The organism is Allobosea sp. 05T438 (genome assembly GCF_056396025.1).
In genome coordinates, this window is record NZ_JBFTKQ010000001.1 from 390,524 (window position 1) to 447,678 (window position 57,155).

At 67.2% G+C, this 57,155-nt stretch carries 48 protein-coding genes and 1 other RNA gene (2 of these 49 running past the window's edge); 16 read left to right on the plus strand and 33 right to left on the minus strand.

The window, feature by feature from the left end:
* On the plus strand, positions 1-330 hold the 3' end of the coding sequence (gene aidB / locus AC1DIN_RS01935) for an AidB family quorum-quenching N-acyl homoserine lactonase (RefSeq protein WP_476808476.1). The gene continues 492 nt to the left of window position 1, outside the view; 330 of the gene's 822 nt are visible here — the last part of the coding sequence; its start codon lies off the left edge, out of view; the stop codon is at positions 328-330.
* Positions 331-398: 68 nt separating this feature from the next.
* On the opposite strand, the gene recN is transcribed toward aidB, so the two are convergent.
* The 8 genes from recN to AC1DIN_RS01975 all read right to left on the minus strand — a co-directional run bounded on the left by recN (position 399) and on the right by AC1DIN_RS01975 (position 10,081).
* Entirely contained in the window at positions 399-2,078 is a 1,680-nt protein-coding gene (gene recN / locus AC1DIN_RS01940) for a DNA repair protein RecN (protein WP_476808477.1), read from the minus strand.
* A gap of 61 nt (positions 2,079-2,139) precedes the next feature.
* The gene (locus AC1DIN_RS01945) at positions 2,140-3,063 is read right to left on the minus strand and encodes an outer membrane protein assembly factor BamD (RefSeq protein WP_441469682.1); all 924 of its coding nucleotides are present in this window, start codon (positions 3,061-3,063) and stop codon (positions 2,140-2,142) included.
* 165 nt (positions 3,064-3,228) lie between these two features.
* Positions 3,229-4,176 carry a UDP-3-O-acyl-N-acetylglucosamine deacetylase gene (gene lpxC, locus AC1DIN_RS01950; RefSeq protein ID WP_476808478.1) on the minus strand — a complete coding sequence of 316 codons (948 nt, stop codon included), beginning with the start codon at positions 4,174-4,176 and terminating at the stop codon, positions 3,229-3,231.
* A gap of 300 nt (positions 4,177-4,476) precedes the next feature.
* The gene (ftsZ, locus tag AC1DIN_RS01955) at positions 4,477-6,183 is read right to left on the minus strand and encodes a cell division protein FtsZ (protein WP_476808479.1); all 1,707 of its coding nucleotides are present in this window, start codon (positions 6,181-6,183) and stop codon (positions 4,477-4,479) included.
* 97 nt (positions 6,184-6,280) lie between these two features.
* Positions 6,281-7,612 carry a cell division protein FtsA gene (gene ftsA, locus AC1DIN_RS01960; protein WP_441469685.1) on the minus strand — a complete coding sequence of 444 codons (1,332 nt, stop codon included), beginning with the start codon at positions 7,610-7,612 and terminating at the stop codon, positions 6,281-6,283.
* Positions 7,609-8,571, minus strand: coding sequence for a cell division protein FtsQ/DivIB (locus AC1DIN_RS01965; RefSeq protein ID WP_476766282.1), 963 nt, complete (start codon positions 8,569-8,571; stop codon positions 7,609-7,611). Before AC1DIN_RS01965 ends, ftsA begins: the two co-directional genes overlap by 4 nt.
* A 5-nt stretch (positions 8,572-8,576) precedes the next feature.
* Positions 8,577-9,491 carry a D-alanine--D-alanine ligase gene (locus tag AC1DIN_RS01970; protein WP_476808480.1) on the minus strand — a complete coding sequence of 305 codons (915 nt, stop codon included), beginning with the start codon at positions 9,489-9,491 and terminating at the stop codon, positions 8,577-8,579.
* Positions 9,492-9,583: 92 nt separating this feature from the next.
* Positions 9,584-10,081: a MarR family winged helix-turn-helix transcriptional regulator gene (locus tag AC1DIN_RS01975; protein WP_476808481.1), complete on the minus strand. Its 498-nt coding sequence runs from the start codon at positions 10,079-10,081 to the stop codon at positions 9,584-9,586.
* A 117-nt stretch (positions 10,082-10,198) separates the two neighbouring features.
* Here AC1DIN_RS01975 and AC1DIN_RS01980 point away from each other — a divergent pair, with 117 nt between their 5' ends.
* A complete protein-coding gene (locus tag AC1DIN_RS01980) occupies positions 10,199-11,086 on the plus strand; it encodes an EamA family transporter (RefSeq protein WP_476808482.1) in 888 nt (295 codons plus the stop codon).
* On the opposite strand, the gene murB is transcribed toward AC1DIN_RS01980, so the two are convergent.
* From murB to AC1DIN_RS02005, 5 genes are all read right to left on the minus strand, one after another.
* The gene (gene murB / locus AC1DIN_RS01985; protein WP_441469690.1) at positions 11,061-11,987 is read right to left on the minus strand and encodes a UDP-N-acetylmuramate dehydrogenase; all 927 of its coding nucleotides are present in this window, start codon (positions 11,985-11,987) and stop codon (positions 11,061-11,063) included. The two genes, AC1DIN_RS01980 and murB, sit on opposite strands and share 26 nt — an antisense overlap.
* A 163-nt stretch (positions 11,988-12,150) precedes the next feature.
* Positions 12,151-13,557, minus strand: a complete 1,407-nt coding sequence (murC, locus tag AC1DIN_RS01990; RefSeq protein WP_441469691.1) for a UDP-N-acetylmuramate--L-alanine ligase — start codon at positions 13,555-13,557, stop codon at positions 12,151-12,153.
* Between the two features lie 15 nt (positions 13,558-13,572).
* A complete protein-coding gene (gene murG / locus AC1DIN_RS01995; protein WP_476808483.1) occupies positions 13,573-14,676 on the minus strand; it encodes an undecaprenyldiphospho-muramoylpentapeptide beta-N-acetylglucosaminyltransferase in 1,104 nt (367 codons plus the stop codon).
* Between the two features lie 2 nt (positions 14,677-14,678).
* Positions 14,679-15,812 (minus strand): FtsW/RodA/SpoVE family cell cycle protein, encoded by a 1,134-nt coding sequence (locus tag AC1DIN_RS02000; RefSeq protein WP_476808484.1) that lies wholly within the window; start codon positions 15,810-15,812, stop codon positions 14,679-14,681.
* A gap of 126 nt (positions 15,813-15,938) precedes the next feature.
* Positions 15,939-16,802, minus strand: a complete 864-nt coding sequence (locus tag AC1DIN_RS02005) for a LysR family transcriptional regulator (RefSeq protein WP_476808485.1) — start codon at positions 16,800-16,802, stop codon at positions 15,939-15,941.
* A gap of 94 nt (positions 16,803-16,896) precedes the next feature.
* On the opposite strand from AC1DIN_RS02005, the gene AC1DIN_RS02010 reads away from it, so the two are divergent.
* Complete coding sequence (locus tag AC1DIN_RS02010; protein WP_476808486.1) at positions 16,897-18,150, plus strand: MFS transporter; 1,254 nt, start codon at positions 16,897-16,899, stop codon at positions 18,148-18,150.
* Between the two features lie 83 nt (positions 18,151-18,233).
* Here AC1DIN_RS02010 and AC1DIN_RS02015 read toward each other — a convergent pair whose 3' ends face one another.
* A complete protein-coding gene (locus tag AC1DIN_RS02015; RefSeq protein ID WP_476808487.1) occupies positions 18,234-18,902 on the minus strand; it encodes a TetR/AcrR family transcriptional regulator in 669 nt (222 codons plus the stop codon).
* Between the two features lie 156 nt (positions 18,903-19,058).
* Here AC1DIN_RS02015 and AC1DIN_RS02020 point away from each other — a divergent pair, with 156 nt between their 5' ends.
* The 3 genes from AC1DIN_RS02020 to AC1DIN_RS02030 are packed head-to-tail and all read left to right on the plus strand — an operon-like array spanning position 19,059 to position 22,330.
* A complete protein-coding gene (locus AC1DIN_RS02020; protein WP_476808488.1) occupies positions 19,059-19,517 on the plus strand; it encodes a (2Fe-2S)-binding protein in 459 nt (152 codons plus the stop codon).
* A gap of 3 nt (positions 19,518-19,520) precedes the next feature.
* Positions 19,521-21,701 carry a xanthine dehydrogenase family protein molybdopterin-binding subunit gene (locus tag AC1DIN_RS02025; protein WP_476808489.1) on the plus strand — a complete coding sequence of 727 codons (2,181 nt, stop codon included), beginning with the start codon at positions 19,521-19,523 and terminating at the stop codon, positions 21,699-21,701.
* Positions 21,701-22,330 carry an Isoquinoline 1-oxidoreductase subunit gene (locus tag AC1DIN_RS02030; protein WP_476808490.1) on the plus strand — a complete coding sequence of 210 codons (630 nt, stop codon included), beginning with the start codon at positions 21,701-21,703 and terminating at the stop codon, positions 22,328-22,330. Before AC1DIN_RS02025 ends, AC1DIN_RS02030 begins: the two co-directional genes overlap by 1 nt.
* A gap of 148 nt (positions 22,331-22,478) precedes the next feature.
* On the opposite strand, the gene murD is transcribed toward AC1DIN_RS02030, so the two are convergent.
* The 9 genes from murD to AC1DIN_RS02075 all read right to left on the minus strand — a co-directional run bounded on the left by murD (position 22,479) and on the right by AC1DIN_RS02075 (position 32,667).
* On the minus strand, positions 22,479-23,927 hold the full coding sequence (gene murD, locus AC1DIN_RS02035; protein WP_476808491.1) for a UDP-N-acetylmuramoyl-L-alanine--D-glutamate ligase: 1,449 nt from the start codon (positions 23,925-23,927) through the stop codon (positions 22,479-22,481).
* Between the two features lie 10 nt (positions 23,928-23,937).
* Complete coding sequence (gene mraY, locus AC1DIN_RS02040; RefSeq protein WP_441469701.1) at positions 23,938-25,020, minus strand: phospho-N-acetylmuramoyl-pentapeptide-transferase; 1,083 nt, start codon at positions 25,018-25,020, stop codon at positions 23,938-23,940.
* Between the two features lie 133 nt (positions 25,021-25,153).
* Positions 25,154-26,578, minus strand: coding sequence for a UDP-N-acetylmuramoylalanyl-D-glutamyl-2,6-diaminopimelate--D-alanyl-D-alanine ligase (locus tag AC1DIN_RS02045; RefSeq protein WP_476808492.1), 1,425 nt, complete (start codon positions 26,576-26,578; stop codon positions 25,154-25,156).
* Entirely contained in the window at positions 26,575-28,029 is a 1,455-nt protein-coding gene (locus AC1DIN_RS02050) for a UDP-N-acetylmuramoyl-L-alanyl-D-glutamate--2,6-diaminopimelate ligase (protein ID WP_476808716.1), read from the minus strand. Before AC1DIN_RS02050 ends, AC1DIN_RS02045 begins: the two co-directional genes overlap by 4 nt.
* Positions 28,030-28,057: 28 nt before the next feature.
* Entirely contained in the window at positions 28,058-29,806 is a 1,749-nt protein-coding gene (locus AC1DIN_RS02055; protein ID WP_476808717.1) for a peptidoglycan D,D-transpeptidase FtsI family protein, read from the minus strand.
* Between the two features lie 26 nt (positions 29,807-29,832).
* Entirely contained in the window at positions 29,833-30,219 is a 387-nt protein-coding gene (ftsL, locus tag AC1DIN_RS02060; protein WP_441469704.1) for a cell division protein FtsL, read from the minus strand.
* A gap of 2 nt (positions 30,220-30,221) precedes the next feature.
* On the minus strand, positions 30,222-31,262 hold the full coding sequence (rsmH, locus tag AC1DIN_RS02065) for a 16S rRNA (cytosine(1402)-N(4))-methyltransferase RsmH (RefSeq protein WP_476808493.1): 1,041 nt from the start codon (positions 31,260-31,262) through the stop codon (positions 30,222-30,224).
* The gene (locus AC1DIN_RS02070; RefSeq protein WP_441469706.1) at positions 31,259-31,735 is read right to left on the minus strand and encodes a division/cell wall cluster transcriptional repressor MraZ; all 477 of its coding nucleotides are present in this window, start codon (positions 31,733-31,735) and stop codon (positions 31,259-31,261) included. The genes rsmH and AC1DIN_RS02070 overlap by 4 nt, the downstream gene beginning before the upstream one ends.
* Before the next feature lie 467 nt (positions 31,736-32,202).
* On the minus strand, positions 32,203-32,667 hold the full coding sequence (locus tag AC1DIN_RS02075) for a MarR family winged helix-turn-helix transcriptional regulator (protein ID WP_476808494.1): 465 nt from the start codon (positions 32,665-32,667) through the stop codon (positions 32,203-32,205).
* Positions 32,668-32,813: 146 nt separating this feature from the next.
* Here AC1DIN_RS02075 and AC1DIN_RS02080 point away from each other — a divergent pair, with 146 nt between their 5' ends.
* Positions 32,814-33,236 carry an organic hydroperoxide resistance protein gene (locus tag AC1DIN_RS02080; protein WP_476808495.1) on the plus strand — a complete coding sequence of 141 codons (423 nt, stop codon included), beginning with the start codon at positions 32,814-32,816 and terminating at the stop codon, positions 33,234-33,236.
* 213 nt (positions 33,237-33,449) lie between these two features.
* On the opposite strand, the gene rnpB is transcribed toward AC1DIN_RS02080, so the two are convergent.
* Positions 33,450-33,855: RNase P RNA component class A (rnpB, locus tag AC1DIN_RS02085), an RNA gene on the minus strand.
* Between the two features lie 223 nt (positions 33,856-34,078).
* Complete coding sequence (locus AC1DIN_RS02090) at positions 34,079-34,681, minus strand: lytic transglycosylase domain-containing protein (protein WP_476808496.1); 603 nt, start codon at positions 34,679-34,681, stop codon at positions 34,079-34,081.
* A 429-nt stretch (positions 34,682-35,110) separates the two neighbouring features.
* On the opposite strand from AC1DIN_RS02090, the gene AC1DIN_RS02095 reads away from it, so the two are divergent.
* The 6 genes from AC1DIN_RS02095 to AC1DIN_RS02120 all read left to right on the plus strand — a co-directional run bounded on the left by AC1DIN_RS02095 (position 35,111) and on the right by AC1DIN_RS02120 (position 41,777).
* Positions 35,111-35,860 carry a TerB family tellurite resistance protein gene (locus AC1DIN_RS02095; protein WP_476808497.1) on the plus strand — a complete coding sequence of 250 codons (750 nt, stop codon included), beginning with the start codon at positions 35,111-35,113 and terminating at the stop codon, positions 35,858-35,860.
* A gap of 175 nt (positions 35,861-36,035) precedes the next feature.
* On the plus strand, positions 36,036-36,824 hold the full coding sequence (locus AC1DIN_RS02100) for an N-acetylmuramoyl-L-alanine amidase (protein WP_476808498.1): 789 nt from the start codon (positions 36,036-36,038) through the stop codon (positions 36,822-36,824).
* Between the two features lie 107 nt (positions 36,825-36,931).
* Positions 36,932-38,593 carry an efflux RND transporter periplasmic adaptor subunit gene (locus tag AC1DIN_RS02105; RefSeq protein WP_476808499.1) on the plus strand — a complete coding sequence of 554 codons (1,662 nt, stop codon included), beginning with the start codon at positions 36,932-36,934 and terminating at the stop codon, positions 38,591-38,593.
* Positions 38,594-38,759: 166 nt separating this feature from the next.
* Complete coding sequence (locus AC1DIN_RS02110) at positions 38,760-39,524, plus strand: ABC transporter ATP-binding protein (protein WP_476808500.1); 765 nt, start codon at positions 38,760-38,762, stop codon at positions 39,522-39,524.
* Complete coding sequence (locus AC1DIN_RS02115; RefSeq protein ID WP_476808501.1) at positions 39,521-40,753, plus strand: ABC transporter permease; 1,233 nt, start codon at positions 39,521-39,523, stop codon at positions 40,751-40,753. Before AC1DIN_RS02110 ends, AC1DIN_RS02115 begins: the two co-directional genes overlap by 4 nt.
* 82 nt (positions 40,754-40,835) lie before the next feature.
* Positions 40,836-41,777 (plus strand): sensor domain-containing diguanylate cyclase, encoded by a 942-nt coding sequence (locus AC1DIN_RS02120; RefSeq protein ID WP_476808502.1) that lies wholly within the window; start codon positions 40,836-40,838, stop codon positions 41,775-41,777.
* Positions 41,778-41,795: 18 nt separating this feature from the next.
* On the opposite strand, the gene AC1DIN_RS02125 is transcribed toward AC1DIN_RS02120, so the two are convergent.
* The 7 genes from AC1DIN_RS02125 to AC1DIN_RS02155 all read right to left on the minus strand — a co-directional run bounded on the left by AC1DIN_RS02125 (position 41,796) and on the right by AC1DIN_RS02155 (position 51,711).
* Entirely contained in the window at positions 41,796-42,227 is a 432-nt protein-coding gene (locus AC1DIN_RS02125) for a GNAT family N-acetyltransferase (RefSeq protein WP_441469716.1), read from the minus strand.
* Between the two features lie 12 nt (positions 42,228-42,239).
* On the minus strand, positions 42,240-42,548 hold the full coding sequence (locus AC1DIN_RS02130) for an alkylphosphonate utilization protein (RefSeq protein WP_441469717.1): 309 nt from the start codon (positions 42,546-42,548) through the stop codon (positions 42,240-42,242).
* Positions 42,549-42,671: 123 nt separating this feature from the next.
* Positions 42,672-46,424 (minus strand): methionine synthase, encoded by a 3,753-nt coding sequence (gene metH / locus AC1DIN_RS02135; protein ID WP_476808503.1) that lies wholly within the window; start codon positions 46,422-46,424, stop codon positions 42,672-42,674.
* A gap of 5 nt (positions 46,425-46,429) precedes the next feature.
* On the minus strand, positions 46,430-47,341 hold the full coding sequence (gene metF, locus AC1DIN_RS02140) for a methylenetetrahydrofolate reductase [NAD(P)H] (protein ID WP_476808504.1): 912 nt from the start codon (positions 47,339-47,341) through the stop codon (positions 46,430-46,432).
* Positions 47,341-48,354 carry an ArsR/SmtB family transcription factor gene (locus tag AC1DIN_RS02145; protein ID WP_476766268.1) on the minus strand — a complete coding sequence of 338 codons (1,014 nt, stop codon included), beginning with the start codon at positions 48,352-48,354 and terminating at the stop codon, positions 47,341-47,343. The genes metF and AC1DIN_RS02145 overlap by 1 nt, the downstream gene beginning before the upstream one ends.
* Before the next feature lie 828 nt (positions 48,355-49,182).
* Entirely contained in the window at positions 49,183-49,386 is a 204-nt protein-coding gene (locus tag AC1DIN_RS02150; RefSeq protein ID WP_441470030.1) for a cold-shock protein, read from the minus strand.
* A gap of 126 nt (positions 49,387-49,512) precedes the next feature.
* Positions 49,513-51,711, minus strand: a complete 2,199-nt coding sequence (locus tag AC1DIN_RS02155; RefSeq protein WP_476808505.1) for a glycoside hydrolase family 3 N-terminal domain-containing protein — start codon at positions 51,709-51,711, stop codon at positions 49,513-49,515.
* A 130-nt stretch (positions 51,712-51,841) separates the two neighbouring features.
* Between AC1DIN_RS02155 and AC1DIN_RS02160 the strand changes: the two genes are divergently transcribed.
* The 3 genes from AC1DIN_RS02160 (at position 51,842) to AC1DIN_RS02170 (ending at position 55,613) form a co-directional block, all read left to right on the plus strand.
* Positions 51,842-52,465, plus strand: a complete 624-nt coding sequence (locus AC1DIN_RS02160; RefSeq protein WP_476808506.1) for a YitT family protein — start codon at positions 51,842-51,844, stop codon at positions 52,463-52,465.
* Between the two features lie 96 nt (positions 52,466-52,561).
* Positions 52,562-53,713: an alpha-hydroxy acid oxidase gene (locus AC1DIN_RS02165; protein ID WP_441469722.1), complete on the plus strand. Its 1,152-nt coding sequence runs from the start codon at positions 52,562-52,564 to the stop codon at positions 53,711-53,713.
* Between the two features lie 85 nt (positions 53,714-53,798).
* A complete protein-coding gene (locus AC1DIN_RS02170) occupies positions 53,799-55,613 on the plus strand; it encodes an SGNH/GDSL hydrolase family protein (RefSeq protein WP_476808507.1) in 1,815 nt (604 codons plus the stop codon).
* 157 nt (positions 55,614-55,770) lie between these two features.
* Here the strand turns inward: AC1DIN_RS02170 and ettA are convergent, their stop codons facing one another.
* Positions 55,771-57,155, minus strand: partial view of an energy-dependent translational throttle protein EttA gene (gene ettA / locus AC1DIN_RS02175; RefSeq protein ID WP_476808508.1) — the 3' portion only. Its footprint extends 268 nt past the window's final position; 1,385 of the gene's 1,653 nt are visible here — the last part of the coding sequence; the start codon falls outside the window, past its right edge; its stop codon occupies positions 55,771-55,773.

A 57,155-nucleotide genomic window follows, 5' to 3' on the forward strand; every position in this document is an offset into this window, starting at 1 on the left:
CGCATCCGCTCCGTTCCGGCCGGCGAGGCGCGGCCCGGCATCAGCTTGCTCCCCCTGCCCGGCCACACCTTCGGCCATAGCGGCTATCTGATCGAAGGCGAGAACGAGAGCCTGCTGCTCTGGGGCGATGCGCTGCATCTCTCCGACCTCCAGGCCTTGGACCCGGATATCGGCTTCGTCTACGATCTCGACGCTGCGACTGCGCTAGCCTCCCGCCGCGGCATCCTGGAACGCGCCGCGCATGAGAACTGGCTCGTCGGCGGCGGCCATGTCGAGGGCTTCCGGCGGGTGGTCAAGAAGGGCGCGGGCTACGAATTGGTCGCCGCGTAGGTCATCAACCACCGTCATTCCGGGCAAGCGAAGCGCAGATCCGGAATGACGACTTCAGAGAATTCGCTTCAGCCGCGCAATCCCGCCGCTTCCAGCAGGCGCCCGGCCGCGGCGCGGGCCTCCTCGGTGATCGAGGCTCCGGCAAGCATCCGCGCAATCTCCTCGCGCCGCGCCTGCTCGGCCAGCGCTGTGACGCGCGTCACCGTCCGCACGGCCTCGCCTTCCGCCGATTTGGCGATCAGGAAATGCTGACCGGCCTTGGCCGCGACCTGCGGCGCATGGGTGACCGAGATCACCTGCACGCGTCCGGCCAATCGCGCCAGCCGCTCGCCGATCGCATCGGCGACGGCGCCGCCGACACCCGTGTCGATCTCGTCGAAGACCAGCGTCGGGGCCGAGCCGCGCTCGGCCAGCACGACCTTGAGCGCCAGCATGAAGCGCGAGAGCTCGCCGCCCGAGGCGACTTTCATCATAGGCCCCGGCCGCGTGCCCGGATTGGTCTCGACCCAGAACTCGACCCGGTCGAAGCCCTCTGGCCCACGCGCGGCCTCATCGCTCTCGACCCGGGTGATGAAACGCGCCCGCTCCAGCTTGAGCGGCGGCAATTCGGCCTTCACGGCGGCATCGAGCCGCGCCGCCGCCGCCTTGCGCGCCTCCGACAAGACCCGCGCCCGCGCGAGGAAAGCGCCCTCCGCCTCGTTCAGCTCGGCTTCCAGTCGCGACAAGGATGATTCGCTCTCGTCGAGCGCCGCGAGGTCGCTCGCCATCGTGGCGGCCAGGACCGGCAGCCCATCGACCGGCACGTCGTATTTGCGTCCCGCCGCACGCAACGCGAAGAGCCGCTCCTCGATCCGCTCCTGCTCGCGCGGGTCGTATTCGGCGGCACGCATCGCCGCAGCAAGCGTCTCCCCCGCCTCTTCCAGCGCGACGATGGCGGTATTGAGGGCGGCAATCGACGGATCGACCAGCCCGGGCGCCTGCCCGGCCCGGCGCTCCAGCCGGCGCAGAACCGCGGCGAGCGTGGCAACGGGCGATGCCTGCCCGCCGACCGCCTCATGCGCATCGATGAGGTCGCGCGCCACCTTCTCCGCCTGCATCATCGACTGGCGGGTGGCGGCGAGCGCGTCTTCCTCGCCCGGCTCCGGCGCGAGCTTGCCGAGCTCCTCGACGGCATGGCGCAGAAAATCCGCCTCCTTGCGCGCCGCTTCGACCCGCATGCGCTGCGACTGCAGGGCCTGCCGCGCCCGTTTCAGCGTCTCGCTGGCCTCGGAGACGGCTTCCGCCTGCCTCTCGAGATCACCGAAGCCGTCGAGGATGGCGCGGTGCTGCGCCGGATCCGTCAGCGCGCGGTCGTCATGCTGGCCGTGGATCTCGACGATCGCCGCGCCAACCATGCGCAGGATCTGCACTGAAACCGGCTGGTCGTTGATGAAGGCGCGCGTGCGCCCGTCGGCATATTGCACCCGGCGCAGGATCAGGTCGCCGTCGGTGTCGATTTCCTGGGCATGGGCCAGCTTGCGTGCGGCGTGGTCGAGCGGCAGATCGAAAACGGCGCTGACCTGCCCCTGCGCCTCGCCATGGCGGACGAGCGAACCGTCGCCGCGCCCGCCGAGCGCAAGCGCGAAACCGTCGAGCAGGATCGACTTGCCAGCGCCCGTCTCGCCCGTGAGGACGCTCAAGCCCTCACGGAAGCCCAGATCGAGCCGGTCGATCAGAACGATGTCGCGAATGGAGAGCTGCGCCAGCATCGGCGCTCAGCTCGGTTTCCGGTGCCGGCAGCGTCGCCCGAGGCCCCTCATGGACGCCTCGTCAGCGCCCACCGAACCCGAGAAGGCCGCCGACCGTGCGCTGGAAGCCGTCGAAGGCACGGCTGATATAGGAGCCGCGATCCTCGCGCGGTTCCAGGCCGCCGCTCTGCAGCAGCTTGTAGGCGTCCTTGTACCAGGGGCTGTCCGGGAAGTTGTGGCCGAGCACGGCCGCGGCGGTCTGCGCCTCGTTGGTGATGCCCATCGCCATATAGGCCTCGGTCAGGCGCATCAGCGCCTCCTCGACATGGCGCGTGGTCTGGTACTTGATGATCACCTCGCGGAAGCGGTTCACCGCGCCGGTGTAGTTGCGCTTCTCGAGGTAGTAGCGCCCGGCGTTCATCTCCTTGCCGGCGAGCTGGTCGCGCGCCACCAGGAGCTTCTCCTTGGCGTCCAGCACGTATTCCGACTTCGGGTAGTTCGCGATGAGCTGCTCGAAAGCCTGGATCGCCTGAACCGTGCGCTCCTGATCGCGTGTCGTGTCAGGGATCTGGTTATAATAGGACATCGCCATGATGTACTGCGCGTAGGCAGCATCGGGGCTGGCCGGGTTCTGGGCGATGAAGCGCTTGGAGGCGGTGATCGCCTCTTCCCACTTCGAGGCCTGGAAATTGGTGTAGGCCGTCATCAGCAGGCCCTTGCGTGCGTAGGGCGAGAACGGCGCCGCCTTGTCGATACCCTCGAACTTCTTGGTCGCGCCTTCGCTGTCGCCGTTCTGCAGGCGCGCGAGGCCCTCGTTGTAGAGCTTGTCGGCGGGCTCGGGCGGTGTGAGGTCCGGCTTGTAGACCTCGGGCTTGTCGAAGGGATTGAGCGACGACAGCGTATCGCAGCCGCCGAGCAGCATGGCGGCGCCCAGCGCCAGGGCGATGCCCTTGCGCGGATACTGGCCGCGATGGATTGCCGGAAGGCTATGCCGCTTCACGCTCACGTCGTCCGTCCTCTTTCGATCGTCCCAGTTGGCGGGAAGCATGCCTTACCTCAGACGCTTCCACCGCGCCACTGCCGAAAACCGGTCAGGGCGCGATTCCGCCACCGTGCGGCATCTGAGACAAAAACCCGGCGAAGGAAAGGCGAAAAGCGCCGCCGCGACTTTTCAGTGCAGATCCGGCGCGTAGGCAGCCGGCGCGGCTGCAGCCATCTTCACGGCGCGCGGCGTGGCGAAAACCGGCTGGGCCTCGATGATCGCGAAATTGGCGCGGTCGGCGAAGAGCGCTTCGAGAATGCGGACGTTCATGCGATGGCCACCGCAATAGGAGCGGAACTCACCGATGATCGGATAGCCGGCAAGCGCGAGGTCGCCGATCGCGTCGAGCACCTTGTGACGCACGAACTCGTCGCTGTAGCGCAGACCCTCGGGGTTGATGACCTTGTCCTCGCCGATCGCCACGGTGTTTTCAAGCGAGGCGCCCTGCGCGAAGCCGGCCTTCCAGAGCTGCTCGACATCGCGCATGAAGCCGAAGGTGCGGGCCTTCGAGATCTCGCGGGCATAGGTCTCGGCTTCGAGGTCGAAGATCTTGCGCTGGCGGCCGATCACGGCGCTGTCGAAATCGATCTCGACATCGAGGCGGAAGCCCTGCTCGGCCGGCATCAGCTCGGCGAAGGCGCGGCCGTTCTCGATCCGCACGGGCTGGAGGACCTTGAGATAGCGGCGCGGCGCGTGGAGAGTGACCGTCCCGGTCGTCTGGATCGCGGTGACGAAAGCGGTGGCGCTGCCGTCCATGATCGGCATTTCGGGGCCGTCGATCTCGATCAGGACGTTGTCGAGACCGAGGCCGGCGCAGGCCGACATCAGATGTTCGATCGTCGAGACCGAGGCCGGGCCGCGGTCTCCGATCACGGTGCAGAGCTCGGTGGCGCTGACCTTGTTGTGCCTGGCGTGGATGAGCTGGGGCGGCATGCCCTCGATGCCGGTCCGCAGGAAGACGACGCCAGAATTCGCGCTGGAAGGCTTCAGGCAGATGCTGGCGGGGGCTCCGGAATGCACACCGATTCCGGTCAGGGTCACGGCTGCCCGCAAGGTCGTCTGCCGATCGAAGCTCATTCCGCTATCCAATCCTGATCATCGGACCGCACCCAACCTGCTCTGGGCAGTGGCCGACGCCGACGATGTCTCCGAGGTTGACGTCAGGTCAGACCTAACGCGCTATCCTCTTGATGCAGCTGCAACATAAGCTCTGGGGGCAACCTCTCAAAATCACGCTTTCTTTCGCTGTGTTACAATCGAAAGCCCGCGGACAGGCGTTTATAACACGCTGAAAGATAACGATTTTCTAACAACGAAAATCCCGCCGCGGAAGACCGCGGCGGGATTTGTTGCAGAACCGTCAAGAACGGCTGGAGCTCAGTTCGCCTGGCGGCGCAGGAAAGCGGGAATCTCCAGGTGGTCTTCCTCGCTGGTGCGAGTCGGCGCGACTCGGCCATGCGGGTCGAGCTGGCCCTGGGCCGGGCGCGAGGCCGGCTGCGGAGCCGGGCGGCGCATATACTCGGCATGGGCAGCGCTCGGCGCGGCCGCCTGCGGCATCGGGGCCTGCGGCGCCTGGCGGACCGGAGCCGGGGCGGGCGCCGGCTCGGCATATTCCTCGTCCTTGCGGCCGAATCCGACCGAGGCCAGCCGCTGCATCAGCGACATCCGCTTCTGCTCGACGGCATTCGGCGGCAGCGGCGCCGGCTGGGCGCCGCGCTGGGCGTTGAGCTGAGCCTGGCCCGGGACCGGCAGATCCTCGACGCGCGGCATGCGGGTCGGGCGGACGGCGCGCTCCGGCATCGGCGGGATGAAGCTGTCGTCGAGATGCAGGTTGTGCTCGGCATGGTGGACCGGCTCCGGAGCCGGAGCGGCGACCATCACCGGGCGGGGCTGCACCGGCTCGATCCGGATGTCGTGCGCGATCGGGGCGATCGGCGCCGGCTCGGCGGCAGGCGCAAGGCGGGTGGTGTCGATCACCGGGATCGATGCCGGCGCCATCTGGGCGACGGGACGGGGAGCGGCGGTAGCATTGCTGCGCAGGCGGGCTTCCTGCTTCAGGCGTTCGGCGACCTGGGCGATGCGGGCTTCCGTCTCGTCGACCTCGCCATGCTGGGAGATCGGCTTGTCGATGCCGGTAGCGACGACGGAGACGCGGACCGTGCCCTCGAGCGATTCGTCGAAGGTGGCGCCGACGATGATGTTGGCCTCGGAATCGACCTCCTCGCGGATGCGGGTGGCGGCCTCGTCGACCTCATAGAGCTTCATGTCGCGCCCGCCGGTGATCGAGATCAGCAGACCGCGCGCGCCCTTCATCGAGACGTCGTCGAGCAGCGGGTTGTTGATCGCGGCCTGGGCGGCGGTCAGCGCGCGCTTCTCGCCCTGCGATTCGCCGGTGCCCATCATCGCCTTGCCCATGCCGCGCATCACGGCGCGCACGTCGGCGAAGTCGAGGTTGATCAGGCCGGGGCGGACCATCAGGTCGGTGATGCAGGCGACGCCCGAATAAAGCACCTGGTCGGCCATACCGAAGGCGTCGGCGAAGCCGGTGGTCTCGTTGGCGACGCGGAACAGGTTCTGGTTCGGGATGACGATGAGGGTATCGACCGCCTCGTTCAGCTCGCCGATGCCGGCCTCCGCCATGCGCATGCGGCGCTGGCCCTCGAACTGAAACGGCTTGGTGACGACGCCGACGGTCAGTATGCCCATGTCGCGGGCGACGCGGGCGATGGCCGGAGCGGCGCCGGTGCCGGTGCCGCCACCCATGCCGGCGGTGATGAAGACCATGTGTGCGCCCGCCAGGTGATCACGGATCTCGTCGATCACTTCCTCGGCCGCCGCACGCCCGACTTCCGGCTGCGAGCCGGCGCCGAGGCCCTCGGTGACCTGCAGGCCCATCTGGATGATGCGCGGGGCGCGCGAGAGCGCCAGAGCCTGGGCATCGGTGTTGGCACAGACGAAATCGACCCCGTCGAGGCCGGCCTCGATCATGTTGTTGACGGCATTGCCGCCGGCTCCGCCGACGCCGAAGACCGTGATCCGGGGCTTCAGTTCCCGGATGTCCGGGGCTTGCAGATTCATCGCCATGGTTGCCTCTTTTGATCCTGTGTCCGGCGCCTGGCGGGAGCCGTCCCGATTACTACGTTTGACGCCGTGGCTCGCCCCTTCGAACGAGCCGAACTCACTAGAAACTGTCCTTCAGCCATCGCCCGACGCGCGAGAAGTAGCCATCCGTTCCGGTCGCGAAGTAGCGCGCACCGGCAGAACGCGGTTCGAAGTGCTCGACATGGGCGACCTGCGGGTAGACCAGCAGGCCGACCGCCGCCGAGAAGGCCGGGCCCTTGCCCGCTTCCGGCAGACCCTTGATCCCGAGGGGACGGCCGGTACGGACCTGCCCGCCGAGCACGCGGCGCGCCACTTCCGGCAGGCCGGTGAGCTGGCAGGCGCCGCCGGTGAGGACGACCCGCCGCCCCGCCTGGGCCGAGAAGCCGGCATTGGTCAGCCGGTCGCGCACCAATTCGAGAATCTCTTCGACGCGCGGCTTGATGATCCGCACGAGATGCGACTTGGCGAGATGGTTCGGCATGTCGCGCTCGTCGTCGTCGACCTGCGGCACGGCGATCATGTCGCGCTCGTCGGAGGCGCTGGAGATGCAGGAGCCGTGCAGCGTCTTCAGCCGCTCCGCCGCCGAGACGCGGGTGGAAAGGCCGCGCGCCACGTCCATCGTGATGTGGTTGCCGCCCACCGCGATCGCGTCGGCATGGACGAGATGTCCGCCGGAGAAGACGCCGAGGCTGGTGGTGCCGCCGCCGAGATCGACCACGACGACGCCCATCTCGGCCTCGTCATCGACCAGAACGGAGAGGCCGGAAGCGTAGGGTGTCGCCACCACGGCCTCGACCTCGAGATGGCAGCGCTCGACCGCCAGCATGACGTTGCGCGCCGCCGCCGCCTCGCTGGCGACGACATGCATGTCGACCGAGAGCTTGCCGCCGATCAGCCCGCGCGGATCGAGCACGCCCGGCACGCCGTCGAGCGCATAGCCCGTCGGCAAGGCGTGGAGCACGGCCTTGCCGGGGCGGATCGCATGGGTCGCGGCGGTCGCGAGCACGCGCTTGACGTCGCTGTCGCCGACCGAGCCCGAGCGCAGATCGACGCTCGCGGCGTAATGCTGCGAGCCGATGCGCCCGCCGGTCAGGTTGACGATGACCGACTGCACCTCGACCTTGGCCATGCGCTCGGCCGCGTCGACCGAGGCACGAATCGCGCGCTCGGCGCTTTCGAGATCGATGATCGCGCCGCCCTTGAGGCCGAGCGAGCGCTGATGGCCAATGCCGATGATGCGGGCGACATGGGTGCGCCCACGCAGCCGCTCATTGGCCTCGGCCGGGTTCAATTCGGCGATCAGGCAGACGACCTTGCTCGTGCCGATGTCGAGAATCGACAAGGTCGCGCTCTTGCGCGACGACAGCGGACGCATGCGAGGTGTCAGACCCTGGGAGGTGACGTGGTTCATGCCTCGCCTCCCTTCTTCTTGGACTTGCTCTTCAACTGGTCGGCGCGGGCGGCGGCCGCTTCCTCGGAGAGGCGCATCACCACCCGGTCCGGCTGGCGCAGATCGATGGCGAGCACGTCCTTCTCGAGGACGCGGAAATCGCTTTCCAGCGAGACGAGGCGCTGCAGCGCCGCTTCCGGCTTGGTTTCCGGCAGGCGCACATCCATGCCGTTGTCGAGCTTGAGGTTCCAGCGGCGCCCGGAGATCAGGGTCGCGGCGCGGATATGCTGGGCGAAGGGACCCGCCTGGTTGCGCAGCGCCAGATATTCGCCAGCGCGGTTGTTGGCATCCTTGCCGACGACCAGCGGCAGATAGGCGAAGCGGCCGTCGTCCATCTTGTCGATCACCGTGCCGTCGGCCGCGATCACGAAAAGCTCCCCCTTAACCTGCCACAGCGCATAGGGATCGCGCTCGGTCAGCGCGATCGAGACTTCGCCCGGATAGAGCTTGCGCACCGCCGCCTCGCGAATCAGCGGCGTCGCTTCCAGCTGCTTGCGGGCTTCGTCGGCGTCGAAGAACACCAGCGAGGTCTTCGAATCGATGCCGGCTGCGACCAGCACCTCCTGCTCCGAGAGCCCAGACAGGCCGGAGATGGTGACGCGGTCGATGCCGAAGCCGAGCACGCGGGCCAGCATGTGGCGCGGCTCGCCGTAATTGTCCTGGAGGTTCTGCCAGTGACCGCCCATGACGAAGCCGGCGCCGAGGCTGAGCGTCAGGAAGCCGAGGGCGAGCCAGGTGCCGAGGCTGCTCGGCACGCGCTGCGACAGCGGCACCGCGATGGCGCTGCGGCGCGTGCGGCGCATCCAGCGGCCCTGCCGCTCGCCGACGAGCAGCTGCGGCCCGCTGTGCCGGACCGGCAGGCGTGCAGCCGGCACCGTGGCCGGGCTACGTCGCTGCGCTGAAACGGGTTTCGCCGTCATCGCTTTCACCGATCGAGGGAGGCGTCCGCCACCATCCATTTGACGAGCTCACCGAAATTCAGCCCCGCATGGGCAGCCAGTTCGGGCACCAGGCTGGTTTCGGTCATCCCGGGCTGCGTATTGACCTCCAGCCAGACGAGCGTGTCGGTCTCGTCGTCGTAGCGGAAGTCAGATCGGCTGACGCCCCGGCATCCGATTGCTTGATGCGCCGTTAACGCACACTCTTCGATCTGCTGGTAAATTTTCGGTAAAATTTGAGCCGGACAGATGTGGATCGAGCCGCCTTTCGCGTACTTCGCATCGTAGTCGTAGAAGTCGCCGGTCGCGGCCTTGATCTCGGTCACGCCGAGCACCCGCTCGCCCATCACGGCGCAGGTTAGCTCACGCCCGGCGATGAAGGTCTCGGCCAGCATCATCTCGCCGCAGGGCCAGTCCGGCCGGGCGATTTCCTGCGGCGGATGCTCCCTGCCCTTCTTCACGATCACGACGCCGACGGAGGAGCCTTCATCGATCGGCTTGAGCACATAGGGCGGCGGCAGGACATGGCTTTTCGCCGCGGCAAAGCGGGAAACGTTGACGCCGTCGGCGACGGGAACGCCCGCCGCCTTGACCACCGTCTTCGCCCGGTCCTTGCGGATCGCGAGCGCCGAAGCGAGCACGCCCGAATGGGTGTAGGGAATGCGCAGGATCTCCAGAACGCCCTGGATGGTGCCGTCCTCGCCGAAGCGCCCATGCAGGGCATTGAAGGCGACGTCCGGCTTCAGCTTCGCCAGCACCTCGGCGATGTCGCGCTGCACGTCGATGCGGGTGACGCGGAAGCCCTGCCCTTCCAGGGCCCGCGCGCAGGCCGCACCGCTGTTGAGGCTGACCTCCCGTTCAACGGACCATCCCCCCATCAGCACTGCAACGTGTTTGCTCATGCCGGCCCTCGTTCGACGCGATAGCCGTACCTCAGCCGGAGATGGTTAACAGCGCGTTAACCATAAGCTCGCGGTCGTTAACGAGCTCGGAATCAACCGATTTTGGCAAGCAACTGTCGTAACTGTGCACGCTCTTCCGAAGAGAGCGCACTCACCAGCCGCTCCTCGGTCGCGACATGCGAGGCAACGATTCGGTCCGCCAGCGCGAAGCCCGTCGCGGTCAGCACAATGCGCAGCGCCCGGCGATCCGCGGGGTCGGCCTGCCGCTCGATCAGCCCGCGCTTCTGCAGCCGGTCGAGGCGGTTCGTCATCGCCGAGGTCGAGATCATCATGTCCTGCGCGAGTTCGGACGGCGATAGCGCCCGCCCCTCGCCCTGGCGCCGCAAAGTGAGCAGTACGTCGAAACCGGCGAGATCAAGCTCATCGGCCACAAGATTGGCCGAAACGCCGTCCCGCACCCGGTCGGCCGCCCGCCAGAGATCGCCGCAGACCGCCATGACGCTCGTGTCGAGATCGGGCCGCTCCCGCCGCCACTGCGCCAGGATCGAATCCATCGGCCCACCCTGAACGTGGGGTCGCTGCTGACTCATGGCTGCTCCTTGCCAAGTAATTTCACGTCAGATAATTTGATATTGAATTATCTGACATCAAATCAAGCTAGCAGCCGCGCTGTCGTGAGCCAAGCTCCACGCGCCTGGGAGGCCGCCATGCCGCTGAACAAGACATTGCTGACCACCATCCTCGTGCCCTGCATCTGGGGCTCGACCTACGTCGTCTTTACCCAGACGCTGCCCGTGGATCATCCGCTGCTCGTCGGCGCGCTGAGGGCTCTGCCCGCCGGCCTTCTGTTGATGGCGCTCGGCGCGGGCCTGCCGCCGCGCGACAAGCTGCTGCCGCTCGCGGCGCTCGGCCTCGCCAATATCGGGATATTCTTCGCGCTGCTCTTCGTCAGCGCTGCGCGCCTGCCCGGCGGACTTGCCGCCACGGTCGGCTCGACCCAGCCGTTGATCGTCGGCCTGCTGGCCTGGCCGCTGCTCGGCCGGCGCCCGGGCCGCGGGCAGATCCTCGCCGCGCTCGCCGGCCTCGTCGGCGTCGCCCTGCTGGTGCTCGATCCGCATGCGCGGCCAGACGCCATCGGCATCGTCGCCGGCCTCGCCAGCGCCGCCTCCATGGCGACCGGAACCGTGCTGATCGAGCGCTGGGGCAAGATGGGCTCGGCCCTCGCGCTGGCGGCCTGGCAGCTCACGCTCGGCGGGCTGATCCTGCTGCCGGTCGCGCTGCTGGTCGAAGGCCCGCCGCCGATGCCGACCGCCCTGAACGGGGTCGGGCTTGGCTATCTCGTCCTGATCGGCACCGCCCTCACCTATTGGCTCTGGGTCAGGGGCATCACCACGCTCGGCGCCAGCGTCGCCTTCCTCGGGCTGCTCAGCCCGACGGTCGCGACCATCCTCGGCGCCGTGCTGCTCGGCCAATGGCTGGGCGCGGTCCAGCTCCTCGGCATCGCGATCATCCTGAGTTCGACGATCGCGGGAATGCTGCTCTCGCGCCGGGCTGCGGCCACAACAGCCGCTATGCCGCAACCCCGAGCCGCTTGATCTCCCACTGGAGCTCGAAGCCGGAATTCTCCTTGACCCGGCGGCGAACCTCCTCGCCGAGCCCCTCGACATCGGCCGCCGTCGCGCCGCCGGTGTTGATCAGGAAGTTGCAGTGCATCTCCGAGACCTGGGCCCCGCCGACCCGCAAACCGCGGCAGCCGGCGGCATCGATCAGCTTCCAGGCCTTGCCGCCATCCGGGTTCTTGAAGGTCGAGCCGCCCGTGCGCTCCTTGATCGGCTGGGCCGCCTCGCGCGCCTGCGTCACCCTGTCCATCTCAGCCTGGATCAGCGCCTGATCGCCCGGCCGACCCTGGAACAGGGCGGAAGTGAAGATGATGTCGCGGGTGGATGCCGCGCTGTTGCGATAGGTGAAGCCCATCTGCGCGTGGGACAAGGTGACGATCTCGCCCTTGCGGGTAACGCCGCGCGCCTCGACCAGCACATCGGTGGTCTCGCCGCCATGGGCGCCGGCATTCATGCGCAGCGCCCCGCCGATCGAGCCGGGAATGCCGCGATAGAAGGCGAGCCCGTCGAGCGAGGCATCGGCCGCCGCACGCGCCACCTTGACGTCCGGCACGGCCGTTCCGGCCCGCAGCCGGTCGCCGCTCTCCAGCTTGATCTCGCCGAACGCCTTGCCGCCGAGCCTGACCACGACGCCGGGAATGCCGCCATCGCGCACGATCAGATTCGAGCCGAGGCCGACCACGGTGACTGGAACGTCGTCCGGCAGCTTCGAGAGCAGATAGGCGAGATCCTCGTCATCGGCCGGCGTGAACAGGATCTGCGCGGCGCCGCCGACGCGGAACCATGTCAGCCCCGCGAGGTCCTGATTGGCGAGAAGCCGGCCCCGCAGGTCGGGGGCCGAGGCGCGGATGTCGGAGGAGAGATCTTCGAAGGGCATGGCGTCGCTTTAGAGCATGATGTTCCGGGACGGAACAGGTTGTCATGCTCGGGCTTGACCCGAGCATCTCTCGTCGAAGGAGGCTCCCTCATTCTTCTGTTCGAGATTCTCGGGTCTGCGCTTCGCTTCGCCCGAGAATGACGGCGGAGAACGCGGGGCGCGGTTACCCGTTCAGCGCCTCGAGCTCACCCGGCAGCGCATAAGCCCATTGCGTGATGTTGCCGGCGCCGAGGCAGACGACGTAATCGCCCGGTCCCGCCAGCTCGGCCACCATGCCGGCAAGCTTGTCCGGCGCTTCCAGCGCCAGCGCGTGGCGATGACCGCGCGCCTTGATGCCGGCGATCAGCGAATCGCGGTCGGCGCCGGGGATCGGCGCCTCGCCGGCCGCGTAGGTGTCGGCCACGATCACCGTATCGGCGTCGTTGAAGCAGGCGGCGAAGTCGTCGAACAGGCTGGAGAGACGAGTGTAGCGATGTGGCTGCACGATGGCGACGACCTTGCCCTTGGTCGAGGCCCGCGCCGCCTTGAGGACGGCGGCAATCTCGACCGGGTGATGGCCGTAATCGTCGAAGATCAGCGCGCCGTTCCACTCGCCGGTCTTGGTGAAGCGGCGCTTGACGCCGCCGAAGCCGGCGAGCGCCTCGCGGATAACAGGCACGGGAATACCGAGATCGTAGGCAACCGCGATCGCAGCGGTCGCATTCAGCGCGTTGTGATGGCCGGGCATCGGCATGACGAGGTCCCGGATCACCTCGTCGCGGCCCGACTTGCGGTCGCGGATCAGGAGCGTGAACTTCGCCTGCCCGCCCGAGAGATCGATGTCGATCAGGCGGAAATCGGCCTGCGGGTTCTCGCCATAGGTGACGACGCGGCGGTCCTCGATCTGGCCGACCAGACCCTGCACCGTCGGGTGGTCGATGCACATCACCGCGAAGCCGTAGAACGGCAGGTTTTCGACGAAGGAGCGGAAGGCCGCCTTGATCGCGTCGAAGGTGCCGAAATGGTCGAGATGCTCGGGGTCGATATTGGTGACGATCGCGACGTCGGCCGGCAGCTTCAGGAAGGTGCCGTCGGACTCGTCGGCCTCGACCACCATCCAGTCGCTCTCGCCCATGCGGGCGTTGGTGCCATAGGCGTTGATGATGCCGCCATTGATGACGGTCGGGTCGAGCCCGCCCTTCTCCAGCAGCGTCGCGACCAGCGAGGTCGTGGTCGTCTTGCCATGGGTGCCGGCGATGGCGACGCAGCTTTTCAGCCGCATCAGCTCGGCCAGCATCTCGGCCCGGCGCACCACCGGCAGGCGCTGCTCGCGGGCGGCGAGCAGTTCGGGATTGTCGCGCTTGATCGCGGTCGAGATCACCACGACTTCGGCCTCGCCGAGGTTCTCGGCCTTGTGGCCCACGAAGGTGGTGATGCCCTTCTCGGCAAGGCGCTTGACGTTGGCCCCATCGGAGGCATCCGAGCCCTGCACCTTGTAGCCGAGATTGTGCAGGACTTCGGCGATGCCGGACATGCCGATGCCGCCGATGCCGACGAAATGGATGGAGCCGAGCTTCGGCGGCAGCTTCATGGTCCCGAAATCCTATCAGTTCGAAGAATGGGCCGTGGCGATCACGAGATCGGCCAGGCGGTCGGCAGCGTCGGGGATGCCGGCGCTCTTCGCGTTTGCAGCCATCGTCGTCAAGTGCGCGGGCTGTGCGATCAGCTTCGACAATTCGGCGGCAAGATGGCGCGGCGTGAATTCCGGCTGGAGAATGCGGATCGCCCCGCCCAGCCCCTCGAGGAAGGCGGCGTTCGCCGCCTGGTCCTGATCGAGCGAGCCCGGCAGCGGCACCAGCAAAGCCGGCCGGCCGATCACGGTGAGCTCCGCCACCGTCGAGGCGCCCGAGCGCGCGATCACGAGCTGCGCCGCCGCCATCTGCGCCGGCAGGTCCTTGAAGAAGGGCGCGATCGTCGCCGGGACGCCGAGCGTCTCGTAGATGCCGCGCACACGCTCGTCATCCTCGGCCCGCGCCTGCTGGACGATGGTCAGGCGCGCCCGCTCGGCCTCGGTGAGGAGCTGGATCGCCGGCGGCACGATATCGGCCATGATGCGCGCACCCTGGCTGCCGCCGAAGACGAGCAGCCTGATCTTGCCCTCGCCCGGCGGGTCATAATCATGGCCTGCGGCCTCGATCACGGCCGGGCGCACGGGATTGCCGACATGGCGGCACTTGGTCTGCTGCGCTTCCGTCAAACCGCCGACCTTGGCGAAGCCGGTCGCGATCACGTCGGCCCGGCCGGCGAGGAAACGGTTGGCCCGGCCGATCACGGCGTTCTGTTCGTGGATCAGCGTGCGGACGCCCGCGAGCGAGGCGCCGAGCACCGGCGGCACCGTCGGATAGCCGCCGAAGCCGACGACGACGTCCGGCTTCACCTGCCGGATGATCCGCCGCGCCGCGAAGGTACCCTTGGCGATGTTGAACAGCGCCGCCGCCTTCTGCAGCGGCGAGCGGCCGGAGGGGGTCGCCGCCGGCACGGCATGGACCGCTTCGGCCGGGAAATTGCCGGCATATTCGGCCGCGCGCGTATCGGTCATCAGCACGACGCGCATGCCCCTTGCGTGCAGCGCGTGGCTCAGTGCCTCCGCCGGAAAGAGATGGCCGCCGGTTCCGCCCGCAGCCAGCATGATGAGCTTGCCCGCGGCCATGCTCAGCGCCTGTACGAGCCGAAATCGACCGACCGCGGCCGCCGCCGCGTCAGCGCCAGCAGGAAGCCGGTACCGATCGCGAGCGAGAGCAGCGAGGAGCCGCCATAGGAAATGAAGGGCAGCGTCATGCCCTTGGCCGGCATCATGTGCAGATTGACCATCATGTTGATCGCCGCCTGGATGCCGAAGAGCAGCGCGAGCCCGGTGACTGCGAGACGGATGAATGGGTCCTCCGCCTTCTGCGCGACGAAGAGCGAGCGCAGCACGATCACCGCAAAGAGCATGACCAGCAGCATGCAGACGACGACGCCGAACTCCTCGGCGGTGACCGCGAAGATGAAGTCGGTATGGGCGTCCGGCAGGATGCGCTTCACCGTGCCCTCGCCGGGCCCCTTCCCGAGCCAGCCGCCCTGCGCGAAGCTCTCCAGCGCCGTATCGACCTGGAAGGTATCGCCCGAGCCCTTGTCCATGAAGCGCTCGATGCGGGCGCGCACGTGCGGCACCAGTTCATAGGCGACGAGGATGCCGACGGCGCCGACGCCGCCGAGCCCGATCACCCAGAACCAGTGCAATCCGGCGACGAAGAACAGCCCCGCCCAGACCAGGCTGACCAGCATGGTCTGGCCGAAGTCCGGCTGCAGCACCAACGGCACGATCGTGACCGGCAGCAGCAGCAGCGCCAGGATCGTGCCCGGCAGATCCGGCCGGCGGGTGCCCTCGGCAAAGGCCCAGGCGGCCATCACGACGAAAGCGGGCTTCAGGAACTCGGAGGGCTGCACCGAGCCCAGCGGTCCAAGCGTCAGCCAGCGTTTGGCACCCTTCACCTCGACGCCGAAATAGAGCGTCGCCACCACCATGGCGAGCGAGAGCACATAGATGATCAGCGCCGCGCGCCGCACCTGCCGGGGCGTCATCAGCGAGACGCCGAGGAAGATCACCATCGCCCCGGCAAGGTAGGCGGCCTGACGGTTGACGAAATGGAAGGTCGAGAGCCCGAGCCGCTCGGCCACCGGCGGTCCGCCGGCCATCAGCAGCACGACACCCGACACCATCAGGGCGACGAGGGCGGTAAGGATCAGGCGGTCGATCGACCACCACCAGCGGCCGCTGAGAGAAGGTTCCGCGCGCGAGACCATGACGGGCATCCCATCGACAAATTCTGCGCGGCGAGGCCGCGCCTTGCGAGACGAATCACTCTGTCAATGAATGGTTAACCGATTGATTCCGATGCGTCGGAATGCCGGGCTTCCCACAGCCGCCCGCTATTGCTGCGCCTCGGCGCGGAACGTCGCCGCCATGCCGTTGAGCAGCGCCGCGGCACGGAGCCTGCTCACGGCCGAATGGAGGATGATGGGCCGCGTCGGCAGCGGCGGCAGCTTGAAGCGCGAGCCCGCCTCGACGAGCCCGGCCGGCGCTGCGCATCGTGCCAGCGGGGCAAGGCCAAGGCCCGCGCCCGCAGCCGCGGCCACCGAAGCGGCCCCCTCGCCGATGAAGGCCTCTCGCCATGGCGTTCCGGCCGCGTCGAGCGCACCGATGGCCATGCTCCGCAGATTGCACGGCGGCCTCTGGACCGCGAGCGGCAGCGGCTCTCCCTGAAACGGCGAAAAGTCGGGAGCGCAGAACCATCCGAAGCGAGCCTGAGCGAGAATCTCGCCGTCGCGGCGGCTGGCATCATGGCGCAGGACGATGACCGCATCGAGCTCGCCGGCATCGAACCGCTCGAGCAGCCCTCCCGACAATCCGGTTCGCAGCGAAAGCGTCACCCCGCCAGCCTGCTTGCCGGCGGCCTGGATCGCACGGGTCAGCTCGGGGCCGACGAGGTGATGCGTCACGCCGAGGTTGAGCGAAACGGCCTCTTCCGACAGCGCCTCGGCGGCGCGGCGATGCGCAGAAAGGAACTCGCGAGCCGGACCTAGGAAGCGCTCTCCAGCCGCGGTCAGGCTGATGCGGCGCGGCGTGCGCTCGAGCAGGCGCTGGCCGAGATGTGCCTCGAGGCGCTTCAGCCGCAGCGAGACGGCCGCCTGGGTGGTGTTGAGAACCGCAGCGGCCTTCGTGAAGGACCGGAGATCGGCGGCCAGAACGAAGGTTTCGATGGCCTCGGGATCGAGCGAACGGCGAGCATTCATAACAGAACGATATCATTGATATCCGGAACCCGACAGTTCCGATCGCATTGAAAATCGGGCTTCCGTGTGCGGCCGCCACCCGAGAACGAAGTCCATGCCCAGAACCTCCCTCGCAGTCGGATCCGCGCCGGATACCCGGCAAGCCGGGACCAACTCCTACATCTGGACCGTCCTGACGGTCGCCGTGGCCACCCAGACGGCAGGTTCACTGGTCTCGCAGGGCGTCTACATCCTCGTACCCTTCTGGCGCGATGCCTATGGCATCTCGCTCGCCTCGGCCTCCCTCGCGGTCACCGTGATGAACGGCACGCAGATCGCGACGATCTACGTGATCGGGCGGGCCATCGATCAGTACGGGGAGCGCATCGTCGTGGGCATCGCCATGCTGGGCATGGCGGCTGCGATGGCCGCGGCTTCCTTCGCGACGGGCTTGACCGGCCTTCTGCTCTGCATGGCCTTTCTCGGCGGCACCTATGCAGCGGTGCAGCCGGGCGGTACGCGCGCCATCATGCGCTGGTTCCCGCCGCGCCACCGCGCACTGGCGACGGGCTTTCGGCAGGCCGCCGTCCCGTTGGGAACAATGATCGCAGCCGCCCTTCTGCCCCTGCTCATCGTCCATGCGGGCCTGCCGGCGGCAGCCTGGTTCAGCGCCGGCATCTCGCTGCTCGGCAGCCTGCTGTTCCTCGCTTTCTACCGGGAAGGCGAACAGAAGAGTGCCGGCGCAGGCAATCGCGACAAGCCGCTGCCATTGCGCGCGCTGGTTCGGACGGTCGGCCTGAACCCGCGGTTCTGGCCGGTGCTGCGCCTGGGCATCGCGATGTCCGCCTTCCAGTTCACCTTCACTGCCCACGCCATCGGCTACATGGCCGGCTCCCTCGGCCTCGGCATCGTCGGCGCGGCCAGCCTGTTCGCCATCGCGCAGCTCGCTGGCATTCCCGGCCGGATCGTTCTGCCCTGGCTGAGCGACAGGCTGTGGCCCGGCCGGCGGCCCCGTTCCTTCGCGGCCATCGCGCTTATCGGCGCGACGACCGTCGCGATCTTCGCCGCACTGCCGGGCGATACACCGTCGTGGCTCGCAGCCTGCGTGCTGGTCACCTTCGGCCTCTTCGGAATCGGCTGGTTCCCGCTCTACCTGCTGGAGATAGCGGAGATGGCTCCGCCCACATCCGTGGCCTCGACCGTCAGCTTCGCCTCGACGCTCTGCCTGATCGCGATGGCGCTCGGGCCGTGGTTCTTCGGCCTGATCGTCGATCATTTCGGATACGCGGCTGCCTGGACACTGCTCACCGCGCCCGTCGTCATCGTGGCGCTGCCGCTGACGGGGCTGCTCGGGCGTTCGAACGGTTAGAGCAACGAACCCGTCGACGACGTGGATTATTGGATCGCTGCCGGCAGGCAGCCTTCGGAGTTCCCGAACGCCTTCGTCCTTCGCTACCGGGCGGCAACCGACGCCGCGAAGATGCGGGCAACGTCGGCAAGCCGCTGCGCATAGACTTGGGCACTCGGCGGCTCGCCCGTCTTTGCGCCGGCCGCCGCGAACATCAGGCCGGCGATCCAGTCCCCGGTGGGGACGCACGCGCGGGCAAAGGCGATTTCGCCCTGGCTCTCGGCTTCCTGAAGAAGTTGCGCTGCCAGCTTGGCGAATATCTGCTCGAACGCCTGCAACTCGCGCGTCGCGATGGCGTTCATCACCGCCTTCAGCTCGACGAGATGTTCGCCGGTGCCGAAGCTCGCATAGGCTTGCCCATGATGAGCCTGCAGCAGGGCAGCAAGCCGCTCCGGAAACGGGCCCTTGGTCGCGACGACCTCACGGCAACGTGCCTCGACGCGGCGTCCGAGCAGGTCCAGCATCGCCCGAAAGACGTCGTCCTTGCCCTTGAAATGCAGGTAGAGCGTCGCCTTGGCCAGCCCCGCCTCCTTGGCAATGTCGTCCATCGAGCTGCGCTTGTAGCCATAGCGGGCGAACAGCCGCAGCGCCGCCTCGGCGATTTGGTCGACGCGAGCACGAGCGTCGTCGACGGGGAGAGAGTTGGAACTTTCGCGTCTGTCCGACATTGCAGCGTCAGTAGTCTTGACAAAATCCAAACTGCGCGCGACCATCCTAAATAGACTCAAATCGTCTATTTAGTCCAGTCGCGCGACCCAGGGCTACGGATTCATCGCCCGCCATCTGATATGTCAGATCGGGCCATCGAGGGCGAGCCCTCGATCCGCACCATGGTGCCGCGCTGCGTCATGCCAGCATCGGAGGCAGCCATGCTCTCTCTCAAAGTCAACGGGACGACGCATACCGTCGACGTTGACGACGACACGCCCTTGCTCTGGGCCATCCGCGACAATATCGGCCTCACCGGCACCAAGTTCGGCTGCGGCGTCGCCCAATGCGGCGCCTGTACAGTCTATATCGATGGCCAGCCGCTGCGCTCCTGCGTGACCCCGGTCTCCGCGGTCGGGACCAGCGAGATCACCACGATCGAGGGCCTCGCCGGCAAGGAGGCGGATGCCGTCCAGGCCGCCTGGATCGCCCGCGACGTGCCGCAATGCGGCTATTGCCAGTCCGGCCAGGTGATGAGCGCCATCGCCCTCCTCAAGGAAAACCGCAAGCCGACCGATCGCGACATCGATCTCGCGATGAACGGCAACATCTGCCGCTGCGCCACCTATGTCCGCATCCGCGCCGCGATCCATGACGCGGCTCGCGCGCTGGAGATCTGAGCCATGACCGCGCATGATCCCGCCCTTTCCCGCCGAATGCTGCTCAAAGGCGCCGGCGCCCTCGTCATCGGCTTCAACCTGCCGCGCAATGCCCGCGCCCAGTCCGGCGCTGCGGCCGGCTACCGGCCCGGCGGCAATGACAGCTTCGCGCCGAATGCCTTCATCCGCGTCGCGCCGGACGACACCGTCACCGTGATCGTCAAGCATATCGAGTTCGGCCAGGGGCCATTCACCGGCCTCGCCACCCTCGCCGCCGAGGAGATGGACGCCGCCTGGAGCCAGATGCGCGCCGAGCATGCGCCGGCCGACGTCAAGCTCTACGCCAATCTCGCGCTGGGCGTGCAGGGCACCGGCGGCTCCACCGCCATCGCCAACAGCTGGGAGCAGATGCGTAAAGCCGGCGCCGCCGCCCGCGCCATGCTGGTCCAGGCTGCCGCCGATGCCTGGAAGGTTCCCGTCTCCGAGATCAAGGTCGAAGCGGGCGTCATCAGCCATGCCTCCGGCAAGCAGGGCCGCTTCGGCGAATTCGCCGAGGCCGCGGCGAAACTGCCCGTGCCCGAGAACTCGCCGCTGAAGTCGGCTTCCGCTTACCGGCTGATCGGCAAGGAGGGCGCGGTGAAGCGCCTCGACACCGCCGACAAGACGCGCGGCAAGGCACAGTTCACCATCGATATCCACCCGCCGAACATGCTGACGGTCGTCGTCGCCCGCTCGCCGCGATTCGGCGGCAAGGTCGCCAGCTTCGACGCCTCGCAGGCGCTCAAGGTCAAGGGCGTCGTCGACGTCAAGCAGATCGGCTCCGGCGTCGCGGTCTATGCCAGCGGGATGTGGCCGGCTCTGAAGGGCCGCGAGGCGCTCAAGGTCACCTGGGATGACAGCGAGGCGGAGAAGCGCGGCAGCGCCGAGCTGATCGCCGAATATCGCCGCCTCGCCCGCCAACCCGGCACAGTCGCCGGCAGCCACGGTGACGCCGAAGCCGCGCTCGCCAAGGCCGACCGGGTCATCGAAGCCGAGTTCGTCTTCCCCTATCTGGCGCATGCGCCGATGGAGCCGCTCGACGGCTATCTGGAATGGGACGGAGCGAAGGCGCATGCCCGCTTCGGCAGCCAGTTCCAGACCACCGAGCACCAGACCATCGCCACAATCCTTGGCCTGCCGCCCGAGAAGGTGAACCTCGAGACCATGCTCGCCGGCGGCAGCTTCGGCCGGCGCGCGCAGGTCAGCCAGCACCTTGCTGCCGAGCTTGCCATGGCCGCCAAGGCGATCGGCCCGAACCGGCCGGTCAAGATCGTCTGGACCCGCGAGGACGATCTCACCGGCGGCTACTACCGCCCGCTCTTCGTGCACCGCCTCAGGGGTGCGGTGAAGGATGGCAAGATCACCGCCTGGTCGAACACTGTGGTCGGCCAATCCTTCTTCCTCGGCACGCCCTTCGAGTCCTTCGTGGTCAAGAACGGCATCGACGCGACCTCGGTCGAAGGCGCCAACGAGATCTTCTACGAGGTACCGGATTTCCGCTGCGAGGTGCACAACCCCAAGGTCGGCGTGCCCACCCTGTGGTGGCGCTCGGTCGGCCACACCCACACCGGCTATGCCGTCGAGTGCTTCGTCGACGAGTTGCTGCAGGCCGCGGGGCAGGACCCGCTGCAGGGCCGGCTCGCGATGATGGGCGACAGGCATCCGCGCGCAGCAGCTGTCCTCAAGGCGGTCGGCGAGATGGCGGGGTGGAAGGGCTCCGCGCCGGTCGATGGCCGAGCGCGCGGCGTCGCCGTGGTCGAGAGCTTCAATTCGTTCGTCGCCCAGATCGCCGAGGTCTCGATCGGCCCGGAGGGCGAGCCGAAGGTCCACAAGGTCTGGTGCGCGGTGGATTGCGGCGTCGCCGTCAATCCCGACGTCATCCGCGCCCAGATGGAGGGCGGCATCGGCTTCGGCCTCGGCCACGCCCTCTACGGCCAGATCACGCTCGACGGCGGTCGGCCGGTCCAGACCAACTTCCACGAATACCGCTCCTTGCGCATCAACGAGATGCCGGAGGTCGAGGTCAGGATCATCGCCTCCACAGAGAAGCCGACGGGCGTCGGCGAGCCCGGCGTGCCGCCGATCGGCCCCGCCGTCGCGAACGCGCTCGCCGCGCTCGGCCATGGCCGGCCGCGCCAGCTGCCGATGCAGGGAGGCACGGTCTGATGAGCCGAAATCTGATCCTCGCCGCCGCGGCAGCGCTCGCTGTCTGCGTCACCGGCAGCGCACTGACGCTGGCGCAGAGTGCCGGCCAGCCCCAGCCCGGCGGCACGGCCCTGCGTCCGGCTTCGAGCTTCGCCTCGATTGCCAATCAGCGCGACCGCTCGGTCGCGCTGTTCAACGAGATGGGCAAAGTGCTCACGCATCCGCGCTGCATGAACTGCCATCCGGCAACAGAGCGGCCCCGCCAGGGCGATGCGCGCAAGCTGCACGAGCCGGTGGTCGTACGCGGCAAGGACGGCCATGGCGCAGCCGGGCTGCATTGCGCAACCTGCCACGGAAAGGAGAATTTCGATCCGGCAGGGGTTGCCGGCGACGGGCACTGGGCACTCGCTCCTGCCTCCATGGCCTGGGAAGGCAAGACGGTCGGTCAGATCTGCGAGCAGCTGAAGGACCAGAATCGCAACGGCAGCCGCGACACCGCCGCGCTGATCAAGCACGTCACCACCGACACCCTCGTGCTCTGGGGTTGGAATCCCGGCAAGGGCCGCCAGCCGGCACCGGGCACCGCAGCGGAGTTCGGCGCGCTGATGCAGGCCTGGGCCGACAGCGGTGCTGCCTGCCCGGCGTCGTGAAAGGGTCGGCCGAGCCGGGTTTGAACATCCGCGTTGTCATCCCGGACACGGCGAAGCGGAGATCCGGGATCCATGCCGGACCTGTTCAGGCATGGATCCCGGGTCAAGCCCGGGATGAACACGCGTTTCCCGCTCGAATCAGCGGGCGCTACGGAGCGGTAGATTTCCCGCCCGCCCCAAAGGGCTCGAAGCCCGGCAACGCTGCGACCAGCTTGCGGAACGTGTCGCCGCGCACCTCGAAATTCGGGAACTGGTCGAAGGAGGCGCAGGCCGGCGAGAGCAGCACCGCGATCTCGCCCTCGCCCGGCTTGGCCAGGGCGTCGCGCGTCGCGTCCGCCACCGCCTTGTCGAGCGTGGCGCTGCGCTCATAGGCGACGCGTCCGTCATCGTCGAAGGTCGCGGCAAAGAGGTCGCTGGCTGCCCCGATCAGATAGGCCTTGGCGATGTTCGGGAAATAGCGGCGCAGGGACTCGATGCCGCCATCCTTGGCCTTGCCGCCGAGTATCCAGAAGATGTCGTGGAAGGAGGTCAGCGCCTTCTCGGTCGAGTCGGCATTGGTCGCCTTGGAATCGTTGATGAAGACGACGCGACCGATCCGACCGAGTTCCTCCATGCGATGCGCCAATCCCGGATAGCTCTTGAAGCCCGCTTCGATCTCTTCAGCGCTCAGGCCCAGCGCCGCACAGGCGGCGAAGGCTGCCGCCGCGTTCTGGGCATTGTGTGAGCCGCGCAAAGAGCCGATGCCGGCGAGATTGGCGACGACGCGCGGCTTGCCGTCCCTGACCTCGACGATACGGGTGTCGAGCCGGCCCTGATTGGCGGTGACGCCGGCGAAGACGCCCTCGTCCAGCGGCTGCTCGCCGCTGATCTTCACGAGCGGGCGTCCCCCGGCGGCACGGCGACGCGCCATCTGCTTCGAGGCCTCGTCATCGACCCCGACCACGGCGATATCCGCTGCTGCGACCAACCGCTCCTTGATCGCGGCGTAGTTCTCGAGCGAGCCGTGCCGGTCGAGATGATCAGGCGTCAGGTTCATCTGGACGCCGACCGTCGGCGCCAGCGTCGGCGCGAGGTCGATCTGGTAGCTCGAGCACTCGATGACATGGATGCGATCAGCCGCTGGTGGCTCCAGCGCCAGCACTGCAGTGCCGATATTGCCGCCCATATGGACGTCGCGCCCGGTTTCCTTGAGCACATGCGCGATCAGCGCGGTGGTCGTCGACTTGCCGTTGGTGCCGGTGATGCAGATGACCGGCGAACCCGGCGCGGTCTTCGCCCGCTCACGGAAGAACAGCTCGACATCCCCAATGATCTCGACGCCCGCAGCCTCGGCTTTCCCGACGGTCCAATGCGGCTCCGGATGCGTCAGCGGCACGCCCGGCGACAACACGAAGGCAGCGAAGCTCGACCAGTCGGCACCCGCCAGATCAACGACAGTGATGCCTTCGGCCGCCGCCTTCTCCCGGCTCTTCTCGCTGTCGTCCCACGCTGAGACATCCGCGCCGCCAGCCTTCAGCGCGCGCGCAGTGGCAAGGCCCGAGCCGCCGAGGCCGAAAAGGGCGACCTTGCACCCGGCGAACACGGTGACGGGCGTCATGCTCTGTGTCTCAGCGCAGCTTGAGCGTGGAGAGGCCGACAAGCGCCAGCACCACGGAGATGATCCAGAAGCGGATCACCACCTGCGGCTCGGTCCAGCCCAGCTTCTCGAAATGGTGGTGGATCGGCGCCATCAGGAAGACGCGCTTGCCGGTGCGCTTGAACACCGCGACCTGGATGATCACCGAGAGCGCCTCGACGACGAAGAGGCCGCCGACGATGGCGAGCACGATCTCGTGCTTGGTCGCGACCGCGATGGTGCCGAGCAGGCCGCCGAGGCCGAGCGAACCGGTATCGCCCATGAAAATCTGGGCCGGCGGCGCGTTGAACCAGAGGAAGCCGAGGCCGGCGCCGATCACCGCGCCGCAGACCACGGCGAGTTCGCCGGCGCCGGGGATGTGGTGGATCTGCAGGTAGTTCGCGAAGATCGCGTTGCCGACGAGATAGGAGATGAAGCCGAAGGTGCCGGCCGCGATCATCACCGGCACGATGGCGAGCCCGTCGAGCCCGTCAGTCAGGTTCACCGAGTTGCCGGCGCCAACCACCACGAAGGCCGTGACCAGCGGGAACAGGATGCCGAGCGGGATGATCGCTTCCTTGAGGAAGGGCATGGCGAAGCCGGAGCCGATTGCCGGTGGCTGCGTCTGCATGATGAAATAGCAGGCGATCAGCGCGACCACGACCTCGATGGAGATGCGCGCCTTGCCCGAAAAACCCTTGTGCGACTGCTTGGTGACCTTGAGATAGTCGTCATAGAAGCCGATGGCGCCGTAAGCCGCCGTCACCCCGAGCACGATCCAGACATAGGGGTTGCGCAGATTGCCCCAGAGCAGCACCGCGGCGAACAGGCCGGACATGATCATCAGCCCGCCCATGGTCGGCGTGCCGCGCTTGGCGAGATGCGTTTCCGGCCCGTCGGTGCGGATCGGCTGTCCCTTGCCCTGCTTGATCCTGAGCCAGGAGATCGCCGCTGGCCCGAAGAAGAAGACGAACAGCAGCGCCGTCGCCGTCGCCCCGCCTGCGCGGAAGGTGATGTAGCGAAAGACGTTCAGGATCGGGAAGGTGCCGGAGAGTTCGGCGAGCCAGACGAGCATGCTTCGTTATTCTCTTAGATCACGATGATTTTGGAGCGATTCGATCCAAAATCATAAAACGTGATCGATTCCAAAAGATGAGAGCGGGATGCGAAAAACCGGTTTCCACTTTTTCGCATCCCGCTCTTGGAGATCAGTCATCGGCAGGCATGGCAGGAAAGCGCGCGAGGATCGCCTTGACGATCGGCCCCATGCGCGAGCCGAGCGACCCCTTCACCGTAATGACATCGCCGGCACGGATCGCATCTAGCACGAGCGGCTCCAGTTCGCCCGCCCCGGGGGCATAAGCCCCCCGCATGGGCGAAGGCAAGCTCTCATAGAGCCCTTTCATCAGCGGCCCGCAGGCGAAAACCTTGTCGATCTTGCTAGCGACCAGAGGATCAGCCAGGCCTCGGTGCAGCTCCGCGCCTGTGGATCCGAGTTCCAGCATATCGCCGAGCACGGCGATGCGGCGGCCCCGCCCCTCGACCGGCAGGCGGCCGAGATTCTCGATCGCAGCGCGCATCGATGCGGGGTTGCCGTTGTAGCTTTCGTCGAGCAGCGTGATCCGTCCGCCGGGTGCCTGCAAACTCTGCCGTGCCCCGCGTCCTGCCGGCGGCTTCAGATCGCCCAGCGCCAGCGCCGCGAGCGCGAGGTCGGCGCCGAGCGCATGGACGACGGCGAGCACACCGAGGGAGTTCAGCACGATATGCTTGCCCGGGCTGCCCAGACGGTAGGTGACGGGCTCGCCGAAGACGCGCGCCTCGACCGTCGACATGTCCGGCTTCAGCGCGCAGGAGACGAGCTTCACGTCGGCATCGGGACTTTCGCCGAAGGTGATGATCCGCCCGGCCGGGCCGGACTTGGCGATGTCCCGCAGCAGTTCGGATTGCGGAATGTCGGCATTGACGATCGCCGTGCCGCCCTTCTCAAGCTCCCAGAAGACACCGGCCTTCTCTTCCGCGATGCCCTCCAGCGAGGCGAAAGCGGCCAGATGCACCGGCTGGATCGTGGTGATGATCGCAACCTGCGGGCGCACCATCCGCGCCAGCGGCACGATCTCGCCGGGGCTGTTCATCCCGATCTCATAGACCGCATAGGCCACGTCGCCGGGAGTACGACACAAAGTGAGCGGCACGCCCCAATGGTTGTTGTAGGAGGCGACCGGCGCATGCGTCTTGCCCTGCCGCGAGAGCACGAGGCGCAGCGCCTCCTTGGTGCCGGTCTTGCCGACCGAGCCGGTGACGGCGATGACGCCCGCCTTGAGCTCCGCCCGCCGCGCCGTTCCGGCCCGCTCCATCGCCTTCAGCACGTCCGGAACGACGGCGAGCGCACCGGCGCCCGTGAGGTCCGCCGCATGCGCCTCATCGACCACGGCGAGCGCAGCACCCTTCTGAAGCGCAGCCTTGACGAATTCATGCCCGTCGCGCGCCTCGCCCTTGATGGCGAAGAAGGCGTCACCCGGCTCAACCGTGCGGGTGTCGATCGAGGCCCCCGTCACGGCCGGCGGCACGGCGCCCTCGGGCCGCGCGCCCAGCGCCGCGATCAGCTTGTCTCCGGTCCAGAGAGGGGCGCTCATCCTGCGATCTCCGATAGCGCTTTCCGGACCACGTCGTGATCGGAGAAGGGCAGTGTGCGGTCGCCCACGATCTGGCCGGTTTCATGGCCTTTTCCGGCTATGACCAGCAAATCCCCAGGCATCAGCATGCACACCGCGCTTCTGATCGCCTCCTCGCGGTCGCCGATCTCCAGGAGCTTCGGCGAGGCAGCCATGATCTCGGCACGGATCGTCGCCGGATCCTCGCTGCGCGGGTTGTCGTCGGTGACGATGGCGATATCGGCCTTCTCGGCCGCGATCGCCCCCATCAGCGGGCGCTTGCCCTTGTCGCGGTCGCCGCCGCAGCCGAAGACGCAGATCAACCGCCCGGTCGCGTAGCGCCGCAGCGTCGTCAGCACGGCGGCAAGCGCATCCGGCTTGTGGGCATAGTCGACCACGACGAGCCCGCCATTGGCCTCTCCGACGCGCTCCAGCCGCCCGGCCACGCCCTTGAGGCCCGCAATCGCCTGCAGCGCGGCGGCCTTGTCTTCGCCGGTCGCGATCGCAAGCCCGGCGGCGACCAGCGCGTTGCCGGCCATGAAATCGCCCACCAGCGGCAGCGCGACCGAGAGCTTCTGCCCGTCGAAACCGACAGTGAGCCGCTGCGAGAAGCCATCGCGCTCATTGCCAAGCAGCGTCAGCGTCTCGCCCTTGCGGCCGATGCCGATGATCGGATGCCCGGCGGCCACGGCAGCCTGCGCCGCCTCCTCCGCGAAGGGCTCGTCGCGATTGACCACGACCGGCGCGCCTTCCGGCAGCAGCTCCCAGAGCCGGAGCTTGGCGGCGAGATAGTCCTCGACGCCGGCATGATAGTCGAGATGGTCGCGCCCGAGATTGAGGAAGGCGCCGGCTTGCAGCCGCACGCCGTCGAGGCGGCGCTGATCGAGACCGTGCGAGGAGGCTTCCATCGCGAGATGGGTGATGCCGTCACCCGCGAGTTGATCCAGCGAGGCGTGCAGCGAAAGCGGGTCGGGCGTTGTCAGAGAGCCGTAATCGGCGCCCTTCGCTGTAACCACGCCGATGGTGCCGAGGCTCGCCGCCTCATGGCCGAGTGCCTGGAATATCTGCCGGGTGAAATCTGCGACGGAGGATTTGCCGCTCGTCCCTGTCACCGCGACGATGGTCTGCGGCTGGCGCGGATGGATCTTCGCGGCAGCCAGCGCCAATGCAAGGCGCGGATCGTCGACCTGCGCGAAGGCGACGCCCGCCGGCAGGTCGGCCGGGCGCGGGCCGCCCGAAATAACGGCGACGGCGCCATGCCCCACCGCGTCCATGATGAAGCGCGCACCGTCCGCCTTCGCACCGGCGAGCGCGACGAAGACGTCGTCCCCCGTAACCTTCCGGCTGTCGAAGGCGACGCCGTGCACCTGCTGGCTGGCGGCGTCGACGTCGAAGGTCTCGGGGAAGAGGTTTCCGAGGCTGTATCCGGTCATCGTCATGGTCACCGTGTATAGGCCGAGATCAGCGCGAACCCCAGGCGCCGAGCTTCGCCATCAACGGGAACGGCGACGGCGGCGGGTCGAAGCGCGGGTTGAGCCCGAGGATCGGCGCCGCGCGCTCGATCACCTTGCCCGTGGTAACGCCGGCATTCCACGCCGCGGTCGAATAGCCGCCGCTCTCGGCATAGCCCTTCGGCTCGTCATAGATCGCGAGGAAGAGATATTTCGGCTTGTCCGAGGGTGCGATCGCCGTGAAGGTCGTGAAGTTCTTGTTCTTGGCGTAGCGGCCGTTGATGACCTTCTCGGCCGTGCCGGTCTTGCCACCGACGAAGTAGCCGGGAATGTCGGCCTTGCGGGCGGAGCCCTTCTCGCCGTTGAGGCGCATGATGTAGCGCATCGCCTCCGAGGTTTCCGGCTTGATCACGCGCGTCGCGACCTTGCGCGCATCCTCCTCGGTGCGCTTCAGGAAGGTCGGCTTCATCAGATAGCCGCCATTGACCAGCGCCGCGACTGCGGAGAGGGCCTGCAGCGGCGCGACCGCCAGGCCGTGGCCGAAGGCGATGGTCGCGGTGTTGATCTCGCCCCAGCGCTGCGGGACGATCGGGGCGGCGCTTTCCGGCAGCTCCGTAGTCATCCGGTCGAGCTGCATCATCTTCTTGAGGAAGGCCTTGTGGCCCTCGACGCCGACGGCGAGCGCCATCTTGATCGAGCCCATATTGGACGAGTGCAGGAAGACCTCGGGCACCGTCAGGTTGCGGCCGGTGCCGTGGTATTCCTTGATGACCTGGCGGCCGAACCGCATCATGCCGCCGGCGGTCGAGAAGCTCGAATTGATGTTGACCTTGCCGGAATCGAGCGCCATCGCGATGGTCAGCGCCTTGAAGGTCGAGCCCATCTCGTAGACGCCGACGTTCATCCGGTTGATGCGGTCCTTCTCCAGCGCGTCGACCGGATTGTTCGGATCGAAATCCGGCAGCGAGGCCAGCGCGATCACCTCGCCGGTGTTCACGTCCATGATCGCGCCGGCCGCCGCGATGGCCTTGAAGCGCTCCATGCCCTTGAAGAGCTCGTCGCGCAGCAGGTGCTGGACGCGTAGGTCGATCGAGAGCTGAACCGGCTTGAGGTCGGAGGCCTCGGTCGCAAGGCCGGCGCCGTTGAGGTCCTGCAGCCCCTGCGAGTCGATGTATTTCTCGATGCCGGCGATGCCGACATTGTCGACGCTGGCGAAGCCCAGCACATGCGCAGCCGCCGTGCCGTTGGGGTAGACGCGCTTGTTCTCGGGCACGAAACCGACGCCGGGGATACCGAGCCGGTGCACCTCGGCCTGCTGGCGCGGCGTGATCTCGCGCTTGACCCAGACGAAGCCCTTCTTGGTGCCGAGCTTGTCGCGCAGATCCTTGGCATCGAGATCGGGCAGCACGGCCGTCAGCAGCTCGGTCGCCTCGTCCTTGTCGAGGATCTTGCGCGGCTCGGCGAAGACGGAGACCGTGCGGATGTCGGTCGCCATCACCTCGCCGTTGCGGTCGGTGATGTCGGGCCGCGCCGCGGAGATGGCGTTGGAGGTCGCGCGGCGCAGGCCGACCTGCTCGTTCGGCAGTGTCGCCAGCATGACGAGCCGGCCGGTAATGGCGATGAACAGCGCCGAGAAGCCGAGGATGACCAGGCCGACGCGCGGCTGGCTCTTCTCGCCGCTCATGCGGAAGACATCACGCAGCCAGGCCAGGCGCCCGCGCTTGACCGCGCCCTCGGCGGCCTCGTGCTGCTGCTCCATCGGGGCCTCGTTCTGTTTCGGTCCGGTCATGGCATCGGCCCCGGCGTCGTCGCGCCCGTCCTGGCGCTCTTCGGCGTCTCGGTCGGGACGCTGAGGCCGAGATCCTCAAGCTTGCGGCCGATGGTGTCGACCTTCGGGCCGCGATTGGGGATGTCGGACGGCTTCACGACCTGCGTCACGACGAAGGGCTGCAGGTCGAGGTGCCGCTCGGCCAGCGCCTGGACCCGGTCGGGCCGGTTCAGGAACTGCCACTCCGCCTTGAGCACCTGGATCGCGTCGCGTTCGCGCTGGGTCTTGGTCTTGAGCTTCTGGAGATGCTCGGCCGCCAGCGTCGTCTCGTATTTGATCGAATAGGCATAGACCGCCGAGGAGACCAGTGCGCCGATGGCAATGACATGCAGGAGCTTGATCACGCTCAGGATCTCCGGCGCGGCTGCGGGTCGGGGACGGTCGAAAGCGCGACGAGCCCGGCATCGGCGCTGCGTGCCGGCGCCTCGTTGCGCTCGGCGGCGCGCAGCTTGGCCGAGCGCGCCCGCGGATTGGCCCGCATCTCGGCCTCGGACGGCGCGACCGCGCCCTTGGCGATCAGCCGGAAGGTCGGCTGCGCGGCAGCCACGGCCGGAGCATGACGCGAGCCGGCCGGCATGCGGCCCGAGCGCTCGGCGAAGAATTGCTTGACGATGCGGTCTTCCAGCGAGTGGAAGGTCACGACGACGAGCCGCCCGCCGGGCTTCAGCACCGTCTCGGCCGCATGCAGAGCCCTGACCAGCTCGCCGAGTTCGTCGTTGACCGCGATGCGCAGCGCCTGGAAGACGCGCGTCGCCGGATGGGCCCCGCCCGGCTCGCCGCGCACGATGCCGGCGACGAGATCGGCAAGCTGCTTGGTGGTGGTGAGCGGCGCCTTGCGGCGAGCCTCGACGACGGCGCGTGCGACGGCGCGCGAGCGGCGCTCCTCGCCATAATGGTAGAAGATGTTGGCGAGGAGCCCTTCCTCGGCCTCGTTGACGATCTCGGCCGCGCTCTGCCCCTGCCCGCTCATGCGCATGTCGAGCGGCCCGTCGAAGCGGAATGAAAAGCCACGCTCGGCCTGATCCAGCTGCATGGACGAGACGCCGATGTCGAGCACGACGCCGTCGAGCGGCGCCATCTTGAAGCGCTCGGCTTCCTCGGCGAGCTCCCCGAAGCAGGCCTGCGACAATGTCAGCCGCCCGTCCATCGCCGCGACGAGATCCGCCCCGCCCGCGATAGCCGTCGGATCGCGGTCGAGCCCGAGCAGGATCGCGCCCGGCGCCGCATCGAGGATCGCCTTCGTGTAGCCGCCGGCTCCGAAGGTGCCGTCGAGATAGCGCCCGCCCGGCTGCGGCGCGAGCGCTTCCAGCACTTCAGCGAGCAGCACGGGTACATGACGAGCCGGCCCGCCAATGGCCGCACCGGGACGGTCGCCACGATCCGTCATGTGCCCGCACCTCCGGCTGGAATGGTCAATCCGCCCAGCGCGCGCTTGACGTCGCGCAGCCGCGTCCGCGCGGCTTCGAGATGGGCACGGAAACGCTCCGGCTCCCAGATCTGGAATTTGTGGCCATGGCCCACGAAGGTCACCATGTCGCCGATCCCGGCATGCGCCTTCAGCGCCTCGCTCAGCACCATCCGCCCCTCCGTATCGACCTTCAGCACCTCTGAGGTGCCGTTGAGCGCCGTCGAAAGCAGCTCCCATTCGTCCGAGAACGGCGAGAAGCGCGCCAGGATGTCGTCGATCGTGGCCCGCAGCGCGTTGCCGCCGGCGTCCAGCGCCGGCAGGTCGAGCGCCTGATGGACATAGAGCCCCTCGTAGCCGTCCTTCGCAAGGACAGCCCGGAAACTTGAAGGAATGGAAACACGCCCCTTGGCGTCGAGCCGATTGGTGAAGTTCGAGACGAAGCGGTCCGTCAACGCCGCCTCCCGGCTTGCTCCCCACGGCGCCGCAGCACGGCGAGGCTGGCGGCGAAAAGACCCCCCGCCGAAGCGGGCAAGACACCTCCTGCAGCCAAATTCCGCGCGGCACACGGACCTTGACCTTTGGATTGCCTGCCGGCTTCGACGGGATGATTTGGGATAGCATGGGCAATAATGGGCGTCAATGGAATCGAGGGTGCGCGAACGCACCTGCGGGGACTCTCCGCCATCACAGCTCGTTAAGGTTAAGTATCCGTAAGCGCGCGGAATTCGGCGCCGCGGCACCCTTCGCCACGGCGACGCACGGCACGACCGCGATGAAAAATTTCTACGGAAGCGCAGCGTCATTCCGGACAAGCCGCAAAGCAGCGCCGATCCAGAGCCTTCACAAGGCACCTGCGCCCTCCGAGGGATTCCGGGTCAACCCGGGAACGGCGCCGCACCTCAGGTGAGAGACGGAATGTTCAAGCGTCCCGGGAAGCCGCCAGCAGCGCGTCGCGAACAAGGCCGAGCTGATCGCGCAGCCGCCCGGCATCCGGCGCCGTCGCCCCCAGCGCCTGCCCGATCGCATCCTGGATGCAACGGCCTCGCTCCCGCATCCGCTCGCCCTTCTCCGTCAGCAGGATGCGGACCTGGCGCTCGTCGCGCGCGTCGCGCTCGCGCCGGATGATGCCGGCGGCGTCTAGTCGCTTGAGCAGCGGCGTCAGCGTGCCTGAATCCAGCATCAGCTTCTCGCCGAGCTCCTTCACGGTGAGCCCGTCCTGCTCCCAGAGCACGAGCATCACGAGATATTGCGGATAGGTCAGCCCGAGCTCGGCGAGGACCGGTCGATAGGCCCGGTTGAAGGCATGGCCGACCTGATAGACCGCAAAGCAGAGCTGCTGCTCAAGCCGCGGCATCGCCTCTTTGGCCTCGCTTTGCTCCGTCATCGCATCCTCATCATCAGCAGCTCAGGCAAAGCGGAATTTGCCCGCGCGATCAACCGACCCGTCATTTGCATAAATTGATTGTTGACAACCTAATTGTGCACAATCTAAATGGCAAGCATCGGTTCACCGCAAAGAAGGAGCATCCCATGAAAATCCTTTACACCGCCCATGGTTCCGCCACCGGCGGCCGCGAAGGCCAGGCCGCGACCGATACCGGCAACGTCAAGCTCGTCCTGAACACGCCGAAGGAGCTCGGCGGCGGTGGCGGGGAAGGCACCAATCCGGAGCAGCTCTTCTCGATGGGCTATTCGGCCTGCTTCCTCGGCGCGCTCAAATTCGTCGCCGGCAAGGAGAAGGTGAAGATTCCTGAGGACGCCCGGGTCAGCGCCGATGTCGGCATCGGCCCGCGCGACGACGGGCAGGGATTCGGCATCGCCGCGAAGCTGACCGTCTCGGTGCCGGGCCTCGACACGGCCGTGGTCGAGGACCTCGTGAAGAAGGCCCACGTCGTCTGCCCCTACTCGCACGCGACGAAGGGCAACATCGACGTCCAGACGACGGTGGCCTGAGGCGAAGCCGTCAAGCGACACGGCGCAGTCATCCCGGACGCAGCGCAGCGCAGATCCGGATTCATACGCGGTCGCCCGGGACGACGCGGCTCTGAAGAGACGATCGGGAGCGCCGAAAAGGAGGCGCCGGCCGGCAGGCTTGGCTCGACCCGCAACACCGGAAGCGTAGAAAGCCGCGCCTGAGTCCGCCGGAGCAGAATTCGCGACGGTAGAGGTGCCAGTCGGCCTGTAAGCCGGGTTCTGGATGGCCGGAGGATCGCTCCCCCGACGTGACGGCCATTCCTCTGGGACGCGCATTGCTGCGCGCCTCGAGCAACCAACCCGGACGACAGGGCTCAGAAACCAGCCCCTCTCCGCTTGCGCGGAAAGCGTCGTCCCTATTCGGTCTTGCTCCCGGTGGGGCTTGCCATGCCGTCCCCGTTGCCGGGTCCGCGGTGCGCTCTTACCGCACCTTTTCACCCTTACCGACGGGCAGGAGCCGAAGCTCATGGCCGGCGGCGGTTCGATCTCTGTGGCGCTTTCCCTGGGGTCGCCCCCGCCGGACGTTATCCGGCACCGTGTTTCCGTGGAGCCCGGACTTTCCTCCCCCGCGAGCGGGAGCGGCCGTCCGGCCGACTGGCGAGGGGGGAATGCGCGCTGGCGCGGCCGGCGTCAAGCTGGGAAAGCCGCCAGGAAATCGAGCCCTCATCTTGAGGAGCAGCCAAAGGCTGCGTCTCGAAGGATGTTCCAGAGGGTTCCGGAGCCTCCCGAAGCGCCCTTCGAGACGCCATTCCTGACGGAACGGCTCCTCAGGACGAGGGCTCGCGTGAGAAGAAGCAAGCCCGGAACCTGCACGATAGCCGTCAGTTGCGCGCCGTGATGGTGCGCACCTTGGCGCAATAGGTGCGGTTGGCGCCGCTCATCCGGGTCGCCATGTGGCCGCTCTGATATTTCATGATGGTGCGGCAGGTGTCGCCGCCGGCAAGCTTGTAGGCCAGCGCCAGATATTTCATGCCGTAGCGGGCATTGGTCTCGGCATCGAGCAGGCCGCTGGCCCCGCCCGAATAGCCCATGCCGCGGGCGGTCTGGTGGCGGATCTGCATCAGGCCGAGATTTCCGGCATGCGAGGCGCGCGGATTGTAGCGACTCTCGACCCGCACCACCGCATCGGCGAGCGAGAACGGCACGCCGTTGGCTGCTGCATGGCGCGCGACGATGGCCTTGATTCCCTCGGGCCCGGCCGGAGCGGCCAGCGAATGGCTTGCGCGAGGCTCGGCCTTCTCTGTCTCGGCATCGGCAGCACGCGCCGCTTCGGCCCTGGCCATCCGCGCCGCCTTGCGCCCGCCCCTGGCGCCCGCCTTGGTGGCGGCCGCACCAACCTGCTCGCCCTGCGCATCCTCGGCCTTCTCGCGGGCGATCTGCGCCTCGCGAACGATGAAGGCTCTGGCGTCCGTTTCCGCGTTCACGAGTTCCTCCGCCGAAGCCAAGCCGGAGAGGCTAATCAGGCACACAGCCGCGAGACCACCAGAGATATACCGCATGTTGAACTGAACCCACCTTACGCCACGACTGGCCAATGGGGGCGTTCAATTGATGCTCGAATATGTCGATAATCTGTCCCTAAATTAATAAAAACATGAGATTCAATACATAAACAGGAATTTATTCTATATTTATCTATCTAGTATTTTTATGTATTGAGTCGCCTTGAAAACTTAGCCGGCCCAGCGCCCATAAGAACGAATCAAGCAGGCATCCGAACCGCCCCATTGCCGCCCCATTCCCGGCCGGCGGAACTTTTTTGGCGCGTCAGGCCGCCGCAGCCGCGCCCCTTGCATCAGTGCGGCGGCTCCCCACATCATTCGCCCTTCGGATTCACCAGGGTCATTGCGTTCATGGCTTCCTCTTTCTGGGGTGCACTCGGCGGCGGCGGGCTCGGGCTCGTTCTGGGCGGCCCCCTCGGCGCCCTGCTCGGTGCGGTTGCGGGCCATGTGCTGGTCGATCGCGAGGGGGCGCCTTTCGGCTCGGCGCCGCGCGAGCTCGTCTTCACCACCGGCCTGGTCGCGCTCGCCGCCAAGATGGCGCGCTCGGACGGCGTCGTGACCTGCGACGAGGTCACCGCCTTCCGCCGCATCATCGAGGTTCCGCCGGAACAGCAGCAGCGCATCGAGCATCTGTTCGACCTCGCCAAGCAGACCAGCGCCGGCTTCGAGGCCTATGCCGCGCAGATCGCGGGCGCCTTCAGGGACGAACCCGCACTGCTGGAGGATGTCCTCGACGGGCTCTTCCTGATCGCCGCGGCCGACGGCGCGATCCATGAGGCGGAGCATGCCTATCTGTGCTCGGTCGCCGGCATCTTTGGCATCGAGGAGCGCGATTTCGCTCGGATCGAAGCGCGCCACGTCCGGCGCGCGGATGATCCCTATCTCGTCCTCGGTGCCAGCCGCGAGATGGACGACGCCGAGCTGAAGCGGCACTATCGTCGCCTCGTCGCCGAGACCCATCCCGACCGCGAGATCGCCCGCGGCCTCCCCGAGGAGGCGATCGCCATCGCAACGAAGCGGCTCTCGGCGATCAACGCAGCCTGGGACGCGATCCGGAAGGAACGCGGAATGAGCCGCAACCTCACGCCCGAACCCGCTTGAGCGTTGCTCCTTTTGGAAAACGTGCCGTCATCCCGGACAGGCAGCGAAGCAGCGCCGACCCGGGGTCCATGCCGCCCCCCACGAATGCTCCTGCATGAACCCCGGGTCTTCCTTCGGTCGCCGGGGATGACGGCGTGGTTCGACCGCCATTGTCTCACGCGCTAAAGCCAGGCCCATGACCGACTCAGCAACCCCCGACAGCCGCTTCGCTGCCAAGGTCTTTCCCTCCCCCAATCACGGCGAGCGCAAGCAGCGCGACGGCACGCCTGGCCGCCGGCCGGACATGCTGATCCTGCACTACACCGGCATGCCGGTTGCCGGCGAAGCGCTGCAGTGGCTGTGCAACCCGGTCTCGCAGGTCTCCTCGCATTATTTCGTCTTCGAGAACGGCCACACGCTACAGCTCGTGCCGGAGGGCCGTCGCGCCTGGCATGCTGGCGCCTCGCACTGGGCCGGCGAGACCGACCTCAACTCCTGCTCGATCGGCATCGAGATCGCCAACCCCGGCCATCCCGGCGGCCTCCCCGATTATCCCGAGGAGCAGATCGCGGCGACGCTGAATCTCTGCCGCGACATCTGCGAGCGCTGGGCCATTTCCCCCGAACGCGTGCTCGCCCATTCCGACATCGCGCCGGGGCGCAAGATCGATCCCGGCGAGAAATTCCCGTGGCGGCGCTTCGCCGAGGCCGGCGTCGGCCTGTGGAGCGAGCCTGCCCCGATCCGGGGCGGGCGCTTCTTCGCCCGCGGCGAGAGCGGCCAGCCGGTCGAGGCACTGCAGGCGATGTTCGCCATGCTCGGCTATGGCGTCGCGGTCGACGGCATCTTCGACGAGAAGCTCGAAGCCGTCGTCGCCGCCTTCCAGCGCCACTGGCGGCCGGAGAAGGTCGACGGCGTCGCCGATTCCTCGACGATCACGACGTTGCGGGACCTGCTCGCAGCAACGCAGGGCGCCCGCACGGCCTGAGCGGTGGCTAACCCAAAGATTGCAGGAAGTTAACTCGCCGGCCGATCCGCTTTCTGGCACAGTCGCCGCCAACTGCGCTCGCGCGCAGGCGGGATGGGGAAGCGACCTTGCGCAAATGGCTGATCGGAACGGGGCTCGTCGTGCTCGCAGCAGCCGGCGGCTACTGGGCTTTGCGCCCGGCCGGCGGGGCCGCCAATGAACCACCCTATCGCACCGCAGCGCTCGATCGGGGCCGCATTACCGCCGCAGTGCGCGCCACCGGCACACTGACGCCGGTCACCACCGTCCTCGTCGGTTCCCAGCTTTCCGGCCAGATCGTCGAGATCCTCGTCGACTACAATTCGCAGGTAAAGGCCGGGCAGATCGTTGCTCGCCTCAACAGCGACCAGATCAAGACGCGACGCGACGCGGCACAGTCGGATCTCGAGCAGGCCAGAGCCGATCTCACCGTCAAGCGCGCCCAGCTCGACCGCGCCCGCACCGCCCGGATCAAGGCCGATTCGGTCATCCGCGATCTCGAAGCCCAGCGCGACCGCACCGCCGCCCAACTCGCCGACGCCAAGCGCACCTTCGAGCGCCAGGAGCAGCTCTTCAACCGCAGCACCGGCTCGCAGCAGAATCTCGACACCGCGCGCACGCAGGTCGAGATCCAGACGGCGACGCTCGCCTCGAACGAGGCCCAGCTCGCCTCGGCCCGCGCCGAGCTCAAGGGGCTCGATGCAGACATTCAGCTCGCCGAAGGCCAGGTCCAGTCCGGCACCGCCCTGATCGGCAGCCGCGAGGCCAAGCTGAAGGACATCCTGATCGATCTCGAGCGCACGGATATCCGCTCGCCGGTCGATGGCGTCGTGGTGCAGCGCCAGGTCGATCTCGGCCAGACGGTCGCCGCCTCGCTCTCGACGCCGACGCTGTTCCAGATCGCACAGGACCTGAGGACCATCGACATCTACGCCAACATCGACGAAGCCGATGTCGGCCGGCTGAGGCCGAGACAACCGGTCTCCTTCACCGTCAACGCCTATCCCAACCGGACCTTCCAGGGGCGGGTCGAGATGGTCCGCCTCGGCGCCCAGACCATCCAGAACGTCGTGACCTATACCGGCGTCGTGCGGGTCGAGAACCGCGACATGGCGCTGCTGCCGGGCATGACCGCCAATCTCCAGGTCGTGACCGAAGACCGGTCCGAAGCGCTGCGCGTGCCCAATGCCGCGCTGCGTTTCCGCCCCGCCGGCGCCGCGCTCGCGCCATCCGCTCCCTCCGGCGCCGGTCCCGCTTCCGATGGCTCCGCGAGCGAGCGCGGCCCGCGCGCCGCAGCGGCCTTGCGTGAGCGGATCGAGACCGAGCTGCAGCCGACGGCGGAGCAGAAGCAGGCGATCGCCGAAATCCTGAAGGAGCGCCGCGGCAGTCGCGAGGCGATGGCCGGCCTCTCGCCAGAGGAGCGCCGCGCCGCCATCCGCACGGCGCGCAACGAGCTCGTCGCCAAGATCGGCGCGGTTCTCGACCCCGAGCGCCGCGCCAAGTTCGTGGCGATCATGCAGGAAGGACGCGCCGCCCCGCCCCAGGGCGTTCCGGGACGCATCTATGTGCTCGACGACGCCGGCCAGCCCAAGCCTGTGCCGGTCATGCTCGGGCCGACCGACGGCGCCTTCACCGAGCTTCTCGGCGGCGAGGTCAAGGACGGCATGCAGATCGTGACCGGGGGCGGCCCACGCGCCACGGCGGCACCCGAACCGCCCGCCTCCCGCCCGCGCGGGCCGCGGCTGTTCTGATGACAGCCCGCGATCACATGTGTAGCCCGCGTCCTGAGGAGCCGCGCAGCGGCGTCTCGAAGGATGGTCGGGGTGTTTCCGGAAACATCTGGAACATCCTTCGAGACGCGCCTGCGGCTCGCCTCGGGACGAGCACTGAGTGTAGGCGTCGATCGGAGCACGCACCATGCCCCTGATCGAAACCCGCGACCTCTCCCGTGTCTACGATCTCGATTCCGGCCGCGTCACGGCGCTGGACCGGGTCTCGCTCACGATCGAGGCCGGCGACCTCGTCGCCGTGATGGGGCCATCCGGCTCGGGCAAGTCGACCTTCATGAACCTGATCGGCTGCCTCGACCGGCCGAGCGCCGGCCATTACGTACTCGACGGCGTCGCGGTCGAGACGCTGTCGAGCGATGGCCTCGCCGAGCTGCGCAACCGCAAGCTCGGCTTCGTCTTCCAGCAATTCAACCTGCTGCCGCGCATCGATGCCTGTGCCAATGTCGAACTGCCGATGGTCTATGCCGGCGTGGCGCGCGCCGAACGGCGCCGGCGCGCGCTCGCGGCGCTCGGGCGCGTCGGCCTCGCCGAGCGCGCCCATCACCGCCCGATGCAGCTCTCCGGTGGCCAGCAGCAGCGCGTCGCCATTGCGCGCGCACTGGTCAACCAGCCGCGCCTCCTGCTCGCCGACGAGCCCACCGGCGCGCTCGACAGCCGCACTGCGCTCGAAATCCTCGCGCTCTTCCAGGATCTGAACCGCGAAGGCGTCACCGTTGTCCTCGTCACGCATGACGCCGAGGTCGCCCGCCATGCGCGCCGGCTGATCCGCTTTCGCGACGGGCATCTGCTCAGCGATATCAGGCAGGAGCAGGCTGACGCTCGCACTGCGCTGGAAGCGCTCGATGCTGGCGTCGCCTTGCCTGAGATGGATTTGCCGGAGGCCGCCGCATGAGTCTCGTCGAAGCCCTCCGCTCGGCCCTCTCCGCCATCGGCGCCAATGCGCTACGCTCGGCGCTGACGATGCTCGGCATCATCATCGGCGTCGCAGCCGTCATCGCCATGGTCGCGATCGGCTCGGGCGCGCGCGAGCGCGTCACCAGTCAGATCAAGTCGCTCGGCGCCAATCTCGCGATCATCCAGTCCGGCAACGTCACCCAGGGCGGCGTGCGCCTCGGTGCCGGCGCCTCCTCGACGTTGACCGACGAGGACGCCGCCGCGATCCTGAAGGAAGTCGAGGACACCACCGCCGCCGCGCCCGTCATCGTCACCCGCGCCCAGGCGGTTTATGCCGGCACCAACTGGTCGACGCAGATCACCGCGACCAATCTCGATTTCTTCGCCGCCCGCGAATGGGATCTCGCCGACGGCCGGCTGTTCGAGCCCGAGGAGCTGCGCAAGGGCGAGATCGTGGCGGTCATCGGCCAGACCGTGGCGCGCAATCTCTTCGGCGAGGAGAACCCGCTCGACCAGCAGTTCCGCATCCGCAACGTGCCCTTCAAGGTCATCGGCGTGATGGCACCCAAGGGCCAGTCGGCGCTGGGGCAGGACCAGGACGACGTCATCTTCGTGCCGCTCGATACCGGCCGGCGCCGCATCGTCGGCCGCAACTATGCCCGCGACCGCTCGGTGCAGAGCATCATGGTGAAGTTCGCGAACGAGGAGGCGATCAATCCCGGCATCGCCGAGGTCACCGCCCTGCTGCGCCAACGCCACCGGTTGATGGAGGATCAGGACGACGACTTCATCGTCCGCAACCTCACCGAGATCGCCAACACCGCGACAGCCGCCGCAACCACCCTGTCCTGGCTGCTCGCGGCAGTGGCCGCCGTCTCGCTGCTGGTCGGCGGCATCGGCATCATGAATATCATGCTGGTCTCGGTGACCGAGCGCACCCGCGAGATCGGCCTCAGGCTTGCGGTCGGGGCTCGCCAGAGCGCGGTGCTGATCCAGTTCCTGATCGAGGCGACCACGCTCGCGACCATCGGCGGCGCGGCCGGCGTGGCGCTCGGCATTGCGGCCGCGCTCACCATCGCCCATGTCGCCGGCTGGCCCTCGGTGATCTCGATCGAGACGATCCTGATCGCGGTCGGCGTCTCCGGGCTGATCGGCGTCTTCTTCGGCTTCTACCCGGCGCAGCGGGCCGCAAGGCTCGATCCGATCGAGGCGTTGCGGCGCGAATGAAATTCCAGCCGCCGCGCGTGTAGCGCAAAGGTCCCTTAACGGACCGGGCTTAGGGTTGCCCTATCGACACAGGAGGGGCGTCTTGAACAGCCAGCAGCTCATCGCGGCGACCCGTCCCCTCTATGATCGCGCCGCCGCCACGGCCTCCATCGGCGCCTGGGAATGCAACCTCGCCAATGAATCGCTGAGCTGGACCGACGGCGTCTACGACCTCTTCGGCCTGAAGCGCGGCTCGGCCATCTACCGGAGCGCGACCCTGGACCTCTACGAGGACCAGTCGCGCCGCGACATGAACCGGCTGCGCAGCACTGCCATCCGCACCGGTCAGGGCTTCGCGCTGGACTGCCGGATCAAGGCAGCGACGGGCGAGAGGCGCTGGATGCGTCTTGTCGTCGGCGTGGGCCATCAGCATGGCCGACCGCTCCGCATCTTCGGCTCCAAGCAGGACGTCACCGCCGAAAAGGGGCTCTGGACCGAGCTTGCCGGCATGGCGCGCAGCGAACCGCTCACCGGCCATGCCCTGCCGCACAGCTTCGCCGACACGCTACGGCAGATCAGGCACGACCGGCGCTCCGGTCCCGACCGCTTCGCCCTCGCGATCTTCCAGATCGACCGTTTCCAGAACCTGGTCGAAGATTTCGGCAAGGCGGCGAGCGATACGCTCACGCGCGGCATCGCCGAGCGGCTGAAGCGGCTCTTCCCCGATGCGCTGGCGATCGATCCGGCGGGACCTGGCGCCTTCGCCCTGCTGCTGCAGATGCCGGGTGACCGGCACTATCTGGGCACCGTGCTCGACGGCACACGCCGCCTGCTCTGCCGCCCGGTCTCGCACGGCGCGCTCGTGCTCGATTTCAAGCTGTCGATCGGCGCCGCGCTGGTGATGGCGGACCGTTTTCGCCAACAGCAGGAAATCCTCGCCGAGGCGGAAGCCGCACTCCATGTCGCCGGCATGGCTGGTGGCGACTGCGTCCGCGTCTTCGACGGGCCGGTCACCGCGATCCGCTCCAGAGCCGCCTCGGCCTGATCCGGGCTTCGTCGCGGCTCAGTTGACGTCCGCCTCCGCCAACGCCCGGATGAACACGATCTGCCCGTCGATCGACCGACCCATCTCGCGCCAGCCATGGCGCCGATAGAAGCGCTCGGCCCGCGTGCCCGATCCCGTCGTCAGCCACGCCTGCGCATGCCCCGCCGCCCTCAATTCGGCGAGCGCCGCGTCCAGCAGCGCCCGGCCATGGCCGCGCCCCTCATGCGCGGGGTCGACGAACAGAGCCCAGACCAGACCGCTCTGATGGTTGGCACAGGTGAAGGCCACGATCTCGCCCGCCTCCTCCGCAACCAGGAAGATGGCGTGTTCGCGATACCAGTCGACTTCTTCGGGCGTCACCAGCGAGGGATCGCCGAGGACGTTCTCGCGCACGCCCATGCGGATGGCATGGATGCGCGCGTGGTCGGCAAGGGTCGCTTTCCGGATCACCGAGCCCCTGCCTCAGCGTTTGCGAACGAATTCGGTGCGCAGCACGAGGCCTTTGATAGCGTCGTGGCGGCAGTCGATCTCTTCAGGATTGTCGGTCAGCCGGATCGAGCGGATCACCGTGCCCTGCTTCAGGGTCTGGCCGGCACCTTTGACCTTCAGATCCTTGATCAGCACGACGGAATCGCCATCCGCCAGAACATTTCCGGCGGAATCACGCACTTCGACGTGCGCCGCGGCGGCAGCAGCCGCCGCCGCCTCGGAAGCAGGGCGCCACTCGCCCGTCGCCTCGTCATAGACGTAATTGTCGTTGTCGTCGGTCATGACCGCTCAGTCCGCCATAGGGATGCCGGACAGCCCGGCCCCGCTCGGTTATACGAGCCGGGCCGGAAATTCAACAAACTCCATCTGTAGAAATAAAGAGCCGCCGCCCTGGCCGCCCCTGCCCTACTCCGCCGCCTGAAGCCGATAGGCGGCGGTATCGTAGTTGAGGATCGGCGCGAGCCAGCGCTCGACCTCCTCGATGCTCATCCCCTTGCGCGCCGCATAATCCTCGGCCTGATCGCGCTCGACCTTGGCGACGCCGAAGTAATAGGCGTCGGGATGCGCGAGATAGAGCCCGGAGACCGAGGAGCCCGGCCACATCGCATAGCTCTCGGTCAGCTTCACGCCGACGCGCCGCTCCGCCTCCAGCAGCCGGAAGAGCGTCTCCTTCTCGGTGTGGTCGGGCTGGGCTGGATAGCCGGGCGCCGGGCGGATGCCGCGATACTCCTCGCGGATGAGATCCTCGTTGCTGAACGCCTCGTCCGGCGCATAGCCCCAGAACTCCTTGCGCACGAGTTGGTGCATGCGCTCGGCGAAGGCTTCCGCGAAGCGGTCGGCCAGCGCCTTGACCATGATCGAGCGGTAGTCGTCGTTGTCGCGCGCGAACTTCTCGGAGATGCGCTCCTCCTCCGCGCCGGCCGTGACAACGAAGCTACCGATATAGTCGGGCGCTCCGCCTTCCGGCGCAACGAAGTCGGAGAGGCACATGTTCGGCTTGCCGTCGCGCTTGGAAAGCTGCTGGCGCAGGCCGTGGAAGGTTGCGAGCGTCTCCTGCCGGCTCTCGCCGGTATAGAGGCGGATGTCGTCGCCGACGGCATTGGCCGGCCAGAAGCCGATCACCGCCTTCGGGTTGAACCAGCGCTCCTCGACGACGCGCTTCAGCATCGCCTGCGCATCTTCCCAGAGCGCGCGCGCCGCCTCGCCCTGCCTCTCGTCCTCCAGGATCGCCGGGAAGCGGCCCTTCAGCTCCCAGGTCTGGAAGAACGGCGTCCAGTCGATCACCGGCACGAGGTCGGCGATGTCGTAGGTCCGGAAGACGCGCGTGCCGAGGAAGCTCGGCTTCGGCGGCACGTAGCTGGCCCAATCCGGCTTGAAGGCGTTGGCGCGGGCCTTGGCCAGCGGCAGGCGCTGCTTGTCCGCCTCCGAGCGGCGATGCGCGTCGGCGACCTTGGCGTACTCGGCCTTGAGCCCATCGACATAGGCCGGCTTCTGGTCCTGCGAGAGCAGGTTCGAAACAACGCCGACCGCGCGCGAGGCGTCGGTGACATAGACCGTCTGGCCCTTCTCATAGGCCGGATGGATCTTCACCGCCGTATGCACGCGGCTCGTCGTCGCCCCGCCGATCAGCAGCGGGATGTCGAAGCCTTCGCGCTCCATCTCGGAGGCGACCGTCACCATCTCGTCGAGCGAGGGCGTGATCAGGCCGGAGAGGCCGATGATGTCGACCTTCTCCTTGCGCGCCGTCTCCAGGATCTTCTGCGTCGGCACCATCACGCCGAGGTCGATCACCTCGTAATTGTTGCACTGGAGCACGACGCCGACGATGTTCTTGCCGATGTCGTGGACATCGCCCTTCACCGTCGCCATCAGCACCTTGCCGGCAGCGGCGCGCTCGGAGCCGCCGTTGAGGCGCTTCTCCTCCTCCATGAAGGGCATGAGATAGGCGACAGCCTGCTTCATCACGCGGGCGGACTTCACCACCTGCGGCAGGAACATCTTGCCCGCGCCGAACAGGTCGCCGACCACGTTCATGCCGGCCATCAGCGGTCCCTCGATGACGTGCAGCGGCTTCTCCGCCTTCAGGCGGGCTTCTTCCGTATCGACATCGATGAATTCGGTGATGCCGGCGACCAGCGCATGCTCCAGCCGCTTCTCGACCGGGAGTTCGCGCCAGGCGAGATCCTTGCCTGACGCTGCCACAGAACCATCGCCCTTGAAGCGCGGCGCGGCCTCCAGCAGCCGTTCGGTCGAATCCTTGCGACGGTTGAGAACGACGTCTTCGCAGAGCTCCCGCAGCTCGGGATCGAGATCGTCGTAAGAGCCGAGCTGGCCGGCATTGACGATGCCCATGTCCATCCCCGCCTTGATGGCGTGGTAGAGGAACACGGAGTGCATGGCTTCACGCACCTTCTCGTTGCCTCGGAAGGAGAACGAGAGGTTCGACACGCCACCCGAGATATGGGCATGCGGCAGCGTCTCGCGGATCGCGCGGGTCGCGTCGATGAAGTCGTTGCCGTAGTTGTCGTGCTCCTCGATGCCCGTCGCCACCGCGAAGATATTCGGGTCGAAGATGATGTCTTCAGGCGGGAAGCCGGCCTTCTCGGTCAGCAGCTTATAGGCCCGCGTGCAGATCTCGATCTTGCGGGCATAGGTATCGGCCTGCCCGGTCTCGTCGAAGGCCATCACGACCACAGCCGCGCCGTACTGCCGGCAGATGCGGGCATGCTCGAGGAAGGCCTCTTCGCCTTCCTTCATCGAGATGGAGTTGACGATCGGCTTGCCCTGGATCGTCTTGAGACCCGCCTCGATCACCGGGAACTTCGAGGAGTCCACCATGATCGGCACGCGCGAGATGTCGGGCTCGGAGGCGATCAGGTTGAGGAACTCGGTCATCGCCTTCTCGGAATCGAGCAGGCCCTCGTCCATATTGATGTCGATGACCTGCGCGCCGTTGGCGACCTGGTCGCGCGCCACATCAAGCGCCGCAGCATAGTCGCCGGCGGTGATCAGCTTCCGGAACTTGGCGGAGCCGGTGACATTGGTGCGCTCGCCCACGTTGACGAAGGGGATGGTCTCGTCGAGCGTGAAGGGCTCCAACCCCGCAAGGCGCAGATAGGGCTTCGTCTCGGGAATCTGGCGCGGCGCCTTGCCGGCCACCGCCTGCGCGATCGCTTCGATATGCCCCGGCGTGGTGCCGCAGCAGCCGCCGACGACATTGACGAAGCCGGCATCGGCGAACTCCGCCAGCATCTTGGCGGTCGCCTCGGGCCGTTCGTCATAGAGGCCGAATTCGTTGGGCAGGCCGGCATTCGGATAGGCGCAGATCAGCGTGTCGGCGACACGGGACATATCCTTGATATGCGCCCGCATCTCGCGCGCGCCGAGCGCGCAGTTGAGGCCGACGGTCAGCGGCGCGGCGTGGCGCACGGCATTCCAGAAGGCCTCGACCGTCTGGCCGGAGAGCGTGCGGCCCGAAAGGTCGGTGATCGTGCCGGAGATCATCACCGGTAGGCGGATGCCCTTGGCGCGGAACACCTCCTCGATCGCGACGATCGCGGCCTTGGCGTTGAGCGTGTCGAAGATCGTCTCGATGAGCAGCAGCTCGGAACCGCCATCGATCAGCCCCCTCACCTGCTCGGCATAGGATTCGCGGACCTGATCGAAGGTGACGGCGCGGAAGCCGGGGTTGTTGACGTCAGGCGAGATCGAGAGCGTGCGGTTGGTCGGGCCGATGGCACCCGCGACATAGCGGCGGCGCCCGTCTTCTTTCTGCGCGATCAGCGCGGCCTCGCGGGCAATGCGCGAGCACTCGACGTTCAGCTCATGGACATACGCCTCCATGCCGTAATCGGCCTGGGCAATCGAAGTGCCGGAGAAGGTGTTGGTCTCGACGATATCGGCGCCCGCCCGGAAATAGGCGAGGTGGATGTCGCGCAACGCATCGGGCTGCGTCAGCGCGATGATGTCGTTGTTGCCCTTGAGGTCGTGGTTGAAGCCCTTGAAGCGCTCGCCGCGGAAATCCGCTTCCGAGAGCTTGAGGTCCTGGATCTGCGTGCCCATCGCGCCGTCGAGCACGAGGATGCGCTCGCGCGCGGCCTGGCGGAGCGAGCGCTCGATCTCGGCGCCATCGACGGGAGCGGGAATGAAGTCGGACATCAGGCTCACTCCGCCGCCACCGCCTGCGCCGCCGGATTCTCGGGCTTCAGGCCGACGAGATGGCAGATGGCGTAGACGAGGTCGGCCTTGTTCATCGTGTAGAAATGCAGGTCGGAGACGCCGCGGTCGATCAGGTCGAGCACCTGCTCCGCGCAAACGGCGGCCGCCACCAGACGCCGCGTCGCCGGATCATCCTCCAGCCCTTCGAAGCGGTCTGCCAGCCATTGCGGCACGCTGGCGCCGGTCTTGCGCGCGAAATTCGCGGTCTGCTTGAAGTTCTGGACGGGAACGATGCCCGGCAGGATCGGGATCTCGATGCCGGCAGCGCGGACCTTGTCGAGATAACGGAAATAGACGTCGTTATCGAAGAAGAACTGGGTGATCGCCCGCGTCGCGCCGGCATCGACCTTCTTCTTCAGCGCATCGATATCGGCATCGAGCGAGGCGGCTTCCGGATGCTTCTCCGGATAGGCCGAGACCGTCACCTCGAAATCGCCGATACGCTTCAGGCCCGCGACGAGGTCCGAAGTCTGGTGATAGCCGTCCGGGTGCGGCTCATAGGTGGTGCCGAGGCCGCCGGCCGGATCCCCGCGCAGTGCCACGACATGGCGCACGCCGGCATCCCAATAGGAGCGGATGACCTCGTCGATCTCGGCCTTCGAGGCCGAAACGCAGGTGAGATGCGCGGCCGGCTTCAGCGCCGTCTCCTCGACCATGCGCTTGACCGTGGCATGGGTGCGCTCACGGGTCGAGCCGCCAGCGCCATAGGTCACCGAGACGAAGTTAGGGCCGAGCGGCTCGAGCCGGCGCACGCTCTCCCACAGCGCGACCTCCATCTCCGCCGTCTTCGGCGGGAAGAACTCGAAGGAGACGCGGGGACGGCGCGAACCGTGCCGGCTAGGGCGAAAGGCATTCATCACGCAACCTCGAGATTGATCATGCGGGCTGGCGGATCGGACTGCACGCGCCGGTCGCGCCCGCGCCAGAGCATGACCGGCAACTGCCCGGAGCCGCCATCGGCCAGGGTGACTTCGCGGGAAAGATCGCAGGCGAGACCGGCCTCCGCGAACCAGCCGGCGATCTGCTGTCGCGAGAAGCCGAGCCGGCGATGCGCATGCTCGGTCCGCAGGAATTCCATGTCGTGCGGGGCGAAATCGACGACGATCAACCGTCCGCCCGGCGCCAGCATGGCCGCGGCCTCGCGCACGGCCCGGCCGGGATCGTCGAGGAAGTGCAGCACCTGATGGACGACGACGAGGTCGAAGGAATTGCGCGCGAACGGCAGCGCATAGATATCGCCCTGCCTGAGTTCGACGCGCGACAGCCCCGCCCGCTCCAGATTGGCACGCGCAACCGCGAGCATCGCGTGGTTGGCATCGACGCCGACAGCGCGGCCGAATTTCGGCGCGATCCGCTCCAGCATCCGGCCGGTGCCGGTGCCGAGATCGAGCATCGCGCCCGGCGTCCCCTCGCCGACGGCCTCTTCGACCGCCGCCTCGACGACGTGGTCGGGCACATGCAGGCCGCGCAAACGGTCCCAGTCGCGCGCGACGCTGGCGAAATAGCTCTGCGCTGCCTCGGCGCGGTTCGCCCGGACGGAAGCCAACCTCTCGCGATCGGCCGCGAGCACAGGATCGGCACGATCGAGCCAGGCGGCGAGCGAAGCGGCGAAAGCCCCGCCCGGCCCGGTCTCATCGAGCCGGAAGAAGGCCCAGGCCCCCTCGCGGGACCGTCGGACGAGCCCGGCCTCGGCCAGGAGCTTGAGATGGCGCGAGATGCGCGGCTGCGACTGGCCGAGAATGTCGGTCAGATCGGAAACGGAAAGCTCGCCCTCGGACAGGAGCGCAAGGATGCGCAGGCGCGTCTCCTCGCCTGCGGCCCTGAGACCGGCGAGAAGCACATCGGAAGACAATGCCGTCGGCTGCCGCACGCAAACGCCCCCCTCGCCCGAAAAAAGATATAAAGATATCTTTATATCGAGAGCATCGTTCGTGCAAGCGGATTGTCGTGCGGAAAACAGGACGCCCCACGGAACGAGCCGCAGGGGCAATGCTTCACGTCTCCCCTGGCGGGAGAAGGCGGCAGCGGGCGGCGCTAACGGATGAGGGGTCGCGCCCGTTCCGAGCCTGGTCGCTATTTCCTCCCACCACGCTATCCCGGACAAGCTGCAAAGCGGCGCCGACCCGGTACCCATGCCTATCCTGCGCGCGCCCTATCCGACGCAGGGGCTTCGCGAGGCATCGTAGGCCGGAGGGGATTGCGGGTTTCGTGTCCCGGGCCGTTGCGGATCCGCTCGATCGCCGCGCGTCCGATAAGACGCGATAACGGTGATCGATCTATTCACGATCGCACCGGAAACCTCCGATGCGATGAGCGCGTAGGTGGCGAGTTCGCGCTGGCCGAGCAGGCAACTCCCCGCGCTCGCCGGGCGTCCAAGCGGGCGCCCCCCAGATGCCCGTGCGCGCAGCCGGGCAGCGCGAGGTCATCGCTGTGCGACATTCGACATCGACACGAATCGGCGCGCAGCCGTCCACTGCGAACGCCACAAGGCATCCGCGCATCCCTCGGATGCTCAAGCCCGACCCCCCGCAGGCTGGGCCTGGGCGGAGCTTTCGGCGCGCCTATCCTGAAAAGTAAGCAAAACCACGACCCCGGAAATACGGCGCGTCAACGTCGCTCCGGACTTTCGATGTCAGCGAGCGCCTGCCGCGGCCTTGGCCGCGCGCGGCAGGCGGTTCTTCCTTGCAGCAGGAAACGTTCAGAGCAGTTTCAGATCGCCCGCTGCGGTCTTGCCGCGTTCGGTCTTCAGCTCGAAAGAAACCTTCTGCCCTTCCGTCAGCGTCATCATACCGGCTTCCTTGACGGCAGTAATATGGACGAACACGTCCTTGCCGCCTTCCTCCGGCTGAATGAAGCCGTACCCCTTTTCAGTATTGAACCATTTTACGGTTCCGGTCGCCATCGCCACATCCCTCGAAGCCGCGCCCACCGGCCCGCACGCCATGGCGTGCAAGCCGGCAACGGAAGGATTCACCGAAAACCGAAACTTGTCGAGATTAAACACGATGCAGACGAATCAAATATTCGATCAAGACCTTAACACGACGACTTGTGTCATTGCTGCCGCGCGGGACGATCCGCCGAGGTAAATTTCCACTTCGCCGGGGTCGACGACATAACGTCCCTGTTCGTCATGGGCCCCGAGGCTTGAGGCCTCCAGCTTGAATCGCACAGTTTTCGTCTCTCCGGCAGCAATCATGACCTTCCTGAAGCCTTTCAGCTCACGTAGCGGACGCGACAGGCTCGCGACGGGCTGGCGGATATAGAGCTGCACCACTTCCTGCCCGTCGCGCGCACCCGTATTGGTGACGTCGACCGCCACCTCGACCACGCCGCCGAGCCGCACCGACGAGGCCGAAACGCGCGGATTGGCATAGCTGAAGCGGCTGTAGGAGAGCCCGTATCCGAAGGGGTAGAGCGGCTCGTTGCGCTCGTCCATGAAGATGGACGCGTAACGCTCGCCCGGCTTTTCCGGCCGGCCGGAGGGAAGCTGGCCGTAATAGACCGGAATCTGGCCGACCGAGCGCGGGAAGCTCATCGGCACGCGCCCCGACGGATTGTAGCGCCCGGTCAGGATGTCCGCGATCGCGGTCCGCCCCTCCGTACCACCGTGGAAGGTCTGCAGGATCGCGGCGACATGGTCGTTCGCCCAGGTCAGGATGAGCGGCCGGGCCGTCGCCAGCACCAGAACCACCGGCTTGCCGGTCTTGACCAGAGCCTCGAGCAGTTCCTGCTGCACGCCCGGCAGGTCCAGCTTGGTGCGCGAGGCCGCCTCGCCGATGAACTCGCAATCCTCGCCGAGCATCGCGACGACGAGATCGCTCTCGGCAGCGGCGCGGATCGCGGCCTCCTTGTCGGCGAATTCCGTGCCGCAGTTCCTGGTGAAGGCGGGCTGGTAGGCAACCGAGACCTCCCTCGGCAGCCGCTCGCGCAGCGCGTCCGGCAGGGGGGCGACGACGCGCCGGCCGAGCCCCGCCGGATCGGTCCAGACCCGCTCGTCTTCCGGCACCGCCATGGCGCCGATCACGGCGACCGACTTCACCGTCTCGCGGATCGGCAGCGTCTCATCGGCATTCTTGAGCAGGATCGCACCCTCGCGCGCCGCCTGCAGCGCAACCTCGCGGGCGGCCTGCGTCTGCATCAGGCTCTGCGCGGCGGCGGGATCGACATCGGGTCTCTCGAACAGGCCGAGATGGAACTTGACGCGCAGCACCCGCCGCACCGCCTCGTTCACCGCCTTCACCGGCACGCGGCCGGCGCGTACCTCGCCGGCGAGGTGCTTGTGATAGACGTCGCCCATCATGTCCATGTCGATGCCGGCGAGCAGAGCCTTGCGCGCAGCTTCGGCATCGTCGCGGGCGATGCCATGCAGCCTGAGCTCGGTAATCGAGCCGAAATCGGAGGTGACGAAGCCGCGGAAGCCCCAGCGGCCGCGCAGGAGATCGGTCAGCATGCCCTTATGCGCCGTCGTCGGCACGCCGTTCAGCGCCGTGAAAGCCGCCATCGCCGTCATCGCACCGGCCTCGAAGGCGGCCTTGAACGGTGGCAGATGCAGGTCGAAGAGCTGGCTCGTCGGGATCCAGGTCGCGTTGTAGTCGCGCCCCGCCTCAACGGCGCCATAGCCGACGAAGTGCTTCGGCGTCGTCGCCACCCCGCCACGCTGGTAGCCGCGTGTGCGTGCCGCCGCGACGACGGCACCGAGATAGGCGTCCTCGCCCGCCCCCTCCAGCGCACGGCCCCAGCGTGGATCGCGCGAGATGTCGACCATCGGCGCGAAGGTCCAGTTGATGCCGGCGGCCGAGGCTTCCCGCCCCGTCCAATAAGCGGCCTGCTCGATCAATTCCGGGTTCCAGCTCGAAGCCTGCCCGAGCGGCAGCGGAAAGTAGGTGGAGAAGCCATGGACCGCATCGAGCCCGATGATCAGCGGGATCTTCAGCCGGCTCTCGCGCACGGCCTTCTGCACCGCCAGAACCTCGGCCGGCACGACAAAGTTCATCACCGCGCCCATCTCGCCGCTGCGGACCTGATTGACGTCGAAACCTTCGCCGCGCCCCKAGAGGTGGAGCTGGCCGACCTTTTCCTCCAGCGTCATCCTCCCGATCAGCGCATCGACCTTGCGCTCGATCTCGCGCGCCTCGCGTCCGGTTTTCCAGGCGACGGGCTGCTGGGCGAATGCGATGCCGCTCGGGATCAGCAGCAGGAGGGCCGCGACGAGCCGCAAAAGCATCAAGAACATCTCTCCGAGGAACGCGGGAAGTAGGAGAAGTCTGTGCCCCACGGAATGGTTCCCCGGCCTCCTGGCTCGACCATTGCATAGCCTCTGGCGCTCGCAGCCTCCAGCCGATACAGGGCTCGCCATGTCCCAGACCGCCATCGCCACCATGCCGCAGCAGCACCGTCTCTACGAGGATCTGCTCGCCCTTCCGCTGGGCACGCTGATGATCAGCATCGGCATCGTCCTCTTTGCCAAGGCGACCCTGCTGACCGGCGGAGCGGCGGGGCTCGCCCTGCTGCTGCAATTCGCCACCGGCGCCGATTTCAGCCCGCTGTTCTTCGTCATCAACCTGCCGTTCTACTGGCTCGCCTTCCGGCGGATGGGCTTCGCCTTCACGCTGCGCACCGTCGCGGCCGTCGCGCTGATCTCGCTCTTCGTCTGGGCGACGCCGGGCTGGTTCCGGATCGAGGCGGTAGCGCCGCTCTATGCCGCCATCGCCGGCGGTGTCGCGATGGGGCTCGGCCTGCTGGCGCTCGCGCGCCACCGCACCGCCATCGGCGGGGTCAACATCCTCGCGCTCTACCTGCAGGAGCGCCACGGTCTGCGCGCCGGCTGGGTCCAGCTCGGCATCGACGCAGCGATTTTCGCCGCCGCCCTTTTCGTGCTTCCGCTGGACAAGGTCGCCCTGTCCCTGGTCGGCACGCTCGTCCTCAACGCCATCCTGGCGATGAACCATAAGCCGGGCCGCTACATGGCGATATCCTGACGGAAGGGCGCCCTGTCGTTCGGGAGGTTGCGCCCCATCGTCCGTCATGCGACTCAGCCGAGGAAACTGACAGGAAGCGAACGGCGAGACGAGAACATGGCCCAGCCCCTGACCATCGAAGACCTGCGCCTTCTGGCCAAGCGCCGCGTGCCGCGTATGTTCTACGATTACGCCGATTCCGGTGCCTGGACCGAGAGCACCTATCGCTCGAACGAGACCGACTTCGCCAAGATCAAGCTGCGCCAGCGCGTCGCCGTCGACATGACCAACCGCTCGCTGGCTTCCGAGATGATCGGCCAGCCGGTGGCGATGCCGGTCGCACTCGCCCCCACCGGCCTTACCGGCATGCAGCACGCCGATGGCGAGATCCTCGCGGCCCGCGCTGCCGCGAAGGCAGGCGTGCCCTTCACGCTCTCGACCATGAGCATCTGCTCGATCGAGGACGTGGCGAACCACACCCAGGCGCCGTTCTGGTTCCAGCTCTATGTGATGAAGGACCGCGACTTCATCTCCCGCCTGATCCAGCGCGCCAAGGCTGCCGGCTGTTCCGCGCTGGTGCTGACGCTCGACCTGCAGATCCTCGGCCAGCGCCACAAGGACATCCGCAACGGCCTCTCCGCCCCGCCGAAGCCGACCATCGCCAACCTGATCAACCTCGCCTTCAAGCCGCTTTGGTGCCTGAAGATGCTGGACACGCCGCGGCGGCAGTTCGGCAACATCGTCGGCCACGTCACCGGCGTCGCCGACATGTCCTCGCTTTCCTCCTGGACCGCCAGCCAGTTCGATCCGCAGCTCAACTGGGACGACGTCCAGTGGATCAAGGACCAATGGGGCGGCAAGCTGATCCTCAAGGGCATCCTCGATCCCGAGGACGCCGAGATGGCGGCCAAGAGCGGCGCCGACGCGCTGATCGTCTCGAACCATGGCGGACGGCAGCTCGACGGCGCGCTGTCCTCGATCGAGGCCCTGCCCGGCATCGTCGAGCAGGTCGGCAACCGCATCGAGGTGCTCTTCGACGGCGGCATCCGCTCGGGCCAGGACGTGCTTAAGGCGATCGCGCTCGGCGCCAAGGGCACCTTCATCGGCCGCGCCTTCCTCTACGGCCTCGGTGCCATGGGCGAGCAGGGCGTCACCGCCGCGCTCGACATCATCCGCAAGGAGCTCGACATCACCATGGCGCTCTGCGGCAAGCGGGACATCAGGGATGTCGACGCAAGCATCCTCGTCGGCGGCAAGCCGAGAGCCTGATCCACCCGCGGGGAGACCTATCCTGAGACCACTGGCCTACTATCCGGAGCAGGCCGCGCCGGCGGACCCGCCCCTGACGGCGCGCGTGAGCCTTTCGCAGCGACTGTTCGCCGGCCCGTCCTTCGCAGACCGTCTGGCGGCCGCCGGCAACCGGCCGGCCGGGTTCGACTATCTGCGCCTCCTGCTCTCGACGCTCGTCATCGTCACCCATGCGGTGGGTGTGGCCTACGGCGTCGGCGAGACGCTTCGGATTTTCGGCGGAGCGCTGCGCCCGGCGGTGGCCGTGATCCTGCCGATGTTCTTCGCATTGAGCGGCTTTCTCGTCGCCGGCAGCCTCGAACGCTGCCGGTCTCTGATCTCGTTCCTCGGGCTGCGGCTGCTCCGGCTTGTTCCAGCCCTCGCCGTGGAGACCTTTGCCGCCGCCATCGTCATCGGCGCGATCTTCACGACGCTGCCGCTGAAGGAGTATTTCGCCAGCCCGCTCTTCCGGCAGTATTTCCTGAACATCCTCGGCGTCGTCCAATTTTTGCTGCCGGGAGTGTTTCTGGACAATCCCTGGGCGGGGCTGGTCAACGGCCAGCTATGGACCCTACCTTGGGAACTGTATTGTTACCTGAGCATTGCCGGCATCACGGGGCTGGGACTATTGCGCCGGAGCGATCGCGCCCTAGCCACGATCCTCGTCGTCCACGCCGTCATTTTCGTCATCTACGTCCTGATCAGGCGTCATCAGCCGGGCGTTACCGTCTCGGGGCCCGTGCTGATCCTCTGTTTTCTTTATGGGATCGGCTTCTATCTGTTCCGGAAGCGGATCGTGTGGAGCAAGGCGCTGTTCGCGCTGTCCCTCGCAGCAACGCTGCTGGGGCTGAGCCTCTCCGGCGGCGACTATCTGATCGCCCTCCCTTGCGCCTATCTCACCGCCTTCATCGGGCTCACCAGGCCGCGCCGCGTCTGGCTGGTCTCGTCGGGCGACTATTCCTACGGCCTGTTCCTCTACGGCTTCCCGATCCAGCAGGCAGTGGTCGCCACCTTCGGCGCGGGAGGCCAGTCCTGGTGGGCCAATGCCGCCATCTCCTGGTGCCTGGCCTTCATCCTCGCCTTCCTCTCCTGGCACTTCGTCGAAAAGAACGCGATGAAGCTGCGCCCCCGCCTCCTCGCCACCGAAACAAGCCTGCTCGCGCGCCTGCCGGGGCCCATTGTCTTCGCCGGATGGTTCCGCTCACGCCGCATCATTGCGGCTCTTGCCATAGGGCTCATCGCCGCCGCGGCAGCCGGCACCTATCTCGCGTTGCGCAAACCGGCCGAGAACTTCCCGCTTCTGGCGAGGCTCGCCGTCATCAACGCCCAGATCGGCGAAGCCGACCCCGACTATGTCTTCATCGCGGGCGACTCCAACGCCGAGATGATCAATTCGACCCATCGCCTCTGCGGCCGCAACGTCGTCAACGCCGGCATCAGCGGCGCCAAGATGACGGATATGAACGGCCATTGGGCGAAGTTCGCCTTTACGAAGAAGCCCAGCACCATCGTCATCCTGGTCGGCACGAACGACCTGCATCGCAAGCGCAATCCCACCCAGCCGAAATACCTCGACGCATTCGAACGCAACACCGACCGGCTCATCGCCAGCGCGGCCGCTCTGTCCGCGAAGGTCTTCGTCGCCGCCGTTCCCCCGGCCGAGCCCTCGATGATCAAATATTATGAGCCAGCGGCGGTCGTCGCCCTGTCGGAGCGGCTGAAGCGGGCCTGCAGCCGCAACGCCTGCACGTTCATCGACCCCTTTGCCGGAACCCGCGACGGAGTCGACGGCCTCGCCAAGCCGGACAGCACCCATGACGGCATTCATGTGCGGTCGTACCGGGAGGCCATGGCGTCGGTCGAAGCCGAAATCTGCAGCTGATCGTCCGCTTTCCGAAGCGGGCCCAAAAGCCTCCGGTGGCCCCTCCGGCGCCCTCCCCAAAAGCAAAGCCCGCCGGCGACTGGAGGCGCATCGGCGGGCTCGACGGAAGGCAGCAGCAGGATGAGAGCGCCGCATCGCGCGGCGCCCTCGCGAAACCTCAGCGCGTGAACTTCTTGTACTGGATGCGCTTGGGAATGGTGGAGTCGATGCCGAGGCGACGCTTCTTGTCCTCCTCGTATTCGGCGAAGTTGCCCTCGAACCACTCGACATGGCTGTCGCCCTCGAAGGCGAGGATATGGGTCGCGATACGGTCTAGGAACCAGCGATCGTGGCTGATGATCACGGCGCAGCCGGCATAGTCCTCAAGCGCCTCTTCCAGAGCCCGCAGCGTGTCGACGTCGAGGTCGTTGGTCGGCTCGTCGAGGAGCAGGACGTTGGCGCCGCTCTTCAGCATCTTGGCGAGGTGGACGCGGTTGCGCTCGCCGCCCGAGAGCGAGCCGACCTTCTTCTGCTGGTCGCCGCCCTTGAAGTTGAAGGCCGAGCAATAGGCCCGCGAATTGATCTCTTTCTTGCCGAGATAGATGATGTCGTTGCCGCCCGAGATCTCTTCCCAGACGTTCTTCTTGTCGTCGAGCGAGTCGCGGCTCTGGTCGACATAGCCGAGCTGGACGCTCTCGCCGATCTTGATCGTGCCGGCATCGGGCTTCTCGACACCGGTGATCATCTTGAACAGCGTGGTCTTGCCGGCGCCGTTGGGGCCGATCACGCCGACGATGCCGCCCGGCGGCAGCTTGAAGGAGAGCCCGTCGATCAGGAGCTTGTCCTGGAAGCCCTTCGACAGGTCCTCGAAATCGACGACGTTGTTGCCGAGCCGCTCGGCGATCGGAATGATGATCTGTGCGGTGTCCGGCCCCTTATTGTTGGCCTTCTGGACGAGCTCGTCATAGCGCTGGATGCGGGCCTTGCTCTTGGCCTGGCGGGCCTTCGGCGAAGCGGCCATCCACTCGGCCTCGCGCTCCAGCGTCTTCTGACGCGACACGTCCTCGCGGCCTTCCTGAGCCAGGCGCTTCTGCTTCTGCACCGACCAGGCCGAGTAGTTGCCCTCATAGGGTATGCCCTGGCCGCGATCGAGCTCGAGGATCCAGCTCGTGACGTTGTCGAGGAAGTAGCGATCGTGGGTGACGATCAGGATCGCGCCCGGGTAGGTCCGCAGATGACCTTCGAGCCAGGCGGTGGTCTCGGCGTCGAGATGGTTGGTCGGCTCGTCGAGCAGCAGCAGCTCCGGCTGCTCCAGCAGCAGCTTGCACATGGCGACGCGGCGGCGCTCGCCGCCCGAGAGCTTGTCGACGGCCCAGTCGTCCGGCGGGCAGCGCAGCGCGTCCATCGCCTGGTCGACCTTGGAGTCGAGATCCCACAGCCCCTTCGCCTCGATCTCGTCCTGGAGATTGGTCATCTCGTCGGCGGTCTCGTCCGAATAGTTCATGGCGAGCTCGTTGTAGCGGTCGAGGATCGCCTTCTGCGGCGCGACGCCGAGCATGACGT

Bases quoted from the DNA above. Each gene is read 5' to 3' on its own strand.
- recN (WP_476808477.1), bottom strand. From the start codon at position 2,078: ATGCTGGCGCAGCTCTCCATTCGCGACATCGTTCTGATCGACCGGCTC.
- lpxC (WP_476808478.1), bottom strand. From the start codon at position 4,176: ATGAGCTTCGATCGGCAGACGACCTTGCGGGCAGCCGTGACCCTGACC.
- ftsZ (WP_476808479.1), bottom strand. From the start codon at position 6,183: ATGGCGATGAATCTGCAAGCCCCGGACATCCGGGAACTGAAGCCCCGG.
- ftsA (WP_441469685.1), bottom strand. From the start codon at position 7,612: ATGAACCACGTCACCTCCCAGGGTCTGACACCTCGCATGCGTCCGCTG.
- AC1DIN_RS01965 (WP_476766282.1), bottom strand. From the start codon at position 8,571: ATGACGGCGAAACCCGTTTCAGCGCAGCGACGTAGCCCGGCCACGGTG.
- AC1DIN_RS01970 (WP_476808480.1), bottom strand. From the start codon at position 9,491: ATGAGCAAACACGTTGCAGTGCTGATGGGGGGATGGTCCGTTGAACGG.
- AC1DIN_RS01975 (WP_476808481.1), bottom strand. From the start codon at position 10,081: ATGAGTCAGCAGCGACCCCACGTTCAGGGTGGGCCGATGGATTCGATC.
- AC1DIN_RS01980 (WP_476808482.1), top strand. From the start codon at position 10,199: ATGCCGCTGAACAAGACATTGCTGACCACCATCCTCGTGCCCTGCATC.
- murB (WP_441469690.1), bottom strand. From the start codon at position 11,987: ATGCCCTTCGAAGATCTCTCCTCCGACATCCGCGCCTCGGCCCCCGAC.
- murC (WP_441469691.1), bottom strand. From the start codon at position 13,557: ATGAAGCTGCCGCCGAAGCTCGGCTCCATCCATTTCGTCGGCATCGGC.
- murG (WP_476808483.1), bottom strand. From the start codon at position 14,676: ATGGCCGCGGGCAAGCTCATCATGCTGGCTGCGGGCGGAACCGGCGGC.
- AC1DIN_RS02000 (WP_476808484.1), bottom strand. From the start codon at position 15,812: ATGGTCTCGCGCGCGGAACCTTCTCTCAGCGGCCGCTGGTGGTGGTCG.
- AC1DIN_RS02005 (WP_476808485.1), bottom strand. From the start codon at position 16,802: ATGAATGCTCGCCGTTCGCTCGATCCCGAGGCCATCGAAACCTTCGTT.
- AC1DIN_RS02010 (WP_476808486.1), top strand. From the start codon at position 16,897: ATGCCCAGAACCTCCCTCGCAGTCGGATCCGCGCCGGATACCCGGCAA.
- AC1DIN_RS02015 (WP_476808487.1), bottom strand. From the start codon at position 18,902: ATGGTCGCGCGCAGTTTGGATTTTGTCAAGACTACTGACGCTGCAATG.
- AC1DIN_RS02020 (WP_476808488.1), top strand. From the start codon at position 19,059: ATGCTCTCTCTCAAAGTCAACGGGACGACGCATACCGTCGACGTTGAC.
- AC1DIN_RS02025 (WP_476808489.1), top strand. From the start codon at position 19,521: ATGACCGCGCATGATCCCGCCCTTTCCCGCCGAATGCTGCTCAAAGGC.
- AC1DIN_RS02030 (WP_476808490.1), top strand. From the start codon at position 21,701: ATGAGCCGAAATCTGATCCTCGCCGCCGCGGCAGCGCTCGCTGTCTGC.
- murD (WP_476808491.1), bottom strand. From the start codon at position 23,927: ATGACGCCCGTCACCGTGTTCGCCGGGTGCAAGGTCGCCCTTTTCGGC.
- mraY (WP_441469701.1), bottom strand. From the start codon at position 25,020: ATGCTCGTCTGGCTCGCCGAACTCTCCGGCACCTTCCCGATCCTGAAC.
- AC1DIN_RS02045 (WP_476808492.1), bottom strand. From the start codon at position 26,578: ATGAGCGCCCCTCTCTGGACCGGAGACAAGCTGATCGCGGCGCTGGGC.
- AC1DIN_RS02050 (WP_476808716.1), bottom strand. From the start codon at position 28,029: ATGACCGGATACAGCCTCGGAAACCTCTTCCCCGAGACCTTCGACGTC.
- AC1DIN_RS02055 (WP_476808717.1), bottom strand. From the start codon at position 29,806: ATGGAGCAGCAGCACGAGGCCGCCGAGGGCGCGGTCAAGCGCGGGCGC.
- rsmH (WP_476808493.1), bottom strand. From the start codon at position 31,262: ATGACGGATCGTGGCGACCGTCCCGGTGCGGCCATTGGCGGGCCGGCT.
- AC1DIN_RS02075 (WP_476808494.1), bottom strand. From the start codon at position 32,667: ATGACGGAGCAAAGCGAGGCCAAAGAGGCGATGCCGCGGCTTGAGCAG.
- AC1DIN_RS02080 (WP_476808495.1), top strand. From the start codon at position 32,814: ATGAAAATCCTTTACACCGCCCATGGTTCCGCCACCGGCGGCCGCGAA.
- AC1DIN_RS02095 (WP_476808497.1), top strand. From the start codon at position 35,111: ATGGCTTCCTCTTTCTGGGGTGCACTCGGCGGCGGCGGGCTCGGGCTC.
- AC1DIN_RS02100 (WP_476808498.1), top strand. From the start codon at position 36,036: ATGACCGACTCAGCAACCCCCGACAGCCGCTTCGCTGCCAAGGTCTTT.
- AC1DIN_RS02110 (WP_476808500.1), top strand. From the start codon at position 38,760: ATGCCCCTGATCGAAACCCGCGACCTCTCCCGTGTCTACGATCTCGAT.
- AC1DIN_RS02115 (WP_476808501.1), top strand. From the start codon at position 39,521: ATGAGTCTCGTCGAAGCCCTCCGCTCGGCCCTCTCCGCCATCGGCGCC.
- AC1DIN_RS02130 (WP_441469717.1), bottom strand. From the start codon at position 42,548: ATGACCGACGACAACGACAATTACGTCTATGACGAGGCGACGGGCGAG.
- metH (WP_476808503.1), bottom strand. From the start codon at position 46,424: ATGTCCGACTTCATTCCCGCTCCCGTCGATGGCGCCGAGATCGAGCGC.
- metF (WP_476808504.1), bottom strand. From the start codon at position 47,341: ATGAATGCCTTTCGCCCTAGCCGGCACGGTTCGCGCCGTCCCCGCGTC.
- AC1DIN_RS02150 (WP_441470030.1), bottom strand. From the start codon at position 49,386: ATGGCGACCGGAACCGTAAAATGGTTCAATACTGAAAAGGGGTACGGC.
- AC1DIN_RS02160 (WP_476808506.1), top strand. From the start codon at position 51,842: ATGTCCCAGACCGCCATCGCCACCATGCCGCAGCAGCACCGTCTCTAC.
- AC1DIN_RS02165 (WP_441469722.1), top strand. From the start codon at position 52,562: ATGGCCCAGCCCCTGACCATCGAAGACCTGCGCCTTCTGGCCAAGCGC.